Origin of the sequence: Pseudoruegeria aquimaris (genome assembly GCF_900172235.1) — a bacterium.
In the GTDB taxonomy this organism is placed as follows: Bacteria; Pseudomonadota; Alphaproteobacteria; order Rhodobacterales; family Rhodobacteraceae; genus Pseudoruegeria; species Pseudoruegeria aquimaris.
The window spans coordinates 109,593-164,152 of record NZ_FWFQ01000004.1; the positions used below are offsets into that span (position 1 = coordinate 109,593).

At 67.7% G+C, this 54,560-nt stretch carries 54 protein-coding genes (2 of these 54 cut by a window edge); 29 read left to right on the forward strand and 25 right to left on the reverse strand.

Annotated features, from left to right (window positions below):
* Nucleotides 1–2,147: the 5' portion of an efflux RND transporter permease subunit gene (locus PSA7680_RS04460; RefSeq protein ID WP_085867457.1), read on the reverse strand. It extends 1,534 nt beyond the left edge of the window; the window shows 2,147 of its 3,681 coding nt (coding positions 1–2,147); the start codon lies at nt 2,145–2,147; its stop codon lies off the left edge, out of view.
* 1 nt (nt 2,148) lies between these two features.
* On the reverse strand, nt 2,149–3,327 hold the full coding sequence (locus tag PSA7680_RS04465) for an efflux RND transporter periplasmic adaptor subunit (protein ID WP_085867458.1): 1,179 nt from the start codon (nt 3,325–3,327) through the stop codon (nt 2,149–2,151).
* A 262-nt stretch (nt 3,328–3,589) separates the two neighbouring features.
* On the opposite strand from PSA7680_RS04465, the gene PSA7680_RS04470 reads away from it, so the two are divergent.
* The 3 genes from PSA7680_RS04470 (at nt 3,590) to der (ending at nt 7,155) form a co-directional block, all read left to right on the forward strand.
* Complete coding sequence (locus PSA7680_RS04470; RefSeq protein WP_085867459.1) at nt 3,590–4,243, forward strand: tetratricopeptide repeat protein; 654 nt, start codon at nt 3,590–3,592, stop codon at nt 4,241–4,243.
* Nucleotides 4,244–4,320: 77 nt separating this feature from the next.
* Complete coding sequence (locus PSA7680_RS04475) at nt 4,321–5,631, forward strand: PQQ-like beta-propeller repeat protein (RefSeq protein WP_085867460.1); 1,311 nt, start codon at nt 4,321–4,323, stop codon at nt 5,629–5,631.
* A gap of 48 nt (nt 5,632–5,679) precedes the next feature.
* Nucleotides 5,680–7,155 (forward strand): ribosome biogenesis GTPase Der, encoded by a 1,476-nt coding sequence (gene der, locus PSA7680_RS04480; RefSeq protein WP_085867461.1) that lies wholly within the window; start codon nt 5,680–5,682, stop codon nt 7,153–7,155.
* Between the two features lie 143 nt (nt 7,156–7,298).
* Here the strand turns inward: der and PSA7680_RS04485 are convergent, their stop codons facing one another.
* The 3 genes from PSA7680_RS04485 to pyrC all read right to left on the reverse strand — a co-directional run bounded on the left by PSA7680_RS04485 (nt 7,299) and on the right by pyrC (nt 10,918).
* Nucleotides 7,299–8,792, reverse strand: a complete 1,494-nt coding sequence (locus tag PSA7680_RS04485; RefSeq protein WP_085867462.1) for a replicative DNA helicase — start codon at nt 8,790–8,792, stop codon at nt 7,299–7,301.
* A gap of 317 nt (nt 8,793–9,109) precedes the next feature.
* On the reverse strand, nt 9,110–9,784 hold the full coding sequence (locus PSA7680_RS04490) for an orotate phosphoribosyltransferase (RefSeq protein ID WP_085867463.1): 675 nt from the start codon (nt 9,782–9,784) through the stop codon (nt 9,110–9,112).
* A gap of 93 nt (nt 9,785–9,877) precedes the next feature.
* A complete protein-coding gene (pyrC, locus tag PSA7680_RS04495) occupies nt 9,878–10,918 on the reverse strand; it encodes a dihydroorotase (RefSeq protein WP_085867464.1) in 1,041 nt (346 codons plus the stop codon).
* Nucleotides 10,919–11,154: 236 nt separating this feature from the next.
* Here pyrC and PSA7680_RS04500 point away from each other — a divergent pair, with 236 nt between their 5' ends.
* The 5 genes from PSA7680_RS04500 (at nt 11,155) to ureC (ending at nt 15,206) form a co-directional block, all read left to right on the forward strand.
* Nucleotides 11,155–11,976 carry an urease accessory protein UreD gene (locus tag PSA7680_RS04500; protein WP_085867465.1) on the forward strand — a complete coding sequence of 274 codons (822 nt, stop codon included), beginning with the start codon at nt 11,155–11,157 and terminating at the stop codon, nt 11,974–11,976.
* 10 nt (nt 11,977–11,986) lie between these two features.
* Nucleotides 11,987–12,289 (forward strand): urease subunit gamma, encoded by a 303-nt coding sequence (locus PSA7680_RS04505; protein WP_085867466.1) that lies wholly within the window; start codon nt 11,987–11,989, stop codon nt 12,287–12,289.
* 102 nt (nt 12,290–12,391) lie between these two features.
* The gene (locus PSA7680_RS04510; protein ID WP_085867467.1) at nt 12,392–12,697 is read left to right on the forward strand and encodes an urease subunit beta; all 306 of its coding nucleotides are present in this window, start codon (nt 12,392–12,394) and stop codon (nt 12,695–12,697) included.
* A gap of 44 nt (nt 12,698–12,741) precedes the next feature.
* On the forward strand, nt 12,742–13,398 hold the full coding sequence (locus tag PSA7680_RS04515; protein ID WP_085867468.1) for a hypothetical protein: 657 nt from the start codon (nt 12,742–12,744) through the stop codon (nt 13,396–13,398).
* Between the two features lie 98 nt (nt 13,399–13,496).
* Nucleotides 13,497–15,206: an urease subunit alpha gene (ureC, locus tag PSA7680_RS04520; protein ID WP_085867469.1), complete on the forward strand. Its 1,710-nt coding sequence runs from the start codon at nt 13,497–13,499 to the stop codon at nt 15,204–15,206.
* Between the two features lie 103 nt (nt 15,207–15,309).
* Here the strand turns inward: ureC and PSA7680_RS04525 are convergent, their stop codons facing one another.
* Nucleotides 15,310–17,235, reverse strand: coding sequence for a DUF3604 domain-containing protein (locus PSA7680_RS04525; protein WP_085867470.1), 1,926 nt, complete (start codon nt 17,233–17,235; stop codon nt 15,310–15,312).
* 235 nt (nt 17,236–17,470) lie between these two features.
* Between PSA7680_RS04525 and PSA7680_RS04530 the strand changes: the two genes are divergently transcribed.
* The 5 genes from PSA7680_RS04530 (at nt 17,471) to ureG (ending at nt 20,025) form a co-directional block, all read left to right on the forward strand.
* Nucleotides 17,471–17,695, forward strand: a complete 225-nt coding sequence (locus PSA7680_RS04530; RefSeq protein WP_085867471.1) for a hypothetical protein — start codon at nt 17,471–17,473, stop codon at nt 17,693–17,695.
* A 129-nt stretch (nt 17,696–17,824) separates the two neighbouring features.
* Entirely contained in the window at nt 17,825–18,043 is a 219-nt protein-coding gene (locus tag PSA7680_RS04535) for a hypothetical protein (protein ID WP_085867472.1), read from the forward strand.
* Between the two features lie 170 nt (nt 18,044–18,213).
* The gene (locus PSA7680_RS04540; protein ID WP_085867473.1) at nt 18,214–18,717 is read left to right on the forward strand and encodes an urease accessory protein UreE; all 504 of its coding nucleotides are present in this window, start codon (nt 18,214–18,216) and stop codon (nt 18,715–18,717) included.
* A 24-nt stretch (nt 18,718–18,741) separates the two neighbouring features.
* On the forward strand, nt 18,742–19,374 hold the full coding sequence (locus tag PSA7680_RS04545) for an urease accessory protein UreF (RefSeq protein WP_085867474.1): 633 nt from the start codon (nt 18,742–18,744) through the stop codon (nt 19,372–19,374).
* A gap of 39 nt (nt 19,375–19,413) precedes the next feature.
* Nucleotides 19,414–20,025 (forward strand): urease accessory protein UreG, encoded by a 612-nt coding sequence (ureG, locus tag PSA7680_RS04550; RefSeq protein WP_085867475.1) that lies wholly within the window; start codon nt 19,414–19,416, stop codon nt 20,023–20,025.
* Nucleotides 20,026–20,101: 76 nt separating this feature from the next.
* Here ureG and PSA7680_RS04555 read toward each other — a convergent pair whose 3' ends face one another.
* Together PSA7680_RS04555 and PSA7680_RS04560 are read right to left on the reverse strand one after the other, a co-directional pair.
* Nucleotides 20,102–21,067 carry a hypothetical protein gene (locus PSA7680_RS04555; RefSeq protein WP_085867476.1) on the reverse strand — a complete coding sequence of 322 codons (966 nt, stop codon included), beginning with the start codon at nt 21,065–21,067 and terminating at the stop codon, nt 20,102–20,104.
* Between the two features lie 275 nt (nt 21,068–21,342).
* The gene (locus PSA7680_RS04560; RefSeq protein WP_176244077.1) at nt 21,343–22,359 is read right to left on the reverse strand and encodes a glycosyltransferase family 2 protein; all 1,017 of its coding nucleotides are present in this window, start codon (nt 22,357–22,359) and stop codon (nt 21,343–21,345) included.
* Nucleotides 22,360–22,487: 128 nt separating this feature from the next.
* Between PSA7680_RS04560 and PSA7680_RS04565 the strand changes: the two genes are divergently transcribed.
* The 7 genes from PSA7680_RS04565 (at nt 22,488) to PSA7680_RS04595 (ending at nt 30,720) form a co-directional block, all read left to right on the forward strand.
* Nucleotides 22,488–23,399: an AAA family ATPase gene (locus PSA7680_RS04565; protein WP_085867478.1), complete on the forward strand. Its 912-nt coding sequence runs from the start codon at nt 22,488–22,490 to the stop codon at nt 23,397–23,399.
* A 4-nt stretch (nt 23,400–23,403) separates the two neighbouring features.
* Nucleotides 23,404–24,663, forward strand: coding sequence for a vWA domain-containing protein (locus PSA7680_RS04570; RefSeq protein ID WP_085867479.1), 1,260 nt, complete (start codon nt 23,404–23,406; stop codon nt 24,661–24,663).
* Nucleotides 24,664–24,679: 16 nt separating this feature from the next.
* A complete protein-coding gene (locus PSA7680_RS04575; protein ID WP_085867480.1) occupies nt 24,680–25,672 on the forward strand; it encodes an XdhC family protein in 993 nt (330 codons plus the stop codon).
* Nucleotides 25,669–26,670, forward strand: coding sequence for a molybdopterin-binding protein (locus PSA7680_RS04580; protein ID WP_085867481.1), 1,002 nt, complete (start codon nt 25,669–25,671; stop codon nt 26,668–26,670). The genes PSA7680_RS04575 and PSA7680_RS04580 overlap by 4 nt, the downstream gene beginning before the upstream one ends.
* A gap of 218 nt (nt 26,671–26,888) precedes the next feature.
* The gene (locus PSA7680_RS04585) at nt 26,889–27,374 is read left to right on the forward strand and encodes a (2Fe-2S)-binding protein (RefSeq protein ID WP_085867482.1); all 486 of its coding nucleotides are present in this window, start codon (nt 26,889–26,891) and stop codon (nt 27,372–27,374) included.
* Nucleotides 27,375–27,461: 87 nt separating this feature from the next.
* Complete coding sequence (locus PSA7680_RS04590; RefSeq protein WP_085867483.1) at nt 27,462–29,825, forward strand: xanthine dehydrogenase family protein molybdopterin-binding subunit; 2,364 nt, start codon at nt 27,462–27,464, stop codon at nt 29,823–29,825.
* A 100-nt stretch (nt 29,826–29,925) separates the two neighbouring features.
* A complete protein-coding gene (locus tag PSA7680_RS04595) occupies nt 29,926–30,720 on the forward strand; it encodes an FAD binding domain-containing protein (RefSeq protein ID WP_085867484.1) in 795 nt (264 codons plus the stop codon).
* 105 nt (nt 30,721–30,825) lie between these two features.
* On the opposite strand, the gene infC is transcribed toward PSA7680_RS04595, so the two are convergent.
* Nucleotides 30,826–31,413 (reverse strand): translation initiation factor IF-3, encoded by a 588-nt coding sequence (gene infC, locus PSA7680_RS04600; protein ID WP_442439564.1) that lies wholly within the window; start codon nt 31,411–31,413, stop codon nt 30,826–30,828.
* A 158-nt stretch (nt 31,414–31,571) separates the two neighbouring features.
* Between infC and PSA7680_RS04610 the strand changes: the two genes are divergently transcribed.
* Nucleotides 31,572–32,198 (forward strand): hypothetical protein, encoded by a 627-nt coding sequence (locus PSA7680_RS04610; protein WP_139838552.1) that lies wholly within the window; start codon nt 31,572–31,574, stop codon nt 32,196–32,198.
* 176 nt (nt 32,199–32,374) lie between these two features.
* Here the strand turns inward: PSA7680_RS04610 and PSA7680_RS04615 are convergent, their stop codons facing one another.
* The 6 genes from PSA7680_RS04615 to cysG all read right to left on the reverse strand — a co-directional run bounded on the left by PSA7680_RS04615 (nt 32,375) and on the right by cysG (nt 37,836).
* Nucleotides 32,375–33,223, reverse strand: a complete 849-nt coding sequence (locus tag PSA7680_RS04615; RefSeq protein ID WP_085867488.1) for a ferredoxin--NADP reductase — start codon at nt 33,221–33,223, stop codon at nt 32,375–32,377.
* 76 nt (nt 33,224–33,299) lie between these two features.
* Nucleotides 33,300–33,719, reverse strand: a complete 420-nt coding sequence (locus PSA7680_RS04620; protein WP_085867489.1) for a DUF934 domain-containing protein — start codon at nt 33,717–33,719, stop codon at nt 33,300–33,302.
* Nucleotides 33,716–34,471 carry a phosphoadenylyl-sulfate reductase gene (locus PSA7680_RS04625; protein ID WP_085867490.1) on the reverse strand — a complete coding sequence of 252 codons (756 nt, stop codon included), beginning with the start codon at nt 34,469–34,471 and terminating at the stop codon, nt 33,716–33,718. The genes PSA7680_RS04620 and PSA7680_RS04625 overlap by 4 nt, the downstream gene beginning before the upstream one ends.
* On the reverse strand, nt 34,461–36,131 hold the full coding sequence (locus PSA7680_RS04630; protein WP_085867491.1) for a nitrite/sulfite reductase: 1,671 nt from the start codon (nt 36,129–36,131) through the stop codon (nt 34,461–34,463). The genes PSA7680_RS04625 and PSA7680_RS04630 overlap by 11 nt, the downstream gene beginning before the upstream one ends.
* Nucleotides 36,131–36,439, reverse strand: coding sequence for a DUF2849 domain-containing protein (locus PSA7680_RS04635; RefSeq protein WP_085867492.1), 309 nt, complete (start codon nt 36,437–36,439; stop codon nt 36,131–36,133). Before PSA7680_RS04635 ends, PSA7680_RS04630 begins: the two co-directional genes overlap by 1 nt.
* Complete coding sequence (gene cysG, locus PSA7680_RS04640; protein WP_085867529.1) at nt 36,439–37,836, reverse strand: siroheme synthase CysG; 1,398 nt, start codon at nt 37,834–37,836, stop codon at nt 36,439–36,441. The genes PSA7680_RS04635 and cysG overlap by 1 nt, the downstream gene beginning before the upstream one ends.
* Before the next feature lie 142 nt (nt 37,837–37,978).
* Between cysG and PSA7680_RS04645 the strand changes: the two genes are divergently transcribed.
* Nucleotides 37,979–38,440, forward strand: a complete 462-nt coding sequence (locus PSA7680_RS04645; protein ID WP_085867493.1) for an Lrp/AsnC family transcriptional regulator — start codon at nt 37,979–37,981, stop codon at nt 38,438–38,440.
* Between the two features lie 97 nt (nt 38,441–38,537).
* Here the strand turns inward: PSA7680_RS04645 and PSA7680_RS04650 are convergent, their stop codons facing one another.
* On the reverse strand, nt 38,538–39,710 hold the full coding sequence (locus PSA7680_RS04650; RefSeq protein ID WP_085867494.1) for a cytochrome P450: 1,173 nt from the start codon (nt 39,708–39,710) through the stop codon (nt 38,538–38,540).
* Between the two features lie 91 nt (nt 39,711–39,801).
* Here PSA7680_RS04650 and PSA7680_RS04655 point away from each other — a divergent pair, with 91 nt between their 5' ends.
* The 5 genes from PSA7680_RS04655 to PSA7680_RS04675 all read left to right on the forward strand — a co-directional run bounded on the left by PSA7680_RS04655 (nt 39,802) and on the right by PSA7680_RS04675 (nt 46,230).
* Nucleotides 39,802–41,589, forward strand: a complete 1,788-nt coding sequence (locus PSA7680_RS04655) for a sensor histidine kinase (protein WP_085867495.1) — start codon at nt 39,802–39,804, stop codon at nt 41,587–41,589.
* On the forward strand, nt 41,586–42,809 hold the full coding sequence (locus tag PSA7680_RS04660) for a sigma-54-dependent transcriptional regulator (RefSeq protein WP_085867496.1): 1,224 nt from the start codon (nt 41,586–41,588) through the stop codon (nt 42,807–42,809). The genes PSA7680_RS04655 and PSA7680_RS04660 overlap by 4 nt, the downstream gene beginning before the upstream one ends.
* A 272-nt stretch (nt 42,810–43,081) precedes the next feature.
* Nucleotides 43,082–44,089: a DctP family TRAP transporter solute-binding subunit gene (locus PSA7680_RS04665; protein ID WP_085867497.1), complete on the forward strand. Its 1,008-nt coding sequence runs from the start codon at nt 43,082–43,084 to the stop codon at nt 44,087–44,089.
* Between the two features lie 93 nt (nt 44,090–44,182).
* A complete protein-coding gene (locus PSA7680_RS04670; protein WP_085867498.1) occupies nt 44,183–44,854 on the forward strand; it encodes a TRAP transporter small permease in 672 nt (223 codons plus the stop codon).
* Complete coding sequence (locus tag PSA7680_RS04675) at nt 44,854–46,230, forward strand: TRAP transporter large permease (RefSeq protein WP_085867499.1); 1,377 nt, start codon at nt 44,854–44,856, stop codon at nt 46,228–46,230. The genes PSA7680_RS04670 and PSA7680_RS04675 overlap by 1 nt, the downstream gene beginning before the upstream one ends.
* 150 nt (nt 46,231–46,380) lie before the next feature.
* Here the strand turns inward: PSA7680_RS04675 and tpiA are convergent, their stop codons facing one another.
* The 5 genes from tpiA to PSA7680_RS04700 all read right to left on the reverse strand — a co-directional run bounded on the left by tpiA (nt 46,381) and on the right by PSA7680_RS04700 (nt 49,527).
* A complete protein-coding gene (gene tpiA / locus PSA7680_RS04680) occupies nt 46,381–47,130 on the reverse strand; it encodes a triose-phosphate isomerase (protein ID WP_085867500.1) in 750 nt (249 codons plus the stop codon).
* Between the two features lie 63 nt (nt 47,131–47,193).
* The gene (locus tag PSA7680_RS04685; RefSeq protein WP_085867501.1) at nt 47,194–47,580 is read right to left on the reverse strand and encodes a HesB/IscA family protein; all 387 of its coding nucleotides are present in this window, start codon (nt 47,578–47,580) and stop codon (nt 47,194–47,196) included.
* A 35-nt stretch (nt 47,581–47,615) separates the two neighbouring features.
* Nucleotides 47,616–48,338: a DUF3307 domain-containing protein gene (locus PSA7680_RS04690; protein WP_176244078.1), complete on the reverse strand. Its 723-nt coding sequence runs from the start codon at nt 48,336–48,338 to the stop codon at nt 47,616–47,618.
* Between the two features lie 139 nt (nt 48,339–48,477).
* The gene (locus tag PSA7680_RS04695; protein WP_085867503.1) at nt 48,478–49,107 is read right to left on the reverse strand and encodes a hypothetical protein; all 630 of its coding nucleotides are present in this window, start codon (nt 49,105–49,107) and stop codon (nt 48,478–48,480) included.
* Between the two features lie 57 nt (nt 49,108–49,164).
* Nucleotides 49,165–49,527, reverse strand: coding sequence for an SUF system Fe-S cluster assembly protein (locus PSA7680_RS04700; protein WP_085867504.1), 363 nt, complete (start codon nt 49,525–49,527; stop codon nt 49,165–49,167).
* A gap of 151 nt (nt 49,528–49,678) precedes the next feature.
* On the opposite strand from PSA7680_RS04700, the gene tgt reads away from it, so the two are divergent.
* Nucleotides 49,679–50,806, forward strand: coding sequence for a tRNA guanosine(34) transglycosylase Tgt (gene tgt / locus PSA7680_RS04705; RefSeq protein WP_085867505.1), 1,128 nt, complete (start codon nt 49,679–49,681; stop codon nt 50,804–50,806).
* Between the two features lie 55 nt (nt 50,807–50,861).
* Here the strand turns inward: tgt and PSA7680_RS04710 are convergent, their stop codons facing one another.
* The 3 genes from PSA7680_RS04710 to PSA7680_RS04720 are packed head-to-tail and all read right to left on the reverse strand — an operon-like array spanning nt 50,862 to nt 52,473.
* Complete coding sequence (locus PSA7680_RS04710; protein ID WP_085867506.1) at nt 50,862–51,506, reverse strand: DUF1638 domain-containing protein; 645 nt, start codon at nt 51,504–51,506, stop codon at nt 50,862–50,864.
* Entirely contained in the window at nt 51,487–51,708 is a 222-nt protein-coding gene (locus PSA7680_RS04715; protein WP_085867507.1) for a hypothetical protein, read from the reverse strand. Before PSA7680_RS04715 ends, PSA7680_RS04710 begins: the two co-directional genes overlap by 20 nt.
* Nucleotides 51,709–51,768: 60 nt before the next feature.
* Nucleotides 51,769–52,473, reverse strand: coding sequence for a cobalamin B12-binding domain-containing protein (locus PSA7680_RS04720; RefSeq protein WP_085867508.1), 705 nt, complete (start codon nt 52,471–52,473; stop codon nt 51,769–51,771).
* 187 nt (nt 52,474–52,660) lie between these two features.
* Between PSA7680_RS04720 and PSA7680_RS04725 the strand changes: the two genes are divergently transcribed.
* On the forward strand, nt 52,661–53,782 hold the full coding sequence (locus PSA7680_RS04725) for a PA0069 family radical SAM protein (RefSeq protein WP_085867509.1): 1,122 nt from the start codon (nt 52,661–52,663) through the stop codon (nt 53,780–53,782).
* Nucleotides 53,783–53,798: 16 nt separating this feature from the next.
* On the opposite strand, the gene bmt is transcribed toward PSA7680_RS04725, so the two are convergent.
* Nucleotides 53,799–54,560: the 3' portion of a betaine--homocysteine S-methyltransferase gene (gene bmt, locus PSA7680_RS04730; protein WP_085867510.1), read on the reverse strand. Its footprint extends 255 nt past the window's final position; the window shows 762 of its 1,017 coding nt (coding positions 256–1,017); its start codon lies beyond the right edge, outside the window — the gene reads right to left on this strand; its stop codon occupies nt 53,799–53,801.

Consider the following 54,560-nt stretch of genomic DNA (forward strand, 5'->3'; position numbering starts at 1 on the left):
TCGAGTTCGGGGATGTCCTTGCGGTCTTCCCAGGGCACCATCTCGATCTGGATCTGGCCGATGGTGTCGCGCGGGGGCTGCGCGCCGCCGGTGTTGTTGTCCAGCCCGCCGTTGCCGGCGAAGGCGAAGGCGCTCTGGATGCCGGGCGTCTGCAGCACCACCTCTTCCACGGCCCGCACCGCGGCGTCCTTCTCTTCGAGCGAGAGGTTGCCGCGCTGGCGGACGTAGACGATGGCCTGTTCCGGCTCCGTCTCCACGAAGAATTCGACGCCGTTGTTGTTCTGGCCGAAGGTCGTGAACACGGCCATCACGAAGGCGACGACCCCGACGATGGTCAGCAGCGGCATCACCGGGTTGCCGGAGATGAAGCGGATCACCCAGCCGAAGGGGCTGCGGCGGAAACCGGCGCGGATCTTCTTCGGCTTGCGTTGCAGCTTGGCGGCGTCCAGCGTGATGGAGGAGAGCATCCCGCCCACCAGCATCATCAGGCCGCCGGGCAGCCAGGCAAGGCCGCCGGGCAGCGGGCTTTCACCGCCGAAGATGTAGCCGGGGTTGATGAGTTGCAGCCCGGCGAGGAAAACGAGGTAGAGCGAGGGCACCACCAGCAGCGCGCGCACGATCCACGGCAGCGGCTTCAGGGCGGTGGCGGCGCGCTCCAGCTGGCGCGAGGTGCGCCCGGCCACGCCGCCCACGACGGGCAGGTAGACCAGCGCCACCACCAGCGAGGCCGAAAGCACGTAGATCAGAGTCACCGGCAGCATGCCCATGAACTCGCCCGGCACGCCGGGCCAGAACAGCATCGGCAGGAAGGCGCAGAGCGTTGTCGCGGTGGAGGAGACGATGGGCCAGAACATGCGCTTGGCGGCATCGGTGAAGGCATGCATCGGGCCGACGCCCTCGGAGATGCGCTTGTCGGCGTATTCCACCACAACGATGGCGCCGTCCACCAGCATCCCCACCGCGAGGATGAGGCCGAACATCACCATGTTGGAAATGGTGATCCCGGTGGCGGCCAGAATGGCGAAACACAGCAGGAAGGAGGTGGGGATGGCGAAACCCACGAGCAGGGCGGAGCGGGTGCCGAGGCTGCCCAGGATCACGATCATCACCAGCGCCACGGCGGTGAGCACGGAGCCCTCCAGCTGGCTCACCATCGAGCCCACCTGTACGGACTGGTCGTTGGAGACGCCGACGTTGATCGCGTCCTGAAGCTCCTGCGGCCACTTGGCGCGCTCGGCCTCCACGGTCTCCTGCACCAGCTTGGCGGTGTCGATCACCGGGTAGCCCTTGCGCTTGGTCACCTGCAGGGCGATCGTGGTTTCGCCGTTGAAACGGGCGGTGCCTTCGCGATCCTCGAAGGTGAGGTTGATCTCGGCAAGGTCGCCCAGCGTCACCACGCGGTCGCCGTTCGTCTTGACCGGCAGGTTGTAGACGTCCTGCGGCTCGTCGAAGGAGGAGGGAATCTTCACGGCGAAGGCCCCCGTCGGGGTCTCGACCTCGCCGGCGGCGATCAGCTGGTTGTTGTTGATCACCACGTTGATCAGCTCGGCGGCCGTCACGTTGTAGGCTTCCAGCCGCAGCGGATCGATGATGACTTCGAGCATCTCGTCGCGCTGGCCCGCGATCCCGGCTTCCAGAACCGGATCAAGGGCTTCGAGGCTTTCCTGAAGGTCCTTGGCGACGCGCAGCAGGGTGCGTTCCGGCACTTCGCCGGAGAGGTTCACGATGATGATCGGGAAGGCGGAGAAGTTGATCTCGTTGATCGAGTATTTCTCGGCGCCGGCGGGGAAATCGGCCTCGACCGTGTTCATCCGGTCGCGCACGTCGGCGATGATCTTCGTCTTGTCCCAGCCGAACTCGAATTCGAGCGCAACGCCTGCGTAGCCTTCGGCGGCGGTGGAGGACATCTTGTCGAGCCCGTCCAGATCGGACAGTTCCGTCTCCATCGGGCGCACGAGCAGCTTCTCGGCGTCGGCGGCGGAAATGCCGGGGAAGGGGACGGAGATGAAGAGCGCCGGGATCTCGATGTCCGGCTCACCTTCCTTGGGAAGGCTCACGTAGGCCGCGCCGCCGGCCACCACCGACAGCACGATGAAGGCCAGGATCATGCGCGCGCGCGCGGCGGCCCAGTCGATGATGCCGGTCATCTCACGAGGCTCCTTCGTAGGTGACTTTCAGCGGCACGCCGTCCACCACGTATTCCTGCCCCGACACGATCACCTCGACCGTTTCGGGCAGGCCGGTGAGCCAGACGCCGTCCACGCTGTCGCGCAGCACCTGCACCGGCAGGAAGCCCGCCACGTCGCCTTCCTCCACGATGCGAACGCCCAGTGTGCCCTCGTCGTCCAGCGTCAGGGCCGATTGCGGCAGCAGATGCGCGGCGGCGCCCTCGGCGGCCACGGCGATCTCTGCGGTCTGGCCGTCGCGGATGCGCAGGTCCGGGTTGGGCACGGTGACTTCGACGCGGAAGGTGCGGGTCAGCGGATCGGCGGAGCGGGAGATGAAGGTCACCTTGCCGGTGATTTCCATCCCGCTGGCCAGACGTGCGCCGGCCATGGCGCCGAGCTCCACCTTGTCGACCTGGGTTTCCGGCACGAAGCCGACGAGCTTGATCGGATCGAGCTGGATCACCGTCGCGCAGACGCCGCCGGCCTGAAGCAGGCTGCCCAGTTCGGCAGCGTCGCTTTCCAGCAACCCTTCGAAGGGGGCGGTGACATGCAGGCGTTCGATGTCTTTCTTGGCGGCCTTCACCGCGGCTTCGGCGGATTGCAGCGCCGCGCGCGCCGAGGCGGCGCGGGTTTCGGCGGCATAGCCGCTTTCGGCCAGCTTGGAGGCGGCGGTGTAGTTGATCTGGGCTTCGATGAGCCGGGCTTCGGCCTCGGCCAGCGTGGCTTCGCGGGTGCCGATGTCGATCTCGCAGAGCAGTTGGCCCTTCTCAACGAAGGTCCCCTTGCGCAGCGGCTCCGAAATCACCTGCCCGGAGGTCTCGGCCCGCACTTCCACCTGGCGCAGGGCCTCGGTCTGGCCGCGCAGCAGCACGGCGTTGTCCACCGTGCGGGCGGTGGATTTCAGCGCCACGACGGAGATCGGCGGGTGTTTGGTGCCTGCCTCGGCCTCCGCTGTCTTTGCCTGCTGGGCGATCGTCTGCACCTGCGCGGGCGCTTCGGCCTGCGCGGCTTCCGCCGCATCGCCGGCCTCGGCAGTTGTGGCCTCCTGTGCGGTGACGGGGCCGCCCGTGGCGAAGGCGACGAGGCGGTCGCGCTCCAGGATTGCCATGTAAAGAACGCCCACAACGGTCAGGGCCATCAAAATAGAAACCGGTCTCATAGTGTCCTCTTCCGCGCCCCTCTGAGAATTCGCGCGCTTTATCGGGGTCAGGTAGGGGCGCCGTGGGTGGAAGTAAACCATCGATGCCGAAAATTCTGAACTGACCGGTTCAATTCTAGGGACTGTTGCCCGAAAGGCAAGGGTGTCGGGGGGCTTGTGCGCGGGCAGGCGGCACCGGCGGGCCTTGGCAGCCCGTGGGTAACGCGGTAAGACACCGGGAAAGACATCGCCGCGGGCGGTGCGATGATACGTGGAGGCCCCATTGAGCAACGTTGACAATTTCATCGACGAGGTGACCGAAGAAGTGCGCCGCGAGCAGTTGCTGCGGATGATGCGGCGCTATGGCTGGATCGCGATCCTCCTGGCGGTGATGATCGTTGTCGGGGCGGCCACGAACGAGTTTCTCAAGGCGCAGGAACGCGCGCGGGCGCAGGCGCTCGGAGATGCGATGCTGAACGCCGTCGAGTCCTCGCAGGATCCGGCGGAGCGCGCCGAGGCACTGGCCGCGATCGCGGCCGAGGGCGATGCGAAGGCCGTCGTCGATCTGCAGGCCGCCGCGGCCCGACTGAACGCCGAGCAACCCGGTGAGGCCACGGGCCTGCTGGAGAGCATCGCGAAAGGGGGCAGCGCCGGGCTGCTCTACCAGCAACTGGCGCAGTTCAAGGCGCTGCTGATCGCCACCGACATGCCCGCCGCCGAGCGCCGCGCCGGTTTCGAGGCGCTGGCCACGCCGGGCGCGCCGTTCCGCCTGCTCGCAGAGGAGCAGATCGCGCTGATCGAGGCGGAGACCGGCGACACCGAGGCCGCCATCATCCGGCTGCAGGCGCTTCTGGAAGACAACGAGGCCAGCGCGGGCTTGCGCCGGCGGGCTTCGCAGTTGATTGTGGCGCTTGGGGGCGAGCTGAGCGCCGCCTGACAGGATGCGAGCCGGCCGTGCCCTGGGCACCGGGCCGGAGACAGAGCAAGAGACCAGACCCGGAGGGGCGCGCGAGTATGAAACGTCACCTGATCTGCGCTTTCGGCGCCGCAGCGCTGCTGGCGGCCTGTTCCGAACCCGAAGTGATCCTGCCCGGCGAGCGGCTCGATCTGCGCGCCGAGGATCCGGCCCTGGCCGCAGCCCAGGAGGGCAATCGCGCCGCGCCGATCTCGCTGCCGGCCGTGAGCCAGACCGCGAGCTGGACGCATCGCGCCGGCAACGCCACGCACCGGATGCCGCATCTCGCCCTGCGCAGCCAGCTGGCGCCCGTCTTCGCCGCCGACATCGGCAAGGGCAACAGCCGCCGCAACCGCATCACCGCCGATCCGGTGGTGTCCAACAACCGCATCTTCACGATGGATTCGGAATCGCGCGTCACCGCCACCGGGACAGGCGGCGCGCAGTTGTGGTCCACCCAGCTCTCCACCGGGCGGGACCGGGCCAGCGAAGTCTCCGGCGGCGGGCTCGCCGTGAGCAGCAACATTCTCGTCGCCTCCACCAGCTTCGGGCGCCTCGTGGCGCTGGATGCCGCCACCGGCGGGCGGATCTGGGAGCAGCGGCTCGACACGCAACTCTCCGGCCCGCCGACGATCCACGACAACATCGTCTATGCCAGCACGCGGGATTCCCGTGGCTGGGCCATCGATCTGGCCAAGGGCAAGATCCTCTGGGAGATCCAGGGCGCACCCGGCGGTGCCGGCGTGGCCGGTGGCGCGTCGCCTGCCGTCAACGGCGAACTGGCCGTCTTCCCGCTCGGCGGCAGCGAGATCCTCGCCACCTTCCCCAAGGGCGGGGTGCGGCTGTGGTCGTCCTCCGTTTCGGGGCAGCGCGCGGGCCAGGTCTATGCCCTGACGCAGGACATCACCGGCGATCCGGTGATCGACGGCGGCCGCATCTACGTGGGCAACCAGTCCGGGCGGCTGGTGGCGCTGAACACCGCCACCGGTGAGCGCATCTGGACGGCGCGGGAAGGCAGCTACGGCCCGGTCTGGCCGGTGGCGGGCTCGGTCTTCCTCGTCAGCGACCAGGCTGAACTGGTGCGGCTGGACGCGAACACCGGCGAGCGGATCTGGGGCGTGAAACTGCCCTATTTCAAGAAGGAAATCGCCTCCAAGCGGCAGGGTGTCTATGCCCATTACGGGCCGATCCTCGCCGGCGGTCGGCTGATCGTGGCCTCGTCGGACGGGTTCATCCGCTCCTTCAGCCCGGAAAGCGGCCAGCTGCTGTCGTCGGTCGAGATCCCCGGCGGGGCAACGGCGCATCCGGCCGTGGCCGGGGGCACGCTCTACGTCGTCTCCTCGAAGGGCAAACTTCTCGCTTTCCGTTGAGCGAGCTTTGCTGTAGAGGGGCGGCTTGATCTTTCCGGGAGTCGTCTCATGAGTTTCACGCTGGCCATCGTAGGCCGTCCGAATGTCGGCAAATCCACGCTGTTCAACCGGCTGGTCGGCAAGCGGCTGGCGCTGGTGGACGATCAGCCCGGCGTCACCCGCGATTTGCGCGAGGGCGAGGCCAAGCTGGGCGATCTGCGTTTCACGGTGATCGACACGGCGGGGCTGGAAGAGGCCACCGACGACAGCCTCCAGGGCCGGATGCGCCGCCTTACGGAGCGCGCGGTCGAGATGGCCGACGTCTGCCTCTTCATGATCGACGCCCGCACCGGGGTTCTGCCCGCGGACGAGGTATTCGCCGACATCCTGCGCAAGAAGAACGCCCATGTGCTGCTCGCCGCCAACAAGGGCGAGGGCAGGGCCGCCGATGCCGGGGTGATCGAGGCTTATGCGCTGGGGCTGGGCGAGCCGCTGCGGATCTCGGCGGAGCATGGCGAGGGCATGGGCGATCTGCTGGCCGCGCTGATGCCGATCGCCGACGAATTCGCCGCGCGGGAAGCCGAATACACGCCCGACACCGACGTGACTCTCGCCGAAGGCGAGGCGGACGCGGGCGAGGACATCGACGCCGAAGCGCGGATCACGCCGCAGAAGCCGCTTCAGGTGGCCGTGGTCGGCCGCCCCAACGCCGGCAAATCCACCCTCATCAACCGCATCATCGGCGAAGAGCGCCTGCTGACCGGCCCCGAGGCCGGGATCACGCGGGATTCGATCTCGCTGCGCACCACCTGGAACGGCACGCCGATGCGGATCTTCGACACCGCCGGGATGCGCAAGAAGGCCAAGGTGCAGGAGAAGCTCGAAAAGCTCTCCGTCTCCGACGGCCTGCGGGCGGTGAAATTCGCCGAGGTCGTGGTGGTGCTCCTGGACGTGGAAATCCCCTTCGAACAGCAGGATCTGCGCATCGCCGATCTGGCCGAGCGCGAGGGGCGCGCCGTGGTGATCGCCGCCAACAAATGGGATGCGGAGCCGGAGAAGCAGGAGAAGCTGCGCGAGCTGAAGGCCAATTTCGAACGTCTCCTGCCGCAGCTGCGCGGCGCGCCGCTTGTCACGGTTTCGGCCAAGACGGGCAAGGGGCTCGACCGCCTGCACGCCGCCATCCTGCGCGCCCACGAGGTGTGGAACCGCCGCGTCTCCACCGCGCGGCTGAACCGCTGGCTCGGTGAAATGGTCGAGGCGCACCCGCCGCCCGCGCCCTCGGGGCGCCGGATCAAGCTGCGCTACATGACCCAGGCCAAGACCCGGCCGCCGGGCTTCGTGGTGATGTGTTCCAACCCGGAGAAACTGTCCGACAGCTATTCGCGCTACCTGATCAACGGGCTGCGCGACAGCTTCGACATGCCGGGTACGCCGATCCGGCTGCACATGCGCAGCCAGGCCGACGCGAACCCCTACAAGAACCGCAAGAAATCGACGCCCTCGCGGCTGCGCAAGCACCTGGGCAAGAAGCCCCACGGGGAGTGACTATTCGCCGGCCGCGGGCGCGGCCGGCGATGCCTCCGGCAGGGATATTTGCGGAACAAAGTAGAAGGCCCGGCGCGGATGCGGCGGGCCTTCTTCTTGTGCGGGGTTTTGCGCCAATGTTCATGCGGCGGTGAGGCGGGGCCTCAGTATTCCTCGATGCCGCCCTGCTGCCAGGATTGGGCGAGGTTGCCGAAGCGGGTGAAGCGGCCTTCGAAGGAGAGGGCGACCGAGCCGATGGGGCCGTGGCGCTGCTTGCCGATGATCACCTCGGCCTTGCCATGCAGCTGCTCCATCTCCTCCTGCCATTTCGCCATGGCTTCGAGGTTGTCGTCGCCGGGCTTTTCCCGTTCCTTGTAGTATTCGCCGCGGTAGACGAACATCACCACGTCGGCATCCTGTTCGATCGAGCCGGATTCCCGCAGGTCGGACAGCTGCGGGCGCTTGTCTTCGCGGCTTTCCACCGAGCGCGACAGCTGCGAGAGCGCGATCACGGGGATGTCCAGCTCCTTGGCGATGGCCTTGAGGCCCTGCGTGATCTCGGAGACCTCGTTGACCCGGCTGTCCTTGGCGGAGGCCGGGCGGACGAGCTGGAGGTAGTCCACGAAGAGCGCGTCCAGCCCGCAGGTGCGTTTCAGGCGGCGAGCGCGCGCGGCCAGCTGCGAGATCGGCAGCGCGGGCGTGTCGTCGATGTAGAGCGGGCAGGCTTCAAGCTCCTTGGCGGCTTCCACGAGGCGGCGGAACTCTTCTTCCGTCATGTCACCGGAGCGCAGACGGTGGCTGTCCACGCTGGCGGCGTCGGCGAGGATCCGCGACGCGAGCTGTTCGGCGCTCATCTCGAGCGAGTAGAAGCCCACGACGCCGCCTTCGACGGCGCCCTCGGTGCCATCGGGGCGGATGCCCTTGCGGTAGGCGCGGGCGATGTTGAAGGCGATGTTGGTGGCGAGCGAGGTTTTGCCCATGGAGGGGCGGCCGGCGAGGATCAGCAGGTCTGAGCGGTGCAGGCCGCCGAGCTTGGCATCCATGTCGATCAGCCCGGTGGAGACGCCCGACAGGCCGCCGTCGCGCTGGTAGGCCTCGTTGGCCACGTCCACGGCCGTTTTCAGGGCGCTCAGGAAGCTCTGGAAGCCGCTTTCGCTCTGGCCCTGTTCGGCCAGCGCGTAGAGCGCCTGCTCGGCCTCGACGATCTGTTCCTTGGGCTCGCTGGTCACGTCCACGCGCTTGGCGCGGTCGGTGATTTCGCGGCCGATGTCCATCAGCTTCCGCCGGATCGCCAGATCGTAGATCATCTGCGCGTAGTCGCGCGCGGCGAAGGAAGAGATGGCGGCGCCGGCGAGCCGGACGAGATAGGCCGGCCCGCCGAGTTCCTTCAGCCCCTCGTCATCCTCCATGAACGCCTTCAGCGTCACCGGAGAGGCAAGGTTGTTCTTCGCGATCCGGGCCGCGGCGATCTCGTAGATGCGCGCGTGCACCGGCTCGTAGAAGTGCTGCGGTTTGATGATCGAGGCGACCCTGTCGTAGATGTCGTTGTTGGTCAGGATCGCGCCGAGGAGTTGCTGCTCGGCCTCGATGTTATGGGGCAGGGTCTCTTCCGGACTCTCGCCTGCTTGCCCCGGTTGGAACGGTGCGACTTCGTTCATTCTGCTCCCCACTTGCCCGTTGCCGGCCTTTCTGGCCCAGCCCGGGTTTCAGATCAATCTGGATATCCTGTGGATAGGTTGTGGATGCCCGTCATACCACAAAATGTAGCTGAAGGCGCCCCTCGACCCATCCGTATTTCGGGGCAGCCCTGATGACCTTCCCGTGATTTACTTTCCGGCTCCCGTCAGGTGAACGCCCGTTTCCGCTGCGCGCAGCCGGCGCCGGGCGCCGAATCGTGGCCTCCGTCATGGCCCTGTTCGCGGGCCTGATCTTCGGCCTGAGTCGTGGCCTGAGTCGTGGCCTGGGCCGTGGCCGATCAGCTGCGGGCGTCCTGCCATTCGCGCGGCGCGTTCAGGAAGGCCTCGACCTCGGCGAGCGTCTCGGCATCGAAGGCACCGCGGGCGCGGGCCTCGGCCAGCACGTCCCACCAGGTGCAGAGGTAGTGCAGCTTCACGCCGTGATCGCCCAGCGTCTTCTCGGTTTCCTTGAAGATGTCGTAGTAGAAGATCACCGCCGTGTGGCCGCAGGTGGCGCCGGTTTCGCGGATGGCGTCCACGAAGGAGAGCTTGGAGCCGCCGTCGGTGGTGAGATCCTCCACCAGCAGCACGCGCTGGCCCTCGGTCATCACCCCTTCGATGCGGGCGTTGCGGCCGTAGCCCTTGGGCTTCTTGCGCACGTAGGTCATCGGCAGGCCGAGGCGCTCGGCCACGAGGGCGGCGAAGGGGATGCCCGCGGTTTCGCCGCCGGCAACGTTGTCGAAGGCTTCGAAGCCCGCCTCGCGCATCACGGTGCAGGCCATGAAATCCATCATCGCGGCGCGCACGCGCGGATGGGAGATCGGGGTGCGGCAGTCGATGTAGGTGGGCGAGGGCTTGCCGCTGGCGAGCGTGAAGGGCTCGCGCGCGTTGAAATGCACGGCGTTTATGTCCAGCAGCATGCCGGCCGTCATGCGGGCGATGTCTTCCTTGGCGGGAAAGGAGGTCGGGATCATGGGGCAGCTCCGGTGGGTCGGTTTGGGGCCATGGTCTGGCGGGGTGGGGTGCCGCGGTGGCGGCGCAGCGGGGTGTGGGCGCTCGGGCAGCGGTCAGGCGGTGACGTGCCAGAGCAGCGGATGGCCCGGATCAAACAGGGTGACGGGGCCGTCTCCGGTGGCGAGTTTCTCGGGATAGGGGACGGGATCGCCCTTGGTGAGGGTGATCGTGGTTTCGTTGGGCGGCAGCCCGTAGAAGGCCGGCCCATTGAGCGAGGCGAAGGCTTCGAGCCTGTCCAGCGCGCCCTCTTCCTCGAAGACATGGGCGAGGCAGCTCATGGTGTTGGTGGCGGAAAAGACCCCGGCGCAGCCGCAGGCGCTTTCCTTGTTGGGGTCGGTGTGCGGCGCGCTGTCGGTGCCGAGGAAGAAGCGCGCCTCGCCCGATGTGGCGGCGTCGCGCAGCGCGAGCCTGTGCTCTTCGCGCTTGGCCACGGGCAGGCAGTAGTAGTGCGGTTTGATCCCGCCCACGAGGATGTGGTTGCGGTTGATCATCAGGTGATGCGTGGTGATCGTCGCGCCCAGGTCGTCGCCCTGGCTGCGGGCGTAGTCCACGCCGTCTTTCGTGGTGATGTGCTCCATCACCACGCGCAGGCCGGGGGTGGCGCGGCGGATCGGATCGAGCACGCGGTCGATGAAGACGGCCTCGCGGTCGAAGATGTCGATCTCGGGATCGGTCACCTCGCCATGCACGCAGAGCGGCATGCCGATCTCGGCCATCCTCTCCAGCACGGCGCGCACCTTGTCGAAATCACGCACACCGGAGGCGGAATTGGTGGTGGCGCCCGCCGGATAGAGTTTCACCCCCGTCACCAGCCCGCTCGCGTGGGCGGCGGCCACGTCGTCCGGGTCGGTCTCCTCGGTGAGGTAGAGCATCATCAGCGGGGTGAACGCCATGCCTTCGGGCAGGGCTTTGAGAATGCGGGCCTTGTAGGCCTCGGCGTCGCGGCTCGTGACCACCGGCGGCACGAGGTTGGGCATGATGATGGCGCGGCCGAAATGGCGGGCGGATTCGGGCAGGACGGCCTGCAGCATCGCGCCGTCGCGCAGGTGCAGGTGCCAGTCGTCGGGGCGGCGGATCGTGAGGGTGCTGGTCATGGGGCCTGCGCTACACAAAATCGCCGCCCGTTTCCAGCCGTTTCGCACCGGGCTGGCCTGCGTGGGCGGGGGCGCCCTGGGCGGGCGGGGCATTGCACGCCCCGCGACGGCTGCCCAATCCTTGTGCAACGGCAAAGAAATTCCGCATGCGGTGTCGTGCCGGTGTCACCTTGGCCTTGTTTCTTCTGCAAGGGCGCGCCTAGCTTGCAGGCGAAGCAGTGACACAGGGCGAAGGAATGCTCGACAGCAGCCAGATCCGGATGCAGCGCGCGGCGGGCCGTGCGGAGGTGGCGATCGCCGCCCGGGGCGGGCGCAATGCGCTCTGCCGCCTGCATCAGTCCGGCTCTGCCAAGGCCTTCCTGCCCAAGGTGCACACGCCGGTGCCGGAAGTCGTGTTCCTGAACACCTCCGGCGGCGTGACCGGCGGGGATCGCATCGGCTACCGGCTGGAGGTCGGCGCGGGGGCGCAGGTCATCGCCACCACCCAGACGGCCGAACGGGCCTACCAGAGCAGTGCGGACGTGGGCGAGGTGACGGTGGAACTTTCGGTGGGCGAAGGCGGCGTGCTGGAGTGGCTGCCGCAGGAGACCATCCTCTTCGACCATTCCGCCATGACCCGCCGCACCACGGTGGATCTGGCGGCAGGGGCGCGGTTCCTGATGGTGGAAACGGTCGTTCTGGGCCGGGCCGCCATGGGGGAGGTGATCGAGGATCTGGCCTTCTTCGATCTGCGCCAGATCCGCCGCGAGGGCCGCCCGGTGCTGGTGGAGCCGTTGCAGATCGATGCCGCCGCGCTCGGCCTGCGCGATCACCCGGCGGTCTTCGGCGGCGCGGTGGCGATGTCCACGCTGGCCTACGTTGCGGAAGAAGCCGAGGATGTGCTGGCGCGCATCGGCTCCCTGCCGGAAAGTGACGAGGTGGCGATCGCCGCGTCCGCCTGGGAGGGCAGATGCGTGCTCCGGTTTCTCGCCGGGGACGCCTGGCCGCTGCGCCGGGCGCTGGCGGATGTGCTCAATCGGATCCGGGGCAGGGCGCTGCCGCGGGTCTGGCAAATGTGAAGGAACGGAAATGAACCTGACGCCAAGAGAGAAGGACAAGCTCCTGGTGAGTCTTGCGGCCATGGTGGCGCGCGAGCGGCTGAAGCGCGGCGTGAAGCTGAACCACCCCGAAGCCATCGCGCTGATCACCGATTTCGTGGTGGAGGGCGCGCGCGACGGGCGCTCGGTGGCCGAGCTGATGGAGGCCGGGGCCGAGGTGGTGCGCGCGGAGCAGTGCATGGACGGAATCGCCGAGATGATCCACGACGTGCAGGTCGAGGCGACCTTTCCCGACGGCACCAAGCTCGTCACCGTTCACCATCCGATCCGCTAGTCAGGAGGCCGCCATGCTCAAACTCTGCGCCATTTTCCACGGACATTTCGCCCGGCTGCCGCCATCGCGCCGGCCTTGGCCGAAGGGCGGGGAGGCAGGCCGATGATCCCCGGAGAGATCTTCACCGCGCAGGGCGACATCACGCTCAACGAGGGGGCGGAGGCGATCACCCTGACCGTCTCCAACACCGGCGACCGGCCGGTGCAGGTGGGCAGCCATTACCATTTCGCCGAAACCAACAGCGCCCTCGCCTTCGACCGCGGCGCGGCGCGGGGGATGCGTCTGGACATCGCCGCCGGCACCGCCGTGCGCTTCGAGCCCGGCCAGACGCGCGAGGTCCGGCTCGTGCCCTTCGGCGGCGCGCGGAAGGTCTATGGATTCAACAAGGCCGTCATGGGGGCGCTCTAGGGCGCGCCTCGGTCACGGCAGACACGGCAGACAAGGAGAGCAGCATGTCCCGGATGATGACCCCGGTCGATTTCTGGAAGAACAGCGTGGAGCTGTGGTGCATCGCCACCGAAACCCAGATGGCCATTGCCCGCCAGATGATGGACGCCTCGCGGCTCTGGTCGCCTGTGCTGGGGGCGCCGATCGCGCGCGGCACCGCGCCCGTCGGAGGCAAGGCGCCCGACAGGCCCGTGAAACCGGTGAAAGCGGTGAAAGCCGAGCCTGTCAAAGCCGCGAAGCCTGAGCCCGCGAAGGCTGAGGCGCCCGCGGCCCAGGTGGTCGAGATGAAGCCGGCGCCGGCTGCGGAGGCGAAGGCCCCGGCTGCACCGGCCACCCCGGCCGCGCCTGCCAAGGTGGCGCCTTTCCCGGAGGCGGAGTTGAAGCCCACGCCCAAGCGGCGCGCCAAGCCGGCGGCCCGCGCAAAGGCCGAGGCGCCGGCGAAGGCCGAGGCTCCGGCCAAGCCTGAAGCGCCCGCGGCCCCGCTCAAGCCCGCGGCCAGCCCGAAGGCCGAGCCGAAAGCCCCTGCGGCGAAGGCCGCCAAGCGGGCCTCCGCGAAACCCGCGCCCCGGCGGAAGGCAACCGCGGCATCCACTGCCAAATCGCCAGCCAAATCGCCAGCCAAATCGCCTGCCCAATCGCCGGCCAAACCCGGCAAGGGCTGAGGCGCGGGCACGGCAGGGCCGGCCCTCCAATTGCAACGCAGTGCAGAGCGCCCCGGCCTGATCCGGGGCGTGAAAGACGACAGAACACAGGTGCTCCCATGCCCACGACCATTTCCCGCGACGCCTATGCCGACATGTATGGCCCCACCACCGGCGACCGCCTGCGCCTTGCCGATACCGATCTGATCATCGAGGTGGAGCGCGATCTCACCACCTATGGCGAAGAGGTGAAATTCGGCGGCGGCAAGGTGATCCGCGACGGCATGGGGCAGGCGCAGACGACCCGCGCGGAAGGCGCGGTGGATACCGTCATCACCAATGCGCTGATCCTCGATGTCACCGGCATCTACAAGGCCGACGTGGGCCTGAAGGACGGCCGAATCGCCGCCATCGGCAAGGCCGGCAACCCGGATACGCAGCCCGGCGTGGACATCATCGTCGGCCCCGGCACAGAGGCCATCGCGGGCGAGGGGCGGATCCTGACGGCGGGCGGGTTTGACAGCCACATCCATTACATCTGCCCGCAGCAGATCGAGGATGCGCTGCACTCGGGCCTGACCACGATGCTCGGCGGCGGCACCGGCCCGGCCCACGGCACGCTGGCCACCACCTGCACGCCCGGCCCCTGGCACATCGCGCGCATGATGCAGGCGGCGGATGCCTTCCCGATGAACCTCGCCTTCGCGGGCAAGGGCAACGCGAGCCTGCCGGCGGCGCTGGAAGAGCAGATCAAGGCCGGGGCCTGCGCTCTGAAGCTGCACGAGGACTGGGGCACGACGCCGGGCGCGATCGATTGCTGCCTCTCGGTGGCCGACGCGATGGACGTGCAGGTGATGATCCACACCGACACGCTCAACGAAAGCGGCTTCGTGGAAAACACCGTGGCGGCCATGAAGGGCCGCACCATCCACGCCTTCCACACCGAAGGCGCTGGCGGCGGCCATGCGCCCGACATCATCAAGGTGGTGGGCGAAAACCACGTTCTGCCGTCCTCCACCAACCCGACGCGGCCCTACACGGTGAACACCATCGAAGAGCATCTGGACATGCTCATGGTCTGCCACCACCTCGACAAGGCGATCCCCGAGGACGTGGCCTTCGCGGAGAGCCGCATCCGGCGCGAGACCATCGCAGCGGAAGACATCCTGCACGACATGGGGGCGTTTTCGATCATCGCATCCGACAGCCAGGCCATGGGCCGGGTGGGCGAGGTGATCATCCGCACCTGGCAGACGGCGCACAAGATGAAGGTGCAGCGGGGCCGGCTTTCGGAGGAAACCGGCAACAACGACAACGTGCGCGTGAAGCGCTACGTGGCGAAATACACGATCAACCCGGCGATTGCCCACGGGATCAGCAAGCACATCGGCTCCATCGAGGTGGGCAAGCGCGCAGACCTCGTGATGTGGAACCCGGCCTTCTTCGGCGTGAAGCCCGAGATGGTGCTGCTGGGCGGCACCATCGCCTGCGCGCAGATGGGCGATCCGAACGCCTCGATCCCCACGCCGCAGCCCGTCTACTCGCGGCCCATGTGGGGCGCCTTCGGGCGCTCGGTGGAGCAGTCGGCGGTGATCTTCACCTCCGAAGCGGCCGTTTCGGAAGGGGTGCGGGGGGCCTACGGGCTGGCAAAGCAGACACTGGCTGTCGAAAACACGCGCAACATCGGCAAATCGGACATGGTGATGAACAGCGCCACGCCGGAGATCGAGGTGAACCCGGAAACCTACGAAGTGCGCGCGAACGGTGAGCTGCTCGTCTGCGAGCCGGCCAGCGAACTGCCGATGGCGCAGCGGTATTTCATGTTCTGAGGATTGGGTTCTGCACGCGCCGTCCCGCGGGGTGGCGCAATCGCGCCGCCCCAGGGGGGCGGGACGGCGCGGCCAAAGCTTTGCTTTGGCATTATCTATTTCGTCACCCTTTCGGCGTGTACCAGATCGGCGAGGTATAGGCGCGTTCCTGCCCCACGGTGATCGCGTCTTCCGGGATCACCGCGCCGAGGCGCAGCTTGTCGTAGAGCACCCAGCGCGGGGTCGGGATCTCCAGCACGCGGGCGTAGTAGAAGGCCTGCTGGGCGGCGTCGAACTCCGGGTCCGTCCAGATCGTGGCCAGTTCCGAGGCGCCGATGGTGTTGGTGAAATTGGCCGCCTCTTCGTCCACCGTGTTGCCCACCGGCGGCAGCTTGCCGTCGGCATCGGGCGTGCGATCGCCGGACCAGGCCACGTCATAGACCTTCTCATGCAGCGCGCCCTCAGCGTCCATCCAGCCCTTCACGATCTGGATGCGGTCGAGGTTCGCCCCGATCGGATCGCGCAGGGCATAGACCATGAAGGTCGGCGCTTCCGAGGTGGCCTTGCGCAGATCCGCCCCCATCGGCACGCCCTTGTCGTAGCCGGCGAAGGCCGGGGCGCGGGAGCGCAGATCGTTATCGTCGAACTCCCAGCCGCCGAAGAAGCGCACCGTGATGCGCGGGCCGGTGGTGGCGTAGACTTCCTTGCGCGCCATCGCGTCCCAGATCGCTTCGCGGGTGTTTTCCGTCGCCCAGACTCCGGTATAGCCCGAAGCCACCAGCGACCAGCCGGGGAAGATCCCGTTCTCGGTCTCGGTGAACGGGTGCAGCACGCGGGTGATCGAAGGCTCCGCCGAGGTGGCCTTGCCGAAGTAGTTGTCTTCCTCGGCGGTGGTGAGCGAGGTGTGGCTGTCGGTGGCGCCGGAGAAACCGAACTTGTAGGGGTTGGTGCCGAACTTGCCTTCAAGCGCGAGCCCTTGTTTCAGCGCCTCGCGGGCGTATTCGCCGGCGAGCATCTCCGGGGTCTTGGCCTCGGAGAGATCGAGGTTGCCGGCGTCCCATGTCTCGTAGTCGGCAAACTCGTCATCCGGGCTGAGGTAGGGGTGGGTTTCGCCGTCGCCCTTGATCTGGGTGATCTCGTAGAGAGGCTCCCAGCGGTTGCGCAGGGAAACGTAGGTTTCGTCCAGCGCGCGGCCGGTGTATTGCGCATCCACCGGGAACATCAGCCCGTTGGAGAGGTTGCCGTTGTGCGCCAGCGCCAGCGCCTTGCCGCCCGTCTTGCTTTCGTAGCCTTCCAGCCAGGCGTAGAGATCGAGCGGATCGGTGGAGCCGACCGGGGGCTGCGTCACCATCGGCACCACCTGCTCGGCGCGGGCGGCGTCATCGCGCAGGATGACGTTGCGGTGCAGGTTGTTGCCGGCGACGAGGGATGTCCATTCATAGGCGATGAAGGCGGTGAAACGGCCGGGCTCGTTGTAGCGCTCGGCGGCGTCGATCACATCCTGCCAAACGGAATCGTAGGCGGCGGAGCCGGGCGAATAGGCTTCCACGAGGGCCGGATCCAGCGTGCCCTGGGCGAAATTCGTGATCAGGTCCAGCGCGGCCGCCGTGGAGGCGTCGCCGCCTTGCTGGAAGGCTTCATACCAGCCGCGCCCCTGTTCGGTGCCGGTGATCGCCGGATCCCCCGCGAAAAGCCCGGTGGCGAAGCCCATCATGTCGGAGTGGTCGGTGAGCGCCATCCAGTCCAGCGGGCGCCCCAGTTTCGCGGGCAGCCCGGTGGCCGAGGTCACCTCTTCGCCGCGGGCGAAGCGCCACGCCTCGTCCAGCCCCAGCGTGTTGCCGAAGAGCCCGGCATCGGGGGAGAGCGAGGTGTGCAGGTGGCTGTCGCCCCAGAACACCTGCGAGGGGAAGCTGCGTTGCGCGTAGGGCGAATAGGCCTTGCCGGGATAAAGCCCTTCCAGCGACTCCTTGGAGGGTTTGAACTGCGCCTGCGCCGCCGGTGCGAGGGTGAGCAGGATCGCCGCAAGGGCGGTTGTGCGATGGTAATTCATTGCGGGCTCCCGGTTGGAAATACATGATTTTTCTTGCAGCTTAATCCACATCCCCAAAATCACCAAACCGCACCGCCTGAAGGCGGTGCGGCCGAGGGCGAGTGCGGCGGTGCGGGGCGTGGCGCCGTGAGCCTTGCGCTGCCCACATGGCAGCCTTGCAAAACTGGCCGTTGCCACATTTTTGGGCGGAAATATAACCGCGTAAGTTATTCGAAGAGACCGCAAGGTGCGCCGCATGGCCTACGCAAACACCGATCAGGCATCCACGGGCGGCCAGCCCGCCACCGTTTTCGGCGTCATCGCCGACGCCATTTCCGCCTTCTTCCTGCGCGCGGAGGCTTTCGCCGACGAGGCCGACGCCGAGCGCCGCATCCACCTGCTCAACAGCGTGTCCGACGAAACCCTCGGCCGCATGGGGCTGGAGCGCGGCGACATCCGCGCCTACGTGCTGGGCCGCTGAGCCGCCCGCCCCGCAGCAAGCCTTGCGCGGGCCGCAAGGCAGCCTTGCCGAGCTGTGCGTTGTGTTGGCGCTAACAAGCGCCCACAATGGCGGGCAGGGGAGGAAACACGTCCGATACGAGGTTTCCGCATGGCTCACACTGCAACACACACCAACTTTTCCGTCACCGAAAGCCTTTCGGCTGTTTGGAAGCGCTTCGTCGCCGCCCTGTTCCGCGCCGCGGAAAGCCGCTCGCGCGTTGCCGAGCTTGAGCGGCTGAACGCCAAGAGCGACGCCGAACTGGCCGAGATGGGCCTGCGCCGCGAGGACATCGCGCGCTACGTCTTCCGCGACGCGCTGTATATTTGAGCACACGGCCAATTCCTGTGCGTCGATCAGGGGCTGCAGGCGCTTTTGCGCTGGCCCTCGATCCGGCTTCCCGCCTAGAGTTCCGCCAAAGGAAAGACCCGGCGCGCCGCGCCGGCACGACGGCGGGAGATCACGCGCATGACCACACGCTTTGACGCAGGACGGCCGGCATGAGCCCGCTGCCCGTCGCTCAATCCCACGCCCATCCGCCCCACGCCACGCCGCCCGCCGCCCGCGTGGCGCTCACCTACGAGGGCCGACTGTTGCGCCGCCGCAGGCTGGAGGCCGATGACGGCACCGCGTTTCTCGTCGATTTCCCCGCCACCGCGAGCCTCGATGCCGGTGACGCCTTCGTGCTGGAGGATGGCCGGCTGATCGAAGTTCTGGCCGCACCGGAAGCGCTGCTTGAGGTGCGGGGCGGCAATCTCACCCGGCTCGCCTGGCACATCGGCAACCGCCATACCCCCTGCGAGATCGCCGAGGACCGCCTTTGGATCCAGGCCGATCACGTGCTGGCGAAGATGCTCGAAACCCTCGGGGCCAGCGTGCGCCCGGTGGAGCGGCCCTTCCGGCCCGAGGGCGGCGCCTACGGGCACGGCCGCACCTTCGGCCACGCTCACGGCCACGGCCATGAACACGGCCATGAACACGCCCCCGATCACGCCCACGGCTGACGCACCACACAGCCCCGTGCCGCGATGAACGCCGATCTTCTGAAACTCACCCAATGGCTGTCCCCGGCGTTCCCGGTGGGCGGCTTTGCCTATTCGCACGGGCTGGAACAGGCGATCGACGCCGGCCACCTGCGCGACGCCGACAGCCTGCGAAGCTGGCTGCTGGCGCTCCTGCGCCTCGGTGCGGGGCGCGTCGATGCGGCGCTGATCGGGCAGGCGATGGCGGGGCGGGACGAAGCCGAACTCTCCGATCTGGCCCGCGCGCTGGCCGCGAGCCGGGAGCGGCTCGAAGAGACCTGCGCGCAGGGGGCGGCCTTCGCCCGGACGGTCTCGGCGCTGCTGCCGCATCCCGTTGCCGAGGCGCCGCTGCCCGTGGCGGTGGGATGCGCCGCGCGGCAGCTGTCGCTGCCGGCCGCGCAGGTGGCGGCGCTCTACCTGCACGCCTTCACCGCCAATCTCGTCAGCGCCGGCGTGCGCTTCATCCCGCTGGGGCAGACGGAGGGCCAGCAGGTGCTGGCCGCGCTGCACGGGGAGATCGACGCGGTGGCGCAGGACGCGGTGACGCGCGATCCGCTGTCCTTCGGCAGTGCCGTGCCGGGGGCGGACATGGCGGCGATGTGGCATGAAACGATGGACGTGCGGCTGTTCAAATCCTGAGCGGCGCGGCACCCGGAAGACGACGGAAGGAACATGAGGATGGCGAGCAGGAACGGGCCTTTGCGCGTGGGCATCGGCGGACCGGTGGGCGCCGGCAAGACGACGCTCACCGAGCAGCTTTGCCGGGCGCTGGCGGCGGAGTATTCGGTGGCGGTCATCACCAATGACATCTACACCCGCGAGGATGCCGAATACCTGATGCGCGCGCAGGCCCTGCCGCTGGAGCGCATCCGCGGCGTGGAGACGGGGGGCTGCCCCCATACGGCGATCCGGGAGGATGCCTCGATCAACCTCGCCGCCGTGGCCGAGCTGACCGCGGAATTCCCCGATCTGGACGTGGTGCTGATCGAAAGCGGCGGCGACAACCTCGCGGCCACCTTCAGCCCGGAACTCGCGGATCTGACGCTCTACGTCATCGACACCGCCGCCGGGCAGGACATCCCGCGCAAGAAGGGGCCCGGGCTGGCGCGCTCGGATCTGCTGATCATCAACAAGACGGATCTCGCCCCCTACGTCGGCGTGGACGTGGCGCTGCTGGAAAGCGATGCCCGCGCGGCCCGCGGGGCGCGCCCCTTCGTGATGGCGGCGCTGAAATCGGGCCGCGGCGTGGGCGAGGTCGTGGCCTTCCTGAAGGAACAGGGCGGCCTCTGAACCGCCGCCCGCTTGAAGCGCTGGCGTGACGCACTGAAGTGACGCGATTGCATAGCGCGCAGGTCGCGCGCCGCACTCAGGCGTTGCGCGGATGCGGCACGTCCCGCCCGGATTTGGCCAGCGCGTTGCGCGCCCAGCGGTAATGCTTCTGCACGCTGCCCGCCGTGCCGGTGGCCCGTTTCAGCGCTTCCGCCGAATAAGCCGTCAACAGCGGCTTGTCGGTGCGCCGCGCCACCTCGGTGAGCCGTTCGAGGTAGGGGCCGTGGGAGCGGCGCGCGCGCAGCAGACGGTGGATGTCCTCGGCGTCGAATTCCTCTTCGGCCGCCGCGTGGATGAGCGGTTTCAGCACGTCCATCGCCAGCAGGCTGTCCTGCACGTCCGGCCCGAGGTGGCGGCAGCGGATCTGGCGCACGTGCGGGCGGGTGAAGAGCGCGGCGTGCATGGCGTCGAAGGGTTGTGCCGGATCGTGCAGGATGAAGGCCTTTTCGGCGGCATCCACCATTTCCGGCGCGTAGCCGTAGCGATCGCAGAACGACAGCCGCCGCTGCGCCCGGTGGCGGGTGTCCCAGGCCGTGACGCCCGGGTCCAGCGTCGCCTGGGGCTGCACCGCGATCACCCGCGCGCCGGGCGCGGCCACCGAGAAGGCCGCCGCCGCGTAGCCGCAGGCACCGGCGCCGTAGAAGATCACGCGGTCGAAATCCTCGAAGAAGCCATCGTCCACCAGCCGGTCGAAATAGCCGTAGACGTAGCGGTCGCGGAACCAGGTTTCCTCGTGGGCGAGGACGCAGAGCTGCGACCAGTCCGTGCCCTCCACGAGGTGAAAGCCCAGCGGCAGCGCGTCCGGTGACGTGCGGGCGATGGAGTCGATGGTTTCGAACGTCACCAGAAGCGTCGGCGATTCATCGGTCAGAATCGCGGAATGCTTCGGCCCGAGCGGCTGGAAATAGCCGCGCTCCTCGCCGATGTCGTCGAGGCGGTCGAGCCACGCCTCGCGGTCGGCGAGCGAAAGATCTTCACTCTTCGTCACGTCATTGTCGTCCATAGGTCCAAAACCCTGCACTCGTAAAACCCCAACACTTGAAAAATCTGCACGGTTCCAAGGGTAGCACGCAATGCGGCGAAATTGGGAAGCGCGCCGCCATTTCTCGTGTCGATGTTTCGCGCCGGGAAACAACGGCGTCAAGCTTGGCGGAAAAGGCCGGCGGCGCGGTGCAATCAGGCGGATCCGTCGCCGCCTTCGCGCGCAGCCCCCCCGTGAAGCGGCGGCGGTTTGCGTCCGGCCTCCCGTGCCAGCGCCAGGGCGCGGCGGTGCAGACCCTAGATCGATTCGGCATCCTGCCGCGGCAGGACGGGCGTATCGGGCGCCAGCAGCAGGCGCGAGTAGAAGTAGATGGTGTCCTGGGTTTGCAGCAGGGCGTCGATGCGGGCGCGGTGGGCGGCGACGCAGGCGGCATGGGCGGTGGCCACGCCCGGCAGGGCGGCGAGGCGTGCGCGCTCCTGCGCGGCGGCGGGTGCCATGCGCGCGATGCGGCTGTCTTCCTCGGTGTTGAAATTGCGCTCAACCCAATAGGCGAGATCGATCTCGCGATCGGTGTGGTTGGGCAGGCCGCGCGCGCGTTTCACGAGGAAGCTCTCCGCCGAGCGCAGGGAATAGTGGTTGAGGCGGGCCAGATCACCCGCACCCGCCAGCGGATGCAGCGAGATCCGGCTTTCGGCGCGGGCGTAGTGATCGGGCAGGGGCCGGCCGCCGCCGTCGCACCAGAGCGGCGCATCGTGCTGCGCGGCCTTGCGGAATTTCGGACGGTGCACGCCCAGCTTCTGCACCTTGGGCGCATTGCGCAGGAGCGTCTTGAAGTAGGTGGCGTTGAGCGGGAAGGGGCAGGGCTCGGGCGCGGCGCGCGTGAACTGCTCGGTTACCGGCCTGTCCTCGAAACGCCGCACGCCGTTGTTGCCGAAGAAACGCCACGGCAGGGCGATGGCATCGGTGCCCGCGGGGCAGGCTTTCACCAGATCGGCGATGCTTTGCAGCGGTGCGGCGAGGCTGAGGTATTCATCGCAGTCGGAGACGAGGATCCAGTCCGCCGATGTGCGCAGCGGGTGCTCCCAGGCCGCCTTGAGCGCCTGCCACTGGGGCGTTTTCTTGCCCGCCGCCACCTGCGGCACATGCACGACGCCCGCCTGCGCCCCAAGGGCATCAAGCAGCGCCTCGGTGCCGTCGGTGCAGTCGTTGCTGTAGATCAGGAAATCGCTCACCCCGGCGGCGCGGTGATGGGCGATCCAGTCCAGAAGGAAGGGGCCTTCGTCGCGGACGGTGGTGACGATCAGGGTGCGCACGGCGGCGAATGTTCCGGTTCCTGTTGGCTTTCCATAGGGGTAGCGGCTGGATTGCGGGCACGCAATGGTGGCCTGCGCGCTTGACGTGAGCGGGGCGAAGTGCAGCTATGAGCGGTGAGGAGGCAGTCATGGCGGCAGATATTTCATCCATCGACGCGGTTCAGGCCGCGCTTGGCGCGCAAGGCTACGTCTGCGGGCGGGATCTGGCCACGGTCACGTTCCTGTCGCTCAGGCTCGGGCGGCCGCTGTTTCTTGAGGGCGAAGCCGGCGTGGGCAAGACCGAGATCGCCAAGGCGCTCTCCGCCGCGCTCGGGCGCAGGCTGATCCGGCTGCAATGCTACGAGGGGCTGGATGCGGCCAGCGCCGTCTACGAGTGGAACTTCCCGGCCCAGATGGTGGCGATCCGCACCGCGGAGGCCGCCGGGGGGGCGGATCGGCAGGCACTGCAATCGGAGCTTTTCTCGCCCGACTACCTGATCGAGCGCCCGCTCCTGCAGGCGATGCAGCCGCAGGAGGGCGGCGCGCCCGTGCTGCTGATCGACGAGCTGGACCGCACCGACGAGCCATTCGAGGCCTTCCTGCTGGAGGCGCTTTCGGATTTCCAGGTCACGATCCCCGAGCTTGGCACCATCGCGGCGAAGGAGCCGCCCATCGTCATCCTCACCTCCAACCGCACCCGCGAAGTGCATGACGCGCTCAAGCGCCGCTGCCTCTATCATTGGGTGGACTACCCCGATTTCGAGCGCGAACTGGCGATCCTGAAGGCCCGCGCGCCGGAGGCGACCGAATCCTTAAGCCGCGAGATCGTCGCCTTCGTGCAGCGCCTGCGCACCGAGGATCTTTTCAAGAAGCCGGGCGTGGCCGAAACCATCGACTGGGCCAAATGCCTTCTGGCGCTGGACGTGATCTCGCTCAGCCCCGAGGTGATCGCCGACACGCTGGGCGCGATCCTGAAATACCAGGACGACATCCAGAAGCTGCAAGGCTTCGAGGCCAAGCGGCTGCTGGAGGAAACCCGCGCCGCCTTGGAACCTGCCTAAAGCCATGGCCGAGCAGATCCCGCTCGAAATCCCCGAGGAGGGGCGGCTGGCGGAAAACATCCTCTGGTTCGCGCGCGCGCTGCGCAAGGCGGGCCTGCCCGTCGGCCCCGGGCGCACGGTGGATGCGATCCGCGCGGTGGAGGCGGCCGGCTTCACCGACAAGCGCGATTTCTACTGGGTGCTGCATGCCTGTTTCGTCTCCCGCCCCGAACACCGCGCCACGTTTGCGCAGGTCTTCCGGCTGTTCTGGCGCGATCCGCGCTTCATGGAGCACATGATGGCCATGATGCTGCCCGCCATCCGGGGCGTGCAGGAAGAGCGCGTGGCGCGTTCCGCCGAGAAACGCGCCGCCGAGGCGCTGCTGGACGGGATGCAGCCCGAGGCCGAGGCGCCTGAACAGGAGGCCGGCGAAGAGATCGAGATCGACGCCACGATGACGATGTCGCCGCGGGAGCGTTTGCGCACGCTGGATTTCGAGCAGATGTCCACCGCCGAGATGGCCGAGGCCCGGCGCATGATCGCCCGGCTCACGCTGCCGGTGCAGCCGATCCGTTCACGCCGCACGCAAAGCGCCCTGCACGGGCGGCGGGCCGATTGGCGCGGCACCATGCGGCAGGCGATGCGCCGGGGCGGGGAGATCCAGCGGCTCTCGCTGAAGGAACCGCGCATCCGCTGGCCCAATCTCGTGGTGCTCTGCGATATTTCCGGCAGCATGTCGTCCTACTCCCGCGCGGTGCTGCATTTCCTGCATGCGGTGTCGAACCAGAAGGGCGCGGGCTGGGCCAAGGTCCATGCCTTCACCTTCGGCACGCGGCTCACCAACATCACCCGCCACCTCGATCAGCGCGACGTGGACGCCGCGCTGCGGGCCGCCGGCGCGGAGGCGCAGGATTGGGAGGGCGGCACCCGCATCGGGGCCTGCCTGCACGACTTCAACCGCGATTGGTCCCGCCGGGTGATGGGGCAGGGCGCGGTGGTGTTGCTGATCACCGATGGGTTGGATCGCGACGACCCTGAAGCATTGGCGAAGGAGATGGAGCGGCTGCAGCTTTCGGCGCGGCGGCTGATCTGGCTCAACCCGCTGCTGCGCTGGGAGGGCTTCGCGCCGCGGGCGCAGGGGATCGCCGCCATGCTGCCGCGGGTGGACAGTTTTCGCGCCGGGCACAACATCGCCTCGCTTCAGGCCCTTGGCGAAGCGCTCTCGCGCAGCGATGATACGGGCGAAAAGGCGCGCCTGATGGCCCTTCTGCAAAGCGGCGCGTAATGGAAGGCACATCACGATGACATCCCCTCAAAGCTTCGACGACATCCCCGAAACCGCCCTGCGCTGGCACCGCGAGGGCCGCCGCGCTGCCTTGGCCACGGTGGTGGAAACATGGGGCAGCGCACCCCGGCCCGTGGGCAGCCAGCTGGCGATCAGCGGCGAGGGGGAGATCGCGGGCTCGGTGTCGGGTGGTTGCGTGGAAGGCGCGGTGGTCATTGAAGCGCTGGAAGCGCTGGAAAGCGGCGAAACCCTCATGCTGGAATATGGCGTCAGCGATGACGAGGCCTTCGCCGTGGGGCTCGCCTGCGGCGGGCGCATCCGGGTGATGGTGGAGCCGGTGGGCGCGGCCCTGCCCGAAAGCCTTCTGGCGGATCTGGTCGCGGCCCGCGCCGCGCGCCGACCGGTGGCCTGCGTGGTGGACACGCAGAGGTGGGAGCGTCGGCTCGCCGATGCCGAAGATTCCGAACTCGGCGAAGCGATCGCGGCGCGCTTCCGCTCGGATAGATCGGGGTTTGAGGAGGAGGTCTTCCTCGCTATCCACAACCCGCCCCTGCGCATGGTCGTGGTCGGCGCGGTGCATATCGCCCAGCCGCTGATGGTGATGGCGCGGCTTGCAGGCTATGACGCGGTCCTGGTGGATCCGCGCCCGGCCTTCGGGGCCGAATCCCGCTTCCCCGGCGAAACCATTCTCGATGACTGGCCCGACGCGGCGCTCAACGAACACGGGCTCGACGCGCGCACCGCCGTGGTGACGCTCACCCACGATCCCAAGCTCGACGATCCGGCCATTCGCGTGGCGCTGGCATCCGACGTGTTCTACTTGGGGTGCCTCGGCTCCACCCGCACCCACGCAAAGCGCGTGGCGCGGCTCACCGAGGCGGGTTTCACCGAGGCCCAGATCGCCCGCATCCATGCCCCGGTGGGGCTCGACATCGGCGCGAAATCCCCCGCCGAGATCGCCATCTCGATCATGGCCGAGATCACCGCCCGCCTGAGGAAGGTGCCATGAAGTTCGGCCCCGTTCCCCTGTCCGAGGCCGAGGGCGCGATCCTGTCGCATTCGCTTGCCGGAGCCACGCGCCGCCTGCGCAAGGGGGGGGTGCTCACTGCCGAGGACATCGCAGAGCTCGCGGCAGCGGGCCACGAGGAGATCACGGTGGCGCGGCTGGAGCCCGGCGATCTGCACGAGGACGCCGCCGCAGAGCGCCTCGCCGCCGCCCTGGTGCCGGACCCGGAGGCCGCACGGCTGCGGCTGGCCAAGCCTTTTACGGGCCGCGTGAACATCTACGCCACGCAGAACGGCGTGGCCGAAATCGACGAGGCCTCCATTCACCGGGCCAATGCCGTGGACCCGATGATCTCGGTGGCCACGGTCGCGCCCTGGGCGCGGATGCGCGAAGGCGGCATGGTGGCCACGGTCAAGATCATCTCCTACGCGGTGCCGGAGAAGGCGCTGCGGCAGGCCGCGCTGCAATCCATCGCCGCCCTGCGCCTGCGGCCCCCGGCCTACAAGACGGCGAGCCTGATCGTCTCCGAGACCACGCCGGGGCAGGCGGCGGCGGAGCAGAAGGGGGTTGAGGCGATCCGCGCCCGGCTTTCGGCACTGGACGTGGAGCTGTCCGAGGTGATCCCGGCGGCCCATGCCACGCAGGCGATCGCGGAGGCCCTGCGCGGCGCGAGCGGCGAGAGCCTCTTCATCCTCACCGCCTCGGCCACCTCCGACCCCCACGACGTGGCCCCGGAAGGGCTGCGGCAGGCCGGCGGGCAGGTGGAGCGCTTCGGGATGCCGGTGGATCCGGGCAACCTGCTGTTCCTCGGCGATCTTGCCGGGCGCCCCGTCGTGGGCCTGCCGGGCTGCGTGCGCTCGCCGGTGATGAACGGCGCGGATTGGGTGATGGAGCGGCTTCTGTGCGGCGTGCCGGTAACCAGCGCCGACATCGCGCGCATGGGCGTGGGGGGGCTTCTGAAGGAAATCCCCAGCCGCCCGCAGCCGCGCGAGCGGAAATAGAAAAAAACGGTTCGCCCGGCGGGAACCGCCGGGCATCGCCCGTCCGCCCCCTCGGGCGGGCGATTCTCGCCCACCCGTGGACGGGCAATACCCGGCTTTCGCTTCTGCACAGCCTCTAAACCGTCCCATGTTACCACTCTGAATAGAAACGGTTCTCAAACCGTTCTCCCCATGCTTTACTGCCGCCAGCCAAATGAATTTTCTGGGAGGAATTTTTCATGCCAAAGGTCTCGATGACCGTGAACGGAAAGGCCGTCTCCGCCGAGGCGGAGGGCCGCACGCTGCTTTCAAGCTACCTGCGCGAAGGGCTGGGGCTGACCGGCACCCACGTCGGCTGCGACACCTCGCAATGCGGCGCCTGCGTCGTCCATGTGGACGGCAAGGCGGTGAAATCCTGCACCATGTTCGCCGCCGAGGCGGAAGGCGCCGAGGTGACGACGATCGAAGGCATGGCCGCGCCCGACGGCACGCTGAACGCGATCCAGCAGGCCTTCCAGGATCACCACGGGCTGCAATGCGGCTTCTGCACGCCGGGCATGGTGATGAGCGCCGCCGCGCTGCTGGAGGAAAACCCGACGCCTACCGAGGCCGAGGTGCGCCATTACCTGGAAGGCAACATCTGCCGCTGCACCGGCTACCACAACATCGTCAAGGCGATCCTCGCCGCGTCCGGTCAGGACGTCTCGGGCATCGCCGCCGAGTGATTTCAATGGATGCGGCGCGCCCGCGGCACCGGGGAAGGAGGAGCCCCGGCCCGCAGAGCGGCGCGCCTTTTTAGGGAGGAATTCCAGATGCCGAAAGATGGAGGCATTGGCGCCAGCACCAAGCGGCGCGAAGACGTCCGGTTCCTGACCGGGCAGGGCAACTACACCGACGACATCAACATCGCCGGCCAGGCCTACGTGCACTTCCTGCGCTCCGACATGGCGCATGGCAGGATCAACGCCATCGACACCGCGGCCGCCGCCGCGATGCCGGGCGTGGTGCGGATCTTCACCGGCGCCGATTTCGAAGGCATCGGCGGATTGCCCTGCGGCTGGCAGGTGACCGATCGCTTCGGCGAGCCGATGCAGGAGCCCGCGCACCCGGTGCTGGCCCAGGGCAAGGTGCGCCACGTGGGCGATCCGATCGCCGCCGTGGTGGCGGAGACGCCCGAACAGGCCCGCGACGCGGCCGAGGCGATCGTCGTGGACATCACCGAGCTGCCGGCCGTGGTGGACATGCGCGCCGCGCTGGCCGAGGGCGCGACCAAGGTCCACGACGATCTGAAGAGCAACCTCTGCTATGACTGGGGTTTCGTGGAGGACAACCGCGAGGCGGTGGATGCGGCCATCAAGGGCGCGCATCATGTCACCACGCTGGAGCTTGTGAACAACCGGCTCGTGGCCAACCCGATGGAGCCGCGCGTGGCGGTGGGCGACTACAACCGCGCCACCGACGAGCACACGCTCTACACCACGAGTCAGAACCCCCATGTCATCCGCCTGCTGATGGGCGCCTTCGTGCTGGGCATCCCCGAGCACAAGCTGCGCGTCGTCGCGCCGGACGTGGGCGGGGGCTTCGGCTCCAAGATCTTCCACTACGCCGAGGAAGCCTTCTGCACCTTCGCCGCCAAGGCCTGCAACCGCCCGGTGAAATGGACGGCCAGCCGCTCGGAAGCCTTCATCACCGACGCCCATGGGCGCGACCACGTGACGAAGATCGAACTGGCGCTGGATGAAGAGGGCAACTTCCTTGCCCTGCGCACGGAAACGCTCGCGAACATGGGGGCCTACCTCTCGACCTTCGCGCCCTCCGTGCCCACCTGGCTGCACGGCACGCTGATGGCGGGCAACTACAAGACGCCGCTGATCTACGTGAACGTGAAGGCGGTGTTCACCAACACCGTGCCGGTGGACGCCTACCGCGGCGCCGGGCGGCCCGAGGCGACCTACCAGCTGGAGCGCGTGATCGACAAGGCCGCGCGCGAGTTGGGCATGGACCCGATCGCGCTGCGCCGGAAGAACTTCGTCACCGAGTTCCCCTACGCTACGCCGGTGGCGGTGGAATATGACACCGGCGACTACGTGGCGACGATGGACAAGCTCGAAGAGATCGCCGACATCGCGGGCTTCGCGGATCGTTGGGAGAAAAGCCAGGACGACGGCAAGCTGCGCGGGCTGGGCGTGAACTGCTACATCGAAGCCTGCGGCATCGCGCCCTCCAACCTCGTGGGCCAGCTCGGCGCGCGGGCGGGGCTCTATGACGCCGCCACGGTTCGGGTGAACGCCACCGGCTCCATCTCGGTGATGGTGGGCGCCCACAGCCACGGGCAGGGGCACGAGACCTCCTTCCCGCAGGTGGTGGCCGAGATGATCGGCATCGATCCTTCGCAGGTGGAGATCGTACACGGGGATTCCTCGAAGATTCCCTTCGGCATGGGCACCTACGGTTCGCGCTCCATCGCCGTCTGCGGCTCCGCCATGGTGCGGGCCACGGAGAAGATCATCAACAAGGCCAAGAAGATCGCCGCCCACCTGATGGAAGCCAGCGAGGCGGACATCGAGCTGAAGGACGGCCAGTTCACCGTCGCCGGTACCGACAAATCCGTGGCCTGGGGGGATGTGACGCTGGCCGCCTACGTGCCGCACAACTACCCGCTGGAGGAGATCGAGCCGGGGCTGGAGGAAACCGCCTTCTACGATCCGGCCAACTTCACCTACCCGGCGGGCGCCTATGCCTGCGAAGTGGAGGTGGACCCGGAAACGGGCAAGGTGACGATCTGCTCCTTCGCCGCGGCCGATGATTTCGGCAACATCATCAACCCGATGATCGTGGATGGCCAGGTGCATGGCGGCATCGGCCAGGGCATCGGCCAGGCGCTGCTGGAAAACGCCGTCTACGATGAGAACGGCCAGCTTCTGAGCGGCAGCTACATGGATTACGCCATGCCGCGCGCCGATGACGTGCCCTTCTACGTGGTGGATCACTCCTGCCAGACGCCCTGCACCCACAACCCGCTCGGGGTGAAGGGCTGCGGCGAGGCCGGGGCCATCGGCTCGCCGCCGGCAGTGGTGAACGCGGTGATCGACGCGCTGCAGCGGGCCGGCAAGGATGTCAGCCACATCGACATGCCGCTGACGCCGGCCCGGGTCTGGGCGGCGATGAACGGCTGAGCATGGGATGAGTGGAGAGGCCGGGGGGCCCGCCCCCCGGACCCCCCGAGGTATTTGGAGCGAGAGGAAACGAGGCCTTTCGCTTTGAGGAGAGAGAAGAATGTACAGTTTCGATATCGAGAGACCGACGACGATTGCGGATGCGGTTGCGGCGCTTGGCAGCGACGAGGCGCAGGCGCTGGGGGGTGGGCAGACGCTGATCCCCACGCTCAAGCAGCGTCTGGCCGCGCCGGCCAAGCTGGTGAGCCTTTCGGGGATCGCCGAGATGCAGGGGGTCTGCGTGGCCGATGACGGCGCGCTCTGCATCGGTGGCGCCACGCCCCACGCGGTGGTGGCGCGGGAGGCGGCGGCGGCCTATCCGGCGCTGGCGGCCCTTGCGGGGCAGATCGGCGATCCGGCGGTGCGCAACCGGGGCACCATCGGCGGCTCGCTGGCCAACAACGATCCGGCCGCCTGCTACCCGGCGGCGGTTCTGGCTTCGGGGGCGACGATCGTGACCAACGCGCGCTCGATCGCGGCGGACGATTATTTCGACGGCATGTTCGGCACCGCACTGGAAGAAGGCGAGATCATCGTGGAAGTGCGCTTCCCGGTGCCGGAGGCGGCGAGCTACCAGAAATTCCTGCAGCCGGCCTCGCGCTTCGCGCTCACCGGGGCCTTCGTGGCGAAGTTCGCGGACGGCGTGCGCGTGGCGATCACGGGAGCCGGGGAGGAGGGCGTGTTCCGCTGGAGCGAGGCGGAAACCGCGCTGAGCCACGAGTTCCGCCCCGATGCGCTGATGGATCTGAGCGTCTCCGCCGACGGCATGATCGAGGATCTGCACGGCAGCAAGGCCTATCGCGCCCACCTCGTGAAGGTGATGACGGCGCGCGCCGTGGCCGCGGCTGCGGGCTGATCCCGCGGCGGGGGCTCCTGTGACGGCCAGCGCACGGCGGGCCGCCCCGGTCCATGAAAAAACCCCGCCGTTTGGCGGGGTTTTCTCGTGCCGGGTGCCGGCGGCTTACTTGCTGATGGGGCCGATCATCATGATCATCTGGCGGCCTTCCATCTTCGGCATGTTCTCGACCTTGCCGATCTCCTTCACGTCTTCGGCGACGCGCTCGAGCAGGGCGCGGCCCAGGTTCTGGTGGGCCATCTCGCGGCCGCGGAAGCGGAGCGAGACCTTGACCTTGTCGCCGTTGTTCAGGAATTTCAACACGTTGCGCATCTTGACTTCGTAGTCATGCGTATCGGTGTTGGGCCGGAATTTGACTTCCTTGACCTCGATCGTCTTCTGCTTCTTGCGCGCTTCGCTCTCGCGCTTCTGCTGCTCGTATTTGAACTTGCCGAAATCCATGATCTTGCAGACCGGAGGGGTCGCATTGGGGGAGATTTCGACGAGGTCCAGACCGGCTTCAGCTGCGAGGTCCATGGCCTTGGCGGGGTGGACGACACCGATGTTTTCGCCGTCCGCGCCGATCAGGCGAATCTCAGGCGCTCGGATGCGTTCGTTGACGCGGGGGCCTGTGTCGCGAGTGGGCGGGGCGTTGTGAGGTCTGCGGGCTATGGTCGTGTTCCTTGAATAATGACTCTTTCGCGGAGAAAATATAGGCCGAAGGCCCGGCTTTCAACCGGATTTCCTGCCCTTGCGGGGGGCCGGAGGGCGGGATTTTCCCCTTGTGGCGCGACGCGCGGGGGGCGAACAAGCCGGGGAAGTCTCACAGAGGGGCCCGACGTGGGCGCCGGGACCGATTGAAGGAAAGAGTCATGAACAAGAGCATTCTCGTATTGTTGCTGGTGATCGTTGCCGGGGCCGGCGGCTATTACCTCTGGCAGAACCAGCAGAAGAATCCGGCCGAAGCTGCCGTCGAGGACGCCAAGGAGGCGGCCGGCGACGCCAAGGAAGCGGTGCAGGAGGCCGTGGAGAAGGCGGCCGAGGCGGCCGCGGCCGCCACCGAAGAGGCCAAGAAAGAGGCCGAGGCCGCCATCGAGGAGGCCGGTGAGGCGGTGCAGCAGGCTGCCGAAGACGTGAAGGCGGCCGCCGAAGAGGTGGCCGACCAGGCCACCGGCGCGGCGGCGGAGGCGGTGCAATCTGCCAGCGAAGCGGTGCAGGAGGCGGCCGAAGGCGTCAGCGAACAGATCGACGCCGCCACGCAGGGCGCCTCGGACGCCGGGTCGGCGGCGACGGATGCCGCGGAGAGCGCCATGGGCGAAGCGGCGGCGCTGTTCACGGCCGATGGCTTCGACAAGGACAAGGTGATCGAGATGATCGACGCCTCCTCGCTGGAGCAGGGCCAGAAGGACGTTCTGAAATCCACCGTTGAGCAGGCCGCCGGCAACCCGGCGCTGCTGGAGGCGGCGCTGGAGCAGGTGAAGAGCGCGCTGGGGCTCTGATCGGTCGGGCCACATGAGACATGCAAACGCCGCCCCGGGGCTGACCCGCGGGCGGCGTTTTCATGTCTGGGTTTCATGTCTTGGGGGCGAGGCTGGCCGCCGGGCCGGGTGGGGGCGCTGCCCCCATCGCGCCGGCGCGCGATTCCCCCGAGGTATTTGACGCGAGAGGAAGGGGCTCAGTCGAGGAAGGCCTTTTCCACCACGTAATGGGCCGGCTTGGAGTTGGCGCCCTCTTCGAGGCCGTAGCCTTCGAGCAGCTCCTTGATGTCGAGGTTGAAGGCGAGGTTGCCGCAGACCATGGCGCGATCGCTTTCGGGGTTGATCGGCTCCACGCCGAGATCGCGGAAGACTTCGCCGGAGCGCATCAGATCGGTGATGCGGCCCATCTTGGGGCTCTCTTCGCGGGTCGTCGTGGGGTAGTAGCGGATCTTGTCGGCGAAGCCTTCGCTGATCAGTTCGGCGAGAAGCTCGTCGTTGCGGATCTCTTCGATCAGCCGGCGGCCGTATTCCAGCTCTCCCACCTCGCGGCAGGTGTGGGTGATGATGACCTCGTCGTAATCCTCGTAGGTCTGCGGATCGCGCAGCAGCGAGGCGAAGGGGGCGAAGCCGGTGCCGGTGGCGAAGAACCAGATGCGCTTGCCGGGCAGCAGCGCGTCATGGACCAGCGTGCCCACGGGTTTGGGGCGCAGGATGATCTGATCGCCCGGCTTGATGTGCTGCAGCTTGGAGGTCAGCGGGCCGTCGGGCACCTTGATCGAGTAGAACTCGAGCTCTTCGTCCCAGCTGGGGGAGGCGATGGAATAGGCGCGCAGCAGCGGCTTCTGCTTGCCGGTCTTGGGGTCGGGATCGCCCATCAGGCCGATCATCACGAATTCGCCGGAGCGGAAGCGCAGCGAGGCCGGCCGCGTGCAGCGGAAGGAGAAGAGCCTGTCGGTCCAGTGCTTGACCTCGGTCACGGTCTGGGCGTCGGGCAGGGCGGGAACGGCTTTTGCGGGAGCGTCTTTCACGGGGGTCTGATCTGTCATGCGGTTTCAGCGGGGAGAATCCCCCGCCCTCTGTCTGGCTGTGTCTAGAAGATGAGTCGGGAAATGGCGATGCGGCCTAGGCCCGCAGGCGGGCCTGGTAGTCGTTGGCCTGCCAATCGGCGCGGAACAGCCATTCGGCCTCGGGCTGGCGGGCGGCGAGTTCCTCGCTGATCTCCACCTCGTCGAAGCCCACGCGGCGGGCCATGGCGTATTGATCGGAGATCACGTGGCCCCTGGCGCGCAGCCGGCCCTGGAAGCCCATCTGGCGCAGCCGCTTGGCGATGGTGAAGCCGCGGCCGTCGGCGAAGGAGGGGAAATCGACGCGGATCATGTCGATGTCCTGCAGACGGCCTGCGAGCGCGGCCGGATCGCTGTCGGAGGCGAGATCGACGGCGATGGCCGGGGCGGCGTCATTGGCGGGCAGATCGGCCAGCGGGATGAAGCCCGCCGTCCAGTCCTCGGTGGTGAATCCGGTATCGGTTACGATGACACTCATTGCGTTGCTCCTTGCGGCCGCGGGCCGCGCACCATGCGGCCATCGACGAAATGGATGCCGCACTCGGTTTTCTCTGTATGGCGCCAGCGACCGGCGCGCTCGTCTTCGCCGGCTTCCACGGGCGAGGTGCAGGGGGCACAGCCGATGGAAGGGTAGCCCTTGGACACCAGCGGGTGCCGGGGCAGGCGGTTTTCGTCCATGTATTCGCGCACGGCCTCTTTCGTCCAGTGGGCCAGCGGGTTGACCTTGATCCGCTTGCCGGCCTCGTTCTCGAAGAAATCGAGGGCGGCGCGCTGGCCGGACTGGAAGCGCTTGCGCCCGGTGATCCAGGCGTCGAACCCTTCGAGAGCGGCATTCAGCGGCGCCGTCTTGCGCAGGGCGCAGCAGGCGTCCGGATCGGATTGGTGCAGCAGGCCGTCGTTGTCCTTCAGGAAGACCTCGTTGCGGTCCGGGCGGATCACCCGCACGTCCGTCAAGCGCAGCCGTTCGGCCACGTCCTGCTGGTAGGAGAGCGTCTCGGGGAAAAGCATCTCGGTATCGAGAAACAGCACCGGCGTGTTGCGGTCCATCAGCGAGATCATGTGCAGCAGCACGACGGATTCGGCACCGAAGGAGGAGACGAGCGCCACCTTGCCGACCTGGCTGTCGTTGAGCGCGCGCTCCAGCACGGCGGTGGCGCTGTGGTGGCGGTAGCGGTCGTTCAGGGCGTTGACCCGGGTCTGGACCGGGCCGAGGGGGGTATCAAGCGGCATTTTTCGTCTTTGCCTCCGGATAAAGGACCGCCTTGAAGGGCTCGGCGCCCAGGCGGCGGTAGGCTTGCAGGAAGGTCTCTTCCGGGCTTTCGCGCAGGTCGAGATAGCCGAGCACGAGGCGCTCGATGGCCGGGACGATCTCGTCGTAGGCGAAACCGGGGCCGGCGCGCTCGCCGATGGCGGCGTTTTCGCTGCCGTCGCCGCCCAGCGTGATCTGGTAGTTCTCCACGCCGGCGCGATCGAGCCCGAGGATGCCGATGTGGCCCATGTGGTGATGGCCGCAGGCGTTGATGCAGCCGGAGATCTTGATCTTCAGCTCGCCGATCTCGTGTTCCAGCTTCAGCTCGTCGAAGCGGGTGGCGATCTGCTGGGCCACCGGGATGGAGCGGGCCGTGGCAAGTGCGCAGTAGTCCATGCCGGGGCAGGCGATGATGTCGGAGACGAGCCCGATGTTGGCCGTGGCCAGCCCCACCGCTTTCAGGCGGGCGTGGATGGCGGGCAGGTGGCTCTTGTGCACATGGGGCAGGATCACGTTCTGCTCGTGGCTGATGCGCAGCTCGTCATGGGCGAACGCCTCGGCGAGATCGGCCATCACGCGCATCTGCTCGCTGGTGGCGTCGCCCGGGGTCTGGCCGTGCTTCTTGAGCGAGATCGTGGCGATCGCGTAGTCCGGGTTCGTGTGTGCGCTCAGGTTGGTGTCGGCCCAGCTGCGGAAGACGGGATCGTTTTCGTAAGCGGTTTCAAAGGCATCGAGCGGCGCCTTCACGTAGTCCGGTTCCGGGAAATGGGCGCGGATCTCTTCGAGCAGTTCCTGGTCGTAGCCCGAGAACGTGGGGCGGATCAGGGCGAACTGCTCGTCCACTAGGGCGCGGATGGTGTCGATCCCGTTTTCATGCACGGTGATCTTGATGCGGGCCTTGTACTTGTTGTCGCGGCGGCCGAGCGTGTTGTAGACCGTCAGCACGGCTTCCACGTAGGGCAGCAGATCCTCGCGCGGCAGGAAGGGGTGCAGCACCTTGCCGATCATCGGGGTGCGGCCGAGGCCACCGCCCACGAGAATCTCGTAGCCGGTTTCGCCGGCGTCGTTCCTCACGATGCGCACGGCCAGATCGTGGGCTTTCAGCACCGCGCGGTCATGCTCGGAGGCCCCCACGGCGATTTTGAACTTGCGGCCCAGGAACTGGAATTCCGGGTGATCGGTGGACCATTGGCGCAGCAGTTCGGCCACGGGGCGCGGATCCTCGATTTCGTCCACGGCGGCGCCGGCGAAGTGATCGGAAGTCACGTTGCGGATGGTGTTGCCCGAGGTCTGGTTGGCGTGCATCTCAACGTCGGCCAGCGCGTCGAGCATGTCCGGCACATCCGTCAGGCGAGGCCAGTTGAACTGGATGTTCTGGCGGGTGGTGAAATGGCCGTAGCCGCGATCCCATTTGTCGGCGATGTAGGCGAGCTGGCGCATCTGGCGCGCATTGAGCGTGCCGTAGGGGATGGCCACGCGCAGCATGTAGGCGTGCAGCTGCAGGTAGAGCCCGTTCATCAGGCGCAGCGGCTTGAACTCGTCTTCCGTCAGGTTCCCGGCGACGCGGCGCTCCACCTGCTTGCGGAACTGCGCGGTGCGGGCGCGGATGAAGGCTTCGTCGAAGTCGTTGTACTTGTACATCAGGCTTGCTCCGCTGCTTCTTGCTTGCCGTGGAAATAGTTGGAGGGGCCGGTGGCGCGGAACGCCTCGCGGAAATGCGCCGGCACCGGGCCGGTTTCACCCGGCTCCGCATCGGCGAGGTAGGCCCCCACCACGCGGCCGGTCTGCGCGGCGGCGAAGGAGAGGCGCTCGTCGGCCTCCTCGGGGATCGTGAACAGCGCCGCCTCGGAGAGCTTGCGCGTCCAGGTGCCGTCGTCGGTCAGGTAAACGACGTCGCCTTCGATCAGGTCGTTGGCGGTCACGACTTTGGGCGTGAACTTGCGGGCCATCAGGCGAATTCCTTCTTCTTCAGTGTCTCGGTGGCGGCCAGGGCCGCGCGCGGCGCGAGGCCGTAAAAGGTGAGGGCCGGGCCGGTGACATCGGCGGCGGCCAGATCCTGCGGCAGGGCCGACAGCGTGGTGGCGATCACCCGCTGCGCGGGCTGCGAAATGTTCTCGATGACGGTGACGGGGGTGTCACCGGAGGCGCCGTGCATCAGCAGCCGGCCCTGCAGGAAGCGCGCGGCGCGCTTGCCCATGTAGATGGCGGCCACTTCGCCGGGCCGGGCCAGCGCGGCCCAGTCCTGCTCGGCGAAGCCTTCCATGTCGTGGCCCGTAAGCAGGCGCACGGAAGCGTTGCGGCCCCGCTGCGTCAGGCTCTGGCCGATGGCGGCCACCCCGGCGGAGGCCGCGGTGATGCCCGGCACGATGCGGTAGGAGAGGCCGGCCTTGGTGACGGCCTCGAGCTCTTCGTCCAGCCGCCCGAAGACGGTGGCATCGCCGGATTTCAGCCGCACGACCTGGGCGCCCGCGGATGCATGGGCCACGATCAGCGCGTTGATCTCGGACTGCGGCATGGAGGCGCCGAAGCCCGTCTTGCCGGTTTCGATGATGGTGGCTTCGCGGCGGGCCAGTTCGAGGATTTCGGCCGGCACGAGGCGGTCGTGCAGCACGACGTCGGCCGCGTCCAGCGCCTTGCGGGCCTTCAGGGTGAGCAGTTCGGGATCGCCGGGGCCGGCGCCCACGAAATCCACGTGGCCCTTGCGGGTGGTCGCGGCGAGATGCGCCTCCAGCAGGCCTTCAAGCGCGGCCTGCGCGCCATCTTCCCCGGCCTCTTCCAGCGCCGCAGGGCCGGCGCCGAAGTAGTAGTCGGCCCAGAAATCGCGGCGCCTGCGGCCGAAGGGCAGGCTTTCCACGCGGGCGCGGAAGGCCTTGCCGATGCGCGCCAGAGCGCCGAGGCGCGCCGGGAGGGCGGCTTCCAGATCGCGCTTGATGGCGCGCGCCAGGACGGGCGCGGCGCCTTCGGTGCCGATGGCGACGGTCACCGGGTCGCGGTCCACGATGGCGGGCGTGATGAAGGCGCTGGCGTCGAGGTTGTCCACGATGTTGACGAGGGCGCCGTCGGCTTGTGCGAGCTTCGCCACGCGGGCGTCCTCGGCGTCATCCTCGTTGGCGGCGTAGAAAAGCGCCGCGCAGAGCGCATCGCCGGCTTCCAGCGGGCGGCGGATCAGGGTAAGGCGGCCCTCCGCGGCCCAGGCCTCGATCTCGGGCGCCGGGGTGGCGGCGAAGACGCTGATCCGGCCCTCGGTCTTGAGCAGCAGGCGCAGCTTGGCCAGCGCAGCCGCACCCCCGCCCGAAAGGACGATGCGGCGGCCCGAAACGGCCAGGAAGATCGGAAAATGCTGCACGGGGGCACTCACTGTTTGGGTTTCTGCGGTGCAATATAGGATATTTTCCCGATATTTGGCCATTGGCGCTTGCGAATAAGGATGAATGTTCCGATATTGCGCGGCGAGAAAGCACATATTCCAAAATTTCGGGGAAAACAGGATGTCCGTCCGGCTGGATGAAATTGACAGGAAAATTCTTGGCGAGCTGCAGCGCGATGCGAGCCAGTCACTGGATGAAATCGCGCGGAAGGTCGGCTCCTCCAAGACGCCGGTGTGGAACCGGATCCGCAAGCTGAAGGAGGGCGGAATCATCCGCCAGCAGACGGTGTTTCTGGACGCGGAGGCGCTTGGGTTCGAGGCCTGTTTCTTCGTGCTGATCCGCACCAGCGAGCATGAGGCGGAGTGGCAGCAGAAGTTCCTGAAAGCGCTGAAGGAACGCCCCGAGGTGCAGGAGGCGCACCGGCTGGCGGGCGACATCGACTACATCCTGAAAGTGCGGGTGAAGAATGCGCGCGCTTACGATGAGTTCTACCAGGCGCTGATCAGCGAGGTGCGGATCTATAACGTGACCGCGCTTCTTTCGATGGAAGAGCTGAAATCGACGACGATGCTGCCGCTGTAGCTAAGAGATGAGGGCAGCGCCCGACCCGGGGTGGGTGCTGAAAGCGCCCGCCCATGGGGCGGGTCGGGCGCTGCCCGGCGTGCCGCCGGGCGAGGTGTTAGATTTCGACCCGCAGCGATTTCAGCCCATGGAAGTGATAGACATTCGCGTATTCCGGCGGTGCCGCCAGCCGCAGGTCGGGGCAGCGTTCCCAGAGGATCGGCAGGGCGATCTGCAACTCCAGCCGCGCCAAGGGCGCGCCAACACAGAAATGCGCCCCCGCGCCGAAGCTCGTGTTGGCCACCAGCGGGCGGGCCGCATCGAAGCGCGCCGGATCCTGGTAGGCGGCAGGATCCCGGTTGGCGGCGGCCAGCAGGCAGGCGACCTGATCACCCGGCTGGATCACGTGGCCCGAAAGCTCCACCGGCTCATAGGCCCAGCGGGTGAACATGTGCAGCGGCGGATCGAAGCGCAGGATCTCCTCGGTGATCGCTTCTGCACTTTCAGTCGTGGGCACAACCCCTTCTTCCAGAAGGGTTTTCACGCCATTTCCGAGGGAGTGGACGGTGGCCTCGTGGCCGGCGTTCAGAAGCAGGATGCAGGTGGTGATCAACTCGTCGGTCGAGAGCGTCTCGCCGTCTTCCTCGGCGGCGATCAGGTGGCTGATCAGATCATCCGCAGGCCGCCCGCGCCGGGCCTCCACGTAGCCGCGCATGAAGTCCACGAAGGCTTCCGTGGCGGCCACGGCCTCGGCTTCGTCCGCCGCCGTGCGCCCGGCCTGGTACATCTTCACCATGGCGTTGGACCAGCGCAGCAGATCCTCCTTGCGCTCCTCCGGCACCCCCAAGAGCCGCGCGATGATGATCACCGGCACCTGCGTGGCATAGGCCGACAGAAGCTCCACCTCGCCGGGCGGAAAATCGTCGATCAGCTGATGGCACAGCGCCGCGATCTCCGGCCCCAGCGCCTTGATCCGGCGCGAGGTGAAGGCGCGCAGCACCAGCCGGCGCAGGCGGGTGTGGCGCGGAGCCTCGAGCTCCAGCATGGAGTGGGCTTCCACGTCGTAGAAGGGCTGCAGATGCTCCGGGATCGGGTTGCGCCGGCCTTCCGGCACCTCGCGCCCCAGCCGGCGGTCGCGCAGCAGCATGTTCACCGCCGCGTGGCCGGTGGCGCAGACCATGCCGTAATCTTCCCAGAAAAACAGATCGCCCCCGGCGCGGGTGCGCTCGTAGAACGGGTAGGGGTTCTGGACGAAATCGGGATCGGTGGGGGATTGGTGCAGGTGTTCCATCGGCCGCACTCAAGCCAAAGACGCTTCCCAATGCAAGCGGTGAAACGTAACCTGAGCGCCAACCCGAACGTGCGAGAGGCGTGGAGAAGAGATGTCGCGGCGGCCCATCGCCATCCTGTTGTTCATCCTGGCCGTGGCGCTGCTGTCGGGCGGGGTGTGGTGGGTGTCCTTCACCACGGCGCTGCAGCCGATCGCGGATCGCGGCCGGGCGGACCTTTCGCTGGCCGCCGACAGGCTGGTGGGCGAGTTGCAGCGCTTCCGGCAGGTGGCGGTGCTGCTGGCCGATCATCCGGACCTCGCCCCGCTGCTGGCGCAGGGGCAGGGGCAGGCCCGCGCGCGCTCGGTCCTGCTGCGCACCTCCGACAAGGTGGGCACGCTCGAAATCCTGCTCGCCGACGCCGAGGGCGCGGTTCTGGCCTCCTCCAGCGACGCTCCGACGGCCAGCGTGACGGGGCAGCCCCATTTCCAGCGCGCGATGCAGGGCGCGATCGGCAGCTACCACACCCGCCTGAACGAAACGGGGCAGCGGGTCTTCTCCTTCGCGGTGCCCGTTTTCGTGGGGGGCGAAGTGGCCGGCGCGGTGATCGTGGACGTGGACATGGAGGCGGTGGAGGAAAGCGACTGGCGCGGCGATCCGCAGGCGATCTACTTCACCGACGAGGCCGGGGTGGTCTTCGTTTCGAACCGCTCCGAGCTGCTGCTGCGTCGCCAGTCCGGCGCCGGGGCGTTGCCGCCGGCCGCGCTCGGCTACCTGCCCTCCACCCTGCAGCCGTTCTTTTCGCACCGTGCGTTGCGGATCGGCGATCTGGAGCTGTGGTTCGTGGATGCGGGCCGCTACATCCCGGCGCGGGCGCTGCATTTCTCCCAGCCGCTGCCGGTGATCGGGATGACGGGGGAGGTGCTCATCAGCACGGCGCAGGCCGAGCGCATCGCGGGGTTGCAGGCGGCCTTCGCCGCGGCCCTCAGCTTTGCCTTCGGGGCCTTGCTGTTCCTGGCGGCGGAGCGGCGGCGGGCGTTGAGCGAGAAGCTTGAGATCGAGGCGCGGGCCAATGCGGTTCTGGAGGCGCGCGTTGAGGCGCGCACGCGTGAACTTTCCGATGTAAACCGTTCCCTTAGAAGGGAAATCGCCGAGCGAGAAGAGGCGGAGGCCGCGCTGAAGAAGGCCCAGGCGGATCTGGTGCAGGCGGGCAAGCTGTCCGCGCTTGGCAAGATGAGCGCGGGGATCAGCCACGAGTTGAACCAGCCGCTGATGGCGATCCAGAATTTCGCCGCCAACGCCGAGACCTTCCTTGAGCGCGGCAACACCGAGGTGGCCGCGAGCAACCTGGCGCGGATCTCCGATCTCGCGCGGCGCATGGGCCGCATCATCAAGAACCTGCGCGCCTTCGCGCGCCAGGAAAGCGAGCCGATCAGCGATGTGGACATCGTTTCGGTGGTGGATGCGGCGCTCGAAGTGGCCCACGCCCGGCTGCACCAGCTCGGCGTCACGGTGGACTGGGCGCCGCCGCCGGCGCCGGTGAAGGTGCGCGGCGGGGAGGTGCGGTTGCAACAGGTGGTGCTCAACCTCGTCTCCAATGCCGCCGACGCGATGGAGCGCGCGCCCGAGAAGCGCCTGCTGATCGAACTGGCCCGCGAGGGCGGCAAGGTGCGGCTGACGGTGCGCGACACCGGCCCCGGGATCGACGATCCGGGCAAGATCTTCGATCCCTTCTACTCCACCAAGGAGGTGGGCCATTCCGAGGGCATGGGGCTGGGGCTTTCCATTTCCTACGGGCTGGTGCAGAGCTTCGGCGGCGAGATCCGGGGGCGCAACCACCCCGAGGGCGGGGCGGTGTTCACCGTGGAGCTGACGGCGAGCGGAATGGAGCAGGTGGCATGATAGAACGGGTTCTGCTGGTGGACGACGACGCCTCCGTGCGCGAAGCGCTCGGCCAGACGCTGGAACTGGCGGAGCTTCGGCCCACGCTGGCGGGCAGTTTCATCGAGGCGAAGGATCACATCGTGCCCGGTTTCGAAGGGGTGGTGATCTCCGACATCCGAATGCCCGGCAAGGATGGATTCGCCCTTCTGGAGCACGCACGCAAGGTGGATCCGGATCTGCCGGTGATCCTGCTCACCGGCGAGGGCGACATCCCGATGGCGGTGCGGGGGATCAGCGCCGGGGCCTTCGATTTCCTTGAAAAACCCTGCGCGCCCAAGGATTTGCTGGCCGTCGTCGAGAAGGCGATCAAGACGCGGGCTCTGGTGCTGGAGAACCGCCGTCTGCGCCAGCAGCTTCAGGCGGGCGATGCGGCCTCGCGGATGCTGTTCGGCGATTCCCCGCAGGCCGAGGATCTTCGGGCGCGGGTGCGCGCCGCCGCCGCCGCCAATGCCGAAGTTCTTGTGACGGGCGAGCACGGGGCCGGAACGTCCAAGGTCGCCGAGGTGATCCACCTGCTGTCGGACCGCGCGATGCGCCCCTTCCGCAAGCACGCGGCGGCCTCGCTGGGGCCGGCCGCGCTGAAGGAGGCCTTCACGGCGGCCGAGTCCGGCTCGCTCTTTCTCGACGAGATCGCGGCGCTGCCGGCGGACAGCCAGTTCACCCTGCTGGAGCTTCTGGACGAGCCGGAGGCGCCGCGGCTGATCGCCGGCACCTACAAGTCCCTGGCCGAGGAGGTGGCGGCCGGCCGGTTCAACCCCGATCTCTTCTACCGGCTGGACTTGCTGCGCGTGCGCATTCCGGCGCTGCGCGAGCGGCCCGAGGACATCCCGGTGCTTTTCCGGCACTACGTGGCGATCGCCTGCGAGCAGGCCGCGCTGCCGCTGCCCGAGATCCCGCAGGAACTGCTGTCGCGCCTGATGGCGCAGGACTGGCCCGGCAACGCGCGCGCCCTGATGAACGCCGCGATGCGCTTCGCCATGGGATTGGGGGACGAGGAAACCGAGGCCGACATGGGGCTGGCGGAGCGGATGGCAAAGGTCGAGCGCTCCTTCCTCGTGGAGGCGCTGCGGCGGGAGGCGGGCAACGCCACGGGCGCGGCGCGGGCGCTGAAACTGCCCCGCAAGACCTTCTACGACAAGCTCGCAAAACACGGGATTCGCCCCGAGGACTACCGGTAACGCTAACGGCGCGAATCGCGATTCGCCCGCACTGTGCGGAAATCCGCACAGTGCTCGGTGCTGCCTGTGTGGATTCCCGCCACTCCGCGCCGCGGCGTTTCGGATCAAGGATGTAGAAGTCGCGGCAAGATATTGTAAATAAATGCAAAATCACCCCAGCGCGATGCCGGGCATCTTTTTCTTGAGTGGCCACTTCCCGGCGCGCTTGATGGCATCAGCGCCTTCCCCGTCCGGGGAGGGCTGCCACCAGGATATCTTTGGGAGGAAAAAAGATGAAATTCCTGACTGCCGCCGCCGCTGCCGTGGCGCTGAGCTTCTCCGCCGGCGCCGTCGCCGCGTCCGACGCCTGCGATGACGGCGAGATCGTCGTCAAGTTCGCCCATGTGACGAACACCGACAAGCACCCCAAGGGCATCGCCGCTTCCCTGCTGGAGCAGCGCGTGAACGAGGAAATGAACGGCAAGATGTGCATGGAGGTCTTCCCGAACTCCACGCTCTATGACGACAACAAGGTGCTCGAAGCCATGCTTCAGGGCGACGTCCAGCTTGCCGCGCCCTCGCTGTCGAAGTTCGAGAAATTCACCAAGCAGTTCCGCATCTTCGATCTGCCGTTCATGTTCAAGAACGTCGCCGCCGTGGATGCCTTCCAGGCCTCCGAGGCCGGCCAGGCCATGAAGGACTCCATGCAGCGCCGCGGCCTGCAGGGGCTGGCCTTCTGGCACAACGGCATGAAGCAGATGAGCGCCAACAAGCCGCTGATCTCGCCCTCCGACGCCGCCGGCCTGAAGTTCCGCGTGCAGTCCTCCGACGTGCTCGTGGCGCAGATGGAAGCCATCGGCGGCAGCCCGCAGAAAATGGCCTTCTCCGAAGTCTACGGCGCGCTGCAGCAGGGCGTGGTGGACGGCCAGGAGAACACCTGGTCCAACATCTACGGCAAGAAGTTCTTCGAGGTGCAGGACGGCATCACCGAAACCAACCACGGCATCATCGACTACCTCGTGGTGACGAGCGTGGACTGGCTGGACAGCCTCGAGCCCGACGTGCGTGACCAGTTCCTGACCATCCTCGCCGAGGTCACCGAGGTGCGCAACGCCGAGGCCACCAAGGTCAACATGCAGGCCCGCCAGGCCATCATCGACGCCGGCGGCGTGGTGCGTGAACTGACCCCGGAACAGCGCCAGGAGTGGGTCGACGCGATGAAACCCGTCTGGGAGAAATTCGCCGCCGACGTGGGCCAGGAAAACATCGACGCCGCACAGGCGATCAACGCCGGCATGTAAGCCCGGCGGGCCCGGGCGCGCCTGCGCCCGGGCCACTCGCAGCCGCATGAGGGGCGGCTGCCAACCATCTTGAAAACAAGGGGAAATAGGGACATGCACCGGCATGCAAGCGAAAGCTTCATGGACCGGATCGAGGAGACCTTGATCGCGGTTCTGCTGGGCCTGATGACGGCGATTACCTTCGCCAACGTCGTTGCCCGCTATCTGTTCAACTCCAACATTCTCTGGGCGCTCGAGCTGACGGTCTTCCTGTTCGGCTGGCTGGTGCTGCTGGGGGCCTCCTACGCCGTCAAGAAGGGCTCGCACCTGGGGGTGGACGCGATCATCAACATGGTCTCGGAGCCGGCGCGCCGCCTGCTGGCGCTGATCGCCGCCGCCATCTGCATCACCTATGCCTTCCTGCTGCTGAAGGGCGGCTGGGATTACTGGGCCAACTTCGCCAACCTGCCCGGCACCGAGGGCCGCTGGTTCCCGCTCGGCTTCGAAGACAAGTTCCGCGGCAAGGGCTGGTACGAGGTGAACGACATTCCCATGCCCGAGGTGCTGCGCTGGATGGAAGGCGCCTTCAACGAGGGCGAGGAATACGAGAAGATCCCGCGGCTCATTCCCTATGCCGTGATGCCGCTGTCCATGGCGCTGCTGCTCTACCGCTTCTGCCAGGCCTTCTGGCAGGTCTGGACGGGCAGGATCGACCGGCTCGTGGCGAGCCATGAAGTGGAAGACGAACTCGAAGAGGTTCGCGAGCAGCTCGGGGAGCAAAACTGATGGAAGTCGTTCTGCTGTTTGTCATGGTGATCGGGCTGTTGCTGATCGGCGTCCCGATTGCCGTATCGCTGGGGTTCAGCTCCATCCTGTTCCTGCTCTGGTTCTCCGAATCCTCGATGGCCTCGGTCGCCCAGACGCTGTTCTCCGCCTTCGAAGGGCATTTCACGCTGCTGGCGATCCCCTTCTTCATCCTCGCCTCCTCCTTCATGACGACGGGCGGCGTGGCGCGGCGGATCATCCGCTTCTCCATCGCCTGCGTCGGGCACTTCCCCGGCGGGCTCGCCATCGCCGGCGTCTTCGCCTGCATGCTCTTCGCCGCGCTCTCCGGCTCCTCGCCGGCCACCGTGGTGGCCATCGGCTCCATCGTGATCGCCGGGATGCGCCAGGTGGGCTATTCGAAGGAATTCGCGGCGGGCGTGATCTGCAACGCCGGCACCCTCGGCATCCTGATCCCGCCCTCCATCGTGATGGTGGTCTATGCCGCCGCGGTGGAGGTCTCCGTCGGGCGCATGTTCCTGGCCGGCGTGATCCCGGGCCTGCTGGCCGGCTTCATGCTGATGGTCGCCATCTACGTCATGGCGCGGGTCAAGAACCTGCCCAAGGGCGAATGGCAGGGCTGGGGCGAGATCTTCCGCTCCGGTCGCGAAGCCGGCTGGGGGCTGTTCCTGATCGTGATCATCCTGGGCGGCATCTACGGGGGCATCTTCACCCCCACCGAAGCCGCCGCCGTGGCCGCCGTCTACGCCTTCCTGATCGCGAGCTTCGTCTACCGCGACATGGGCCCGCTGGCCGCGGGCGAGGGCACGGAGCGCTCCAGCCTGCTCAAGAAGCCCTGGGCGCTGGTGACGGCCTTCTTCCACGCCGACATGAAGCACACGCTCTTCGAGGCGGGCAAGCTCACCGTGACGCTGCTCTTTGTGATCGCCAACGCGCTGATCCTGAAGCACGTGCTGACCGACGAGCAGGTGCCGCAGCAGATCGCCGGCGCCATGCTCTCGGCGGGCTTCGGGCCGGTGATGTTCCTGATCGTGGTGAACGTGATCCTGCTGATCGGCGGCCAGTTCATGGAGCCCTCGGGCCTCTTGGTGATCGTCGCGCCGCTGGTGTTCCCGATCGCCATCGAACTGGGGATCGATCCGATCCACCTCGGGATCATCATGGTGGTGAACATGGAGATCGGGATGATCACGCCGCCGGTGGGGCTCAACCTCTTCGTCACCTCCGGCGTGGCCGGGATGCCGATGATGGCGGTGGTGCGCGCCGCGCTTCCCTTCCTCGCGGTGCTCTTCGTCTTCCTGATCATGGTCACCTACATCCCGTGGCTTTCGACCTTCCTGCCCAACACCTTCATGGGGCCGGAGATCATAACGAACTAGGCACCTGCCACGCGCCGAACGCGAAAGGCGGGCCCTGCGGCCCGCCTTTTTGATTCCGGCTCATTCTGGGCGCTGCCGCCCCACTTTGTTCTGAAAATATCCCCGCCGGAGGCCGCTTCCCGCGTGAAACGGGGGAAGCGTTCAGCGGGCTCAGGCCGCGGCCAGCGCCGAGATGATGGCGCCGAAATCCGCCGCCTTCAGCGAAGCGCCGCCCACGAGCGCACCGTCGACGTTCTCCACGGCGAAGATCTCGGCCGCGTTGGAGGGCTTCACCGAGCCGCCGTAGAGCAGGCGCACGGCGCTGCCGGCGGTCTCGCCGAAGCGCTGCACCAGGGCTTCGCGCAGGAAATCATGCACCTCGGCGATCTGGGGGATCGTCGGCACTTTCCCGGTGCCGATGGCCCAGACGGGCTCGTAGGCGACCACGAGCCGCGAGCCCGTGGCGCCGTTGGGCACGGAGCCTTCGAGCTGGGCGCCGATGACGGCGAGGGTCCGCCCCGCCTCGCGCTCGGCCTCGGTTTCGCCGATGCAGACGACGGCCGTCAGCCCGGCCGCCCAGGCGGCGGCTGTCTTGGCGCGCACGTCGGCGTCGGTTTCGCCGTGATCGGTGCGGCGTTCGGAATGGCCGAGGATCACGTGGCTGGCGCCGGCGTCCGCCAGCATGGCGGCCGAGACATCGCCCGTGTGCGCGCCGGAGTCGGCGGCGTGGCAGTCCTGGCCGCCGGTGGCGATGGGGCTGCCGGCGCAGGTGGCGCTCATGCGGTGCAGCAGCGTGGCCGGCGGGCAAAGCAGCACGTCGACCGCCTCACCGGGCAGGGCGGCCTTCAGGGCCTCGACCTCCGCCAGCGACGCGCCGGTTCCGTTCATTTTCCAATTGCCTGCCGCAAGTTTGCGCCGCATGGGCTGCCCTCCGCTGATGCTCAAATCTCTTTCGCGGGGAGCATGGCCATCAGCGGCGCAACGTCAAGCCGAACCTGCGCCGCGTTCCGCGCTGAGTTCGGAAACATCCTTGAACTTGATCGATTCCCCGCAGCCGCAGGCGTCGGCCACGTTGGGGTTGCGGAACTTGAACCCGGATTCGAGCAGGGAGACCTCGTAGTCGATCTCGGTGCCGAAAAGGAACATCTGCGCCATCGGGGCGATCATCACCCGCGCGCCGTCCTGTTCCACCACCTCGTCCATCGGGTCCACGGTGTCCACGTATTCCATGGTGTATTCCATGCCCGCGCAGCCGCCCTTCTTGACGCCGATGCGCAGGCCCTGCGATCCGTCCTTCTCCATCAGCCGGGAGATCTGTTTCACCGCTGCCGGTGTCATGGTGACGGCCTGTTTGCCGGGAATGCCGAACATGGAAATTTCCACCTGTTTCGCTCTGTCTTTCCTATCTAGGGCAGCAGCGCCCCGATCTCAAGCGGCGGCAGCAGATCCAGAAGCCCGCCGGTGGCCAGCGCCAGCACCAGCGCCCAGCCGAAACTCGCCAGCGTGCCGATGATCACGTATTCGCTGGCCTTGCGGTCCGCGGCGACGGTCGAGAACCGCAGGATGGATTTCGCCCCGATCAGCAGCGCGATGGAGCCAAGCTGCCCCGTGAGCACCAGGATGAAGATCAGCCCGCGCTCCAGCAGCCCGATGATCCGCCCCGCGCCGGGCAGCCCGTCGTCGGGCACCGCCGCGAGATAGGGCGCACAGAGCAGGCCCACCACGTAGCCGCCCACGACGATCGAGAGAATCGCCCCGCAGGCCAGGGCCATCAGACTCAGCACCTGTTCCGGCGTGTCGGCCCAGATGCCCGTGGCCCAGAGATCGGGCGCCAGCCTTGTGGCGATCACCAGCGTGGCCAGGTGGGCGGCCTGGTCCAGCGTGAAGGTGCGCAGGCCCTGCCGCGGCAGGCGCACCTTGACGAAATCGATCAGCAGATGGGCCAGCGCAACGGCGATCACGGTGGGATGGGCCAGCTGCCCGGTGGCCACCAGCGTGCAGATCAGCACGAGTGCGGCGTGCATCATCAGCACGTCGATGCGCCGTTTGTGGCGCACCATCCAGCCGGATTGCAGCAGGAAATCCGCCACGAGATGTCCGAGCAGAAGAGCGAGGAAGGTGGCCGTCATCCGACGTGTCCCCGAGTTGGGCGCGGGGCGCGACCCGACGTGATTGCACCCGTGGGAAGCGCTCCAAGGTGGTCGCTTCTTGCGTCGGAAAAAACAACCGATTTGGGTTGTAATTCTGAAATACAGCCGAATATGGTTGTCATGCACCGGTCTCCGGGGCTTCGAAGGCCTCAAGCGCGGCAAGCAGGCTGTCCGCATGGACCGCGCGCAGGGTTTTCTGCACGTTCTGCTGCGTTTGCCCGAGGGCATGGGCCAGTTCGTCCTGCGTGGGCGCCTCCGGGGCGAGCGCGGCCGTCAACACCCGCGCCTGCGCCGCCGTCCAGCCGCGCGCCAGCGCGTCGGCCAGCAGGAAGGCGGCCTGCGCGCCCGGTTGCACCGCTCCGGACAGCCCCAAGGCCTGCCGGCGTGCGAAGGCTTCGAGCCCACGGCCCGAGGCGATGAACGCGGGGCCTGCGGCGGCGGCGAGATCGCCGGAGGCGGGCAGGGTGCCGTCGCCGATGCCCGCGGAAATCCGCGTGGAAAGCCCGAGATCGGCCGCGCGCAGGGCGGCGCGCAGGCAGAGGCTCGCGCGCAGGGCAAGGGCGGGGCGCATCAGCACCATCTGCCAGCCATCCCCGCGCGCCCGGGTGAAACGGGTGGGGCTGCCCTGCCAGCCGGCAACGGACTGGGCTGCCTCGGACAGCACGCCCATGGCCGCATCCACCACATTCGGCGGGTGGTCGGTCGAACGGATCAGATCGCCCGTCAGAACGGCAATGGGATCAGGCAATTCAGGGCCTCCTGCTTTCGGCTCAGTCTCGCAAAAACAGGGGCTTACAGGCAAGCCTTACATGAAGCCGAGTTCGAGGCGCGCCTCGTCGCTCATCATTTCCATGCCCCAGGGCGGCTCCCAGGTGAGTTGCACGTTCACCTGCTTCACGCCGGGCAGCGGCTCCACCGCCTCGGCCACCCAGCCGGGCATCTCGCCGGCCACCGGGCAGCCCGGCGCGGTGAGGGTCATGATGATATCCACCTCGTTCTCGTCGTTGATCTCGATCGTGTAGACGAGGCCGAGATCGTAGATGTTGACCGGGATTTCCGGGTCGTAGACGGAACGGCAGGCCTCCACCACCGCTTCATGCAGCGGGTGATCCGTGGAAGACGGTTTGATGAGGGGGGTGCCTTCGAGCTGTTCGCCGGTCTGGTTCATGTCTGTCTCGCTGGGAATATCCGACAAAAGATATAGGGAACCCGCAGCCGAAGGTAAAGGCGGCGCCGGCACGTGCGGCCCGCGCGAAGCGCCGCACCCGCGCGCGGCTGCACGATTGCAAAGCCCCGCGCGGCGGAGTATCGGGAGCGCCATGACCAAGTTTTCCTTTGCCCTGCACAAGACCGATGGCGCCGCGCGCACCGGCGTGATCTCCACTCCGCGCGGCGAGATCCGCACGCCCGCCTTCATGCCCGTGGGCACGGCGGCCACGGTGAAGGCGATGATGCCCGAGAGCGTGCGCGCCACCGGCGCCGACATCCTTCTCGGCAACACCTACCACCTGATGCTGCGCCCCACGGCGGAGCGGATCGACCGCCTCGGCGGCCTGCACCGGTTCATGAACTGGGAGCGCCCGATCCTCACCGATTCCGGCGGTTTCCAGGTGATGAGCCTGTCGGATCTGCGCAAGCTCACCGAAGAGGGGGTGACCTTCCGCTCCCACATCGACGGCAGCAAGCATTTCCTCTCGCCCGAACGCTCGATGGAGATCCAGCGCCTGCTGGGCAGCGACATCGTGATGTGCTTCGACGAATGCCCGGCGCTGCCGGCGGACCGCAAGCGCATCGCGGAGTCGATGCGGCTGTCGATGCGGTGGGCGCAGCGCTCGCGCGACGCCTTCGGCGACCGCCCGGGCCATGCGCTCTTCGGCATCCAGCAGGGCGGGCTGGAACGCGACCTGCGCGAGGAAAGCGCGGAAGCGCTGAAGAGCATCGGTTTCGACGGCTACGCCATCGGCGGGCTGGCGGTGGGCGAAGGGCAGGAGGCGATGTTCGCCACGCTCGATTTCGCGCCCAGCCAGCTGCCGGAGGACAAGCCGCGCTACCTGATGGGCGTGGGCAAGCCCGATGACATCGTGGGCGCGGTGAAGCGCGGCGTGGACATGATGGACTGCGTGCTGCCCTCACGCTCGGGCCGCACCGGCCAGGCCTGGACGCGGCGCGGGCAGGTCAACATCAAGAACGTGCGCCACCAGGACGATCCTCGCCCGCTGGACGCGGACTGCAGCTGCCCCACCTGCCGCAACTACTCGCGCGCCTATCTCCACCACGTCTACCGCGCCAAGGAGATGATCTCGGGGATGCTGCTGACCTGGCACAACCTGCACTACTTCCAGGAGTTGATGCAGGGGATGCGCGATGCCATCGCCGCCGGGGAGTTCGCGCGCTTCGAGGCCGATTTCCATGCCCTGCGCGCCGAGGGTGACATCGAGCCTCTCTGAAGGTTTTCCTGCCTCCGGCGGGGATATTTTTCGTCAGAAGATGGAGCGTCGGTCCTCAGGCGCGGGCGGCGAGGGCCGTGGCCAGATCGCCGTAGCCGGTGAAGCGGCGCTCGAACGCGAGGCCGAGCCGTTCGGCGCAGGCGGCCGCCTTCTCGGTGAGGGCGGGGTCCTCCGTCTGGGCCTGGTAGACGAGCTTGGTGTAGTTGCCGAAATACATGTCGCGCAGCTCGGGGTGGCGATCCAGCCCCATCGGCTTCCAGACGAAGGCGTCGAACTGGCGCACGAGGAAATCGGTCAGGTAGAAGGCGGAGAACTCGTCTTCGGCGATCTCCGCGAAGCGCGCGTTGCCTTCGTAGAAGCTGTAGCAATGGGGGCCCTGCACCATCTGCACCCCCAGTTCGGCGCATTTGGCCTGCAGGAGCCCGCCGGTGCCGCAATCGGCGTAGACGACGAAGATCTCGTCGAAGTCCGCGCGGTGGCGGGCTACGGCCGCTTCCACCGCGCCGGGGATCTTCTCGGGCTGGATGTGGTAGATCGCCGGCAGGCAGGTGAGCACCATGTGATCCCAGCCGTTGGCCTCGATCAGGGCGAGGATCTCGCGTGCGAGCGCGCCGCAGGCCAGCAGCAGGATGCGGCCCTTCCGCGCGCCCGGCGCGAGCCCTTCGCGGGTGAGGATCTCGTCAGTCGGGGCGCCCGTCATCGCCGTCCTTCCGGGCGAAGAGCAGCAGCCGGGCCAGCAGGGCCACGGCGAGGAGGCCGCCCGCCGGCGCCACGCTGCGCAGCTGGCCCGAGGTGCCGTAGGCGATGCCGACGGTGGCCAGGGCCGCGAGGATCACGATCGCCAGCAGCGCCGCGAAGCGGGCCGTGGTGCGGGGCGAGGAGGGGGGCTTTGTCTGCGTCATGCATCACAGATGGGGGTGGAAGCGGGCGCTGCCAAGGCCGCGCCCGCGCCGCCTGCGGGCTCAGCCCGCCGCCATCTGGTTGTGTTTGCGGGCCATGAATTCCTTGGCCGTCTCCACCGCCACGGCGGCATCGCGGCAGTAGGCGTCGGCGCCGATGGCCTTGCCGAATTCCTCGTTCAGCGGCGCGCCGCCCACGAGCACGATGTAGTCGTCGCGCAGGCCCTTCTCGACCAGCGTGTCGATGACGACCTTCATGTAGGGCATCGTGGTGGTCAGCAGCGCCGACATGCCGAGGATGTCCGGGCCTTCGGTCTCCAGCGCTTCGAGGTAGGATTCCACGGCGTTGTTGATGCCGAGATCCACCACTTCGAAGCCCGCGCCCTCCATCATCATGGAGACGAGGTTCTTCCCGATGTCGTGGATGTCGCCCTTCACGGTGCCGATCACCATCTTGCCGACGCGCGGCGCGCCGGTTTCGGCCAGCAGCGGCTTGAGGATGGCCATGCCGCCCTTCATCGCGTTGGCGGCCAGCAGCACCTCGGGCACGAAGAGGATGCCGTCGCGGAAGTCGTTGCCCACGATCGTCATGCCGCCCACCAGTGCCTCGGTGAGGATGCGGTAGGGCTCCCATCCGCGTTCCAGCAGGATGTTGACGCCTTCCTCGATCTCTTCCTTCAGCCCGTCGTAGAGATCGTCGAACATCTGCTGGACAAGCTCGTCGTCCGGCAGTTCGGACAGGATGATATCGTCTTCTTCTTCGGACATGTCATGCACTCCAATTGCTGGCCGAGAGCCCATCTGCTGCCACACCATGCGCAAATTCGCGTTTGCCAACTTGGCAAATAGCGACATGGGCGCCTTCGCTACCGACGCGCGCAGGCGTCGGGAGCCGGTGGACACAGGGGGCGCGGGGCCCTTTAAAATGTTCTGCTTTCGTTCTATCCTGCCCCGCATGGACAGGAAGCACCGAAACGAGGGTCGCGCGCCGGCGGCGCGCGCGGCGCAGGCCTTCGCGGGCCGCGTGGCGCGGGGCCGGGGCGCGGCGGGCAACGACAGCGGGCGCTTCGAGCCCTTGAGCCGGAGCCTTGAGGCCGACGGCTGGGAGATCGCGGAGGAGGCGCGCGTTCTGCGCACCGAGGTGCGCGAGGAACGCCCGCGCAGTTTGATCACCTACAACCGCTCGCCGGATCTGCCGTTCGATCGCTCGATCAACCCCTACCGGGGCTGCGAGCACGGCTGCATCTACTGTTTCGCCCGCCCGACGCACGCCTACCTCGGGCTGTCTGCGGGGCTGGATTTCGAGACCCGCCTCGTCGCGCGGCCCGAGGCGCCGCAGGTGCTGGAGCGGGAATTGCGCCGGAAGGGCTACGCCTGCGCGCCGGTGGCCATCGGCACCAATACCGACCCGTACCAGCCGATCGAGGCCGAGCGCGGCATCATGCGCCGCATCCTCGAAGTGCTGCAGGCCTTCAATCACCCGGTGGGCGTGGTGACGAAGGGCAGCCTGGTGGAGCGCGACGCCGATATCCTGGGCGCGATGGGGCAGGCGGGTCTGGCGCGCGTCGGCATTTCGATCACCACGCTGGATGCCGGGCTGAGCCGCAGGATGGAGCCGCGTGCCCCGGCGCCGAAGCGGCGTCTGGCGATGATTCGCAGGCTGGCGGAGGCGGGCTGCGAGGTGCGGGTGATGGTGGCGCCACTGATCCCCGGCCTGACCGATCACGAACTGGAAGAGATCCTCGCCGCCGCGCGCGAGGCCGGCGCCGGCGCGGCCAGCTACATCATGTTGCGCCTGCCGCTGGAGGTGGCGCCGCTGTGGGAGGATTGGGTTCAGGAGCATGTGCCGGACCGGGCGGAGAAGATCTTGAGACGATTGCGGGAGATGCACGGCGGAGCGCTGTATGACTCGCGGTTCCGGCACCGGATGCGCGGGCAGGGGCCGCACGCCGAGCTGACGCAGGCCCGTTTCCGGGCCGCCTGCCGTCGGCTCGGGCTTGCGGAGCGGCTGCCGCCCCTGCGCAGCGATCTCTTCGCCGCGCCGGCGCGGGCCGGGGATCAGCTTTCGCTGTTCTGACCCGGCCACCGTGCGTTCACGAGCGGCGGCGGCGGCGCGGGCGGGCCGGGGCGTTGGCCGCGTCCTCGCCTGTGCCGTCGGAGGCGGAGGAGAAGCCGCCGAGAGCCGCCGCGATGGTTTCCAGCGTGGGGCGTTCGCCGCGCGGGCGGCTTTCCAGCGCGGCGCGCATGGCCTTCAGATGCTCCGGCGTCGTGCCGCAGCAGCCGCCGATGATGGTGGCGCCGCAATCGCGGGCGAGGCAGGCGTAGTCGGCCATCAGCTCCGGCGTGCCGTCATAGTGGATGTGGCCGTCGTGGTATTTCGGGATGCCCGCATTGCCCTTGGAGATCAGCGGCGTTTCGGTGCCCCGCGCGGAAAAGCCCAGCACGGTGCGCAGCAGGTCGGAGGCGCCCACGCCGCAGTTGGCGCCGAAGGCCAGCGGCTGGTGATCGAGCTTGGCGACGAGATCCACCATGTCGGAGGAGGTGACCCCCATCATGGTGCGCCCGGCGGTGTCGAAGCTCATGGTTCCGCACCAGGGCATCCCGGCGCGGCGGAAGGCCTCGGCGGCGGCCTTGAACTCCTCGGGCGCCGAGATCGTCTCGACCCAGAGAACGTCCACGCCGCCTTCCTTCAGCCCCTCGGCCTGCTCGTGGAACATCTCCACGGCGGCATCGTAGGTGAGCGAGCCCATGGGCTCCATGATGTCGCCCGTCGGGCCGACGGAGCCGGCCACGACGACGGGCCGCCCGGCGGCGTCGGCCACCTCGCGGGCCAGTTCGGCGCCGACGCGATTCAG

Bases quoted from the DNA above. Each gene is read 5' to 3' on its own strand.
- PSA7680_RS04670 (WP_085867498.1), top strand. From the start codon at position 44,183: ATGCACCGGCATGCAAGCGAAAGCTTCATGGACCGGATCGAGGAGACC.
- PSA7680_RS04675 (WP_085867499.1), top strand. From the start codon at position 44,854: ATGGAAGTCGTTCTGCTGTTTGTCATGGTGATCGGGCTGTTGCTGATC.
- PSA7680_RS04525 (WP_085867470.1), bottom strand. From the start codon at position 17,235: ATGAATTACCATCGCACAACCGCCCTTGCGGCGATCCTGCTCACCCTC.
- PSA7680_RS04720 (WP_085867508.1), bottom strand. From the start codon at position 52,473: ATGTCCGAAGAAGAAGACGATATCATCCTGTCCGAACTGCCGGACGAC.
- PSA7680_RS04650 (WP_085867494.1), bottom strand. From the start codon at position 39,710: ATGGAACACCTGCACCAATCCCCCACCGATCCCGATTTCGTCCAGAAC.
- PSA7680_RS04490 (WP_085867463.1), bottom strand. From the start codon at position 9,784: ATGATCCCGACCTCCTTTCCCGCCAAGGAAGACATCGCCCGCATGACG.
- PSA7680_RS04555 (WP_085867476.1), bottom strand. From the start codon at position 21,067: ATGGACGACAATGACGTGACGAAGAGTGAAGATCTTTCGCTCGCCGAC.
- PSA7680_RS04710 (WP_085867506.1), bottom strand. From the start codon at position 51,506: ATGACGGGCGCCCCGACTGACGAGATCCTCACCCGCGAAGGGCTCGCG.
- ureC (WP_085867469.1), top strand. From the start codon at position 13,497: ATGCCCACGACCATTTCCCGCGACGCCTATGCCGACATGTATGGCCCC.
- PSA7680_RS04475 (WP_085867460.1), top strand. From the start codon at position 4,321: ATGAAACGTCACCTGATCTGCGCTTTCGGCGCCGCAGCGCTGCTGGCG.
- PSA7680_RS04540 (WP_085867473.1), top strand. From the start codon at position 18,214: ATGAGCCCGCTGCCCGTCGCTCAATCCCACGCCCATCCGCCCCACGCC.
- PSA7680_RS04515 (WP_085867468.1), top strand. From the start codon at position 12,742: ATGTCCCGGATGATGACCCCGGTCGATTTCTGGAAGAACAGCGTGGAG.
- PSA7680_RS04690 (WP_176244078.1), bottom strand. From the start codon at position 48,338: ATGACGGCCACCTTCCTCGCTCTTCTGCTCGGACATCTCGTGGCGGAT.
- PSA7680_RS04500 (WP_085867465.1), top strand. From the start codon at position 11,155: ATGCTCGACAGCAGCCAGATCCGGATGCAGCGCGCGGCGGGCCGTGCG.
- PSA7680_RS04485 (WP_085867462.1), bottom strand. From the start codon at position 8,792: ATGAACGAAGTCGCACCGTTCCAACCGGGGCAAGCAGGCGAGAGTCCG.
- PSA7680_RS04545 (WP_085867474.1), top strand. From the start codon at position 18,742: ATGAACGCCGATCTTCTGAAACTCACCCAATGGCTGTCCCCGGCGTTC.
- PSA7680_RS04685 (WP_085867501.1), bottom strand. From the start codon at position 47,580: ATGTTCGGCATTCCCGGCAAACAGGCCGTCACCATGACACCGGCAGCG.
- PSA7680_RS04625 (WP_085867490.1), bottom strand. From the start codon at position 34,471: ATGCCGCTTGATACCCCCCTCGGCCCGGTCCAGACCCGGGTCAACGCC.
- PSA7680_RS04595 (WP_085867484.1), top strand. From the start codon at position 29,926: ATGTACAGTTTCGATATCGAGAGACCGACGACGATTGCGGATGCGGTT.
- PSA7680_RS04635 (WP_085867492.1), bottom strand. From the start codon at position 36,439: ATGGCCCGCAAGTTCACGCCCAAAGTCGTGACCGCCAACGACCTGATC.
- PSA7680_RS04645 (WP_085867493.1), top strand. From the start codon at position 37,979: ATGTCCGTCCGGCTGGATGAAATTGACAGGAAAATTCTTGGCGAGCTG.
- PSA7680_RS04535 (WP_085867472.1), top strand. From the start codon at position 17,825: ATGGCTCACACTGCAACACACACCAACTTTTCCGTCACCGAAAGCCTT.
- ureG (WP_085867475.1), top strand. From the start codon at position 19,414: ATGGCGAGCAGGAACGGGCCTTTGCGCGTGGGCATCGGCGGACCGGTG.
- PSA7680_RS04620 (WP_085867489.1), bottom strand. From the start codon at position 33,719: ATGAGTGTCATCGTAACCGATACCGGATTCACCACCGAGGACTGGACG.
- PSA7680_RS04615 (WP_085867488.1), bottom strand. From the start codon at position 33,223: ATGACAGATCAGACCCCCGTGAAAGACGCTCCCGCAAAAGCCGTTCCC.
- PSA7680_RS04665 (WP_085867497.1), top strand. From the start codon at position 43,082: ATGAAATTCCTGACTGCCGCCGCCGCTGCCGTGGCGCTGAGCTTCTCC.
- pyrC (WP_085867464.1), bottom strand. From the start codon at position 10,918: ATGACCAGCACCCTCACGATCCGCCGCCCCGACGACTGGCACCTGCAC.
- PSA7680_RS04505 (WP_085867466.1), top strand. From the start codon at position 11,987: ATGAACCTGACGCCAAGAGAGAAGGACAAGCTCCTGGTGAGTCTTGCG.
- PSA7680_RS04610 (WP_139838552.1), top strand. From the start codon at position 31,572: ATGAACAAGAGCATTCTCGTATTGTTGCTGGTGATCGTTGCCGGGGCC.
- PSA7680_RS04570 (WP_085867479.1), top strand. From the start codon at position 23,404: ATGGCCGAGCAGATCCCGCTCGAAATCCCCGAGGAGGGGCGGCTGGCG.
- PSA7680_RS04565 (WP_085867478.1), top strand. From the start codon at position 22,488: ATGGCGGCAGATATTTCATCCATCGACGCGGTTCAGGCCGCGCTTGGC.
- PSA7680_RS04575 (WP_085867480.1), top strand. From the start codon at position 24,680: ATGACATCCCCTCAAAGCTTCGACGACATCCCCGAAACCGCCCTGCGC.
- PSA7680_RS04590 (WP_085867483.1), top strand. From the start codon at position 27,462: ATGCCGAAAGATGGAGGCATTGGCGCCAGCACCAAGCGGCGCGAAGAC.
- PSA7680_RS04630 (WP_085867491.1), bottom strand. From the start codon at position 36,131: ATGTACAAGTACAACGACTTCGACGAAGCCTTCATCCGCGCCCGCACC.
- PSA7680_RS04585 (WP_085867482.1), top strand. From the start codon at position 26,889: ATGCCAAAGGTCTCGATGACCGTGAACGGAAAGGCCGTCTCCGCCGAG.
- PSA7680_RS04580 (WP_085867481.1), top strand. From the start codon at position 25,669: ATGAAGTTCGGCCCCGTTCCCCTGTCCGAGGCCGAGGGCGCGATCCTG.
- PSA7680_RS04660 (WP_085867496.1), top strand. From the start codon at position 41,586: ATGATAGAACGGGTTCTGCTGGTGGACGACGACGCCTCCGTGCGCGAA.
- der (WP_085867461.1), top strand. From the start codon at position 5,680: ATGAGTTTCACGCTGGCCATCGTAGGCCGTCCGAATGTCGGCAAATCC.
- PSA7680_RS04510 (WP_085867467.1), top strand. From the start codon at position 12,392: ATGATCCCCGGAGAGATCTTCACCGCGCAGGGCGACATCACGCTCAAC.
- PSA7680_RS04715 (WP_085867507.1), bottom strand. From the start codon at position 51,708: ATGACGCAGACAAAGCCCCCCTCCTCGCCCCGCACCACGGCCCGCTTC.
- tgt (WP_085867505.1), top strand. From the start codon at position 49,679: ATGACCAAGTTTTCCTTTGCCCTGCACAAGACCGATGGCGCCGCGCGC.
- PSA7680_RS04655 (WP_085867495.1), top strand. From the start codon at position 39,802: ATGTCGCGGCGGCCCATCGCCATCCTGTTGTTCATCCTGGCCGTGGCG.
- tpiA (WP_085867500.1), bottom strand. From the start codon at position 47,130: ATGCGGCGCAAACTTGCGGCAGGCAATTGGAAAATGAACGGAACCGGC.
- PSA7680_RS04700 (WP_085867504.1), bottom strand. From the start codon at position 49,527: ATGAACCAGACCGGCGAACAGCTCGAAGGCACCCCCCTCATCAAACCG.
- PSA7680_RS04465 (WP_085867458.1), bottom strand. From the start codon at position 3,327: ATGAGACCGGTTTCTATTTTGATGGCCCTGACCGTTGTGGGCGTTCTT.
- PSA7680_RS04530 (WP_085867471.1), top strand. From the start codon at position 17,471: ATGGCCTACGCAAACACCGATCAGGCATCCACGGGCGGCCAGCCCGCC.
- PSA7680_RS04725 (WP_085867509.1), top strand. From the start codon at position 52,661: ATGGACAGGAAGCACCGAAACGAGGGTCGCGCGCCGGCGGCGCGCGCG.